This is a genomic window from Paraburkholderia phenoliruptrix, assembly GCF_902859825.1.
Classification (GTDB): domain Bacteria; phylum Pseudomonadota; class Gammaproteobacteria; order Burkholderiales; family Burkholderiaceae; genus Paraburkholderia; species Paraburkholderia phenoliruptrix.
This window is the reverse complement of record NZ_CADIKB010000033.1, coordinates 1-57,671: the sequence shown is the minus strand read 5'-3', so window position 1 is coordinate 57,671 and position 57,671 is coordinate 1. Positions and strand designations below refer to the sequence as shown.

At 64.3% G+C, this 57,671-nt stretch carries 47 protein-coding genes and 2 pseudogenes (1 of these 49 running past the window's edge); 27 read left to right on the top strand and 22 right to left on the bottom strand.

The window, feature by feature from the left end:
- Window positions 1-2,760, bottom strand: partial view of an acetoacetate--CoA ligase gene (locus HV711_RS25400; RefSeq protein ID WP_035477559.1) — the 5' portion only. Its footprint begins 336 nt before the window's first position; 2,760 of the gene's 3,096 nt are visible here — the first part of the coding sequence; it begins with the start codon at window positions 2,758-2,760; the stop codon falls past the left edge of the window.
- Window positions 2,761-3,165: 405 nt separating this feature from the next.
- On the opposite strand from HV711_RS25400, the gene HV711_RS25395 reads away from it, so the two are divergent.
- Window positions 3,166-3,900, top strand: a complete 735-nt coding sequence (locus tag HV711_RS25395; protein WP_014972406.1) for a cupin domain-containing protein — start codon at window positions 3,166-3,168, stop codon at window positions 3,898-3,900.
- A gap of 2 nt (window positions 3,901-3,902) precedes the next feature.
- Window positions 3,903-5,228 (top strand): NAD(P)/FAD-dependent oxidoreductase, encoded by a 1,326-nt coding sequence (locus tag HV711_RS25390; RefSeq protein ID WP_028359641.1) that lies wholly within the window; start codon window positions 3,903-3,905, stop codon window positions 5,226-5,228.
- 58 nt (window positions 5,229-5,286) lie between these two features.
- Here HV711_RS25390 and HV711_RS25385 read toward each other — a convergent pair whose 3' ends face one another.
- On the bottom strand, window positions 5,287-6,171 hold the full coding sequence (locus HV711_RS25385; protein ID WP_013590966.1) for a LysR family transcriptional regulator: 885 nt from the start codon (window positions 6,169-6,171) through the stop codon (window positions 5,287-5,289).
- 128 nt (window positions 6,172-6,299) lie between these two features.
- On the opposite strand from HV711_RS25385, the gene argC reads away from it, so the two are divergent.
- Window positions 6,300-7,229 (top strand): N-acetyl-gamma-glutamyl-phosphate reductase, encoded by a 930-nt coding sequence (argC, locus tag HV711_RS25380; RefSeq protein WP_035477558.1) that lies wholly within the window; start codon window positions 6,300-6,302, stop codon window positions 7,227-7,229.
- Window positions 7,230-7,303: 74 nt separating this feature from the next.
- Here the strand turns inward: argC and HV711_RS25375 are convergent, their stop codons facing one another.
- Together HV711_RS25375 and HV711_RS25370 are read right to left on the bottom strand one after the other, a co-directional pair.
- Entirely contained in the window at window positions 7,304-8,839 is a 1,536-nt protein-coding gene (locus tag HV711_RS25375) for a methyl-accepting chemotaxis protein (RefSeq protein WP_035477555.1), read from the bottom strand.
- Between the two features lie 145 nt (window positions 8,840-8,984).
- Window positions 8,985-9,887, bottom strand: a complete 903-nt coding sequence (locus HV711_RS25370; protein ID WP_035477553.1) for an AraC family transcriptional regulator — start codon at window positions 9,885-9,887, stop codon at window positions 8,985-8,987.
- 99 nt (window positions 9,888-9,986) lie between these two features.
- Here HV711_RS25370 and HV711_RS25365 point away from each other — a divergent pair, with 99 nt between their 5' ends.
- Entirely contained in the window at window positions 9,987-10,757 is a 771-nt protein-coding gene (locus tag HV711_RS25365; RefSeq protein WP_035477551.1) for an SDR family oxidoreductase, read from the top strand.
- Here the strand turns inward: HV711_RS25365 and HV711_RS25360 are convergent.
- The gene (locus HV711_RS25360; RefSeq protein ID WP_035477549.1) at window positions 10,741-11,637 is read right to left on the bottom strand and encodes a LysR family transcriptional regulator; all 897 of its coding nucleotides are present in this window, start codon (window positions 11,635-11,637) and stop codon (window positions 10,741-10,743) included. The genes HV711_RS25365 and HV711_RS25360 overlap by 17 nt on opposite strands.
- Window positions 11,638-11,739: 102 nt before the next feature.
- Here HV711_RS25360 and HV711_RS25355 point away from each other — a divergent pair, with 102 nt between their 5' ends.
- A complete protein-coding gene (locus HV711_RS25355) occupies window positions 11,740-12,603 on the top strand; it encodes an SDR family oxidoreductase (protein WP_035477547.1) in 864 nt (287 codons plus the stop codon).
- A 137-nt stretch (window positions 12,604-12,740) separates the two neighbouring features.
- On the opposite strand, the gene HV711_RS25350 is transcribed toward HV711_RS25355, so the two are convergent.
- Entirely contained in the window at window positions 12,741-13,982 is a 1,242-nt protein-coding gene (locus HV711_RS25350; RefSeq protein WP_035477544.1) for a cystathionine gamma-synthase family protein, read from the bottom strand.
- A 263-nt stretch (window positions 13,983-14,245) separates the two neighbouring features.
- Between HV711_RS25350 and HV711_RS25345 the strand changes: the two genes are divergently transcribed.
- From HV711_RS25345 to dctA, 5 genes are all read left to right on the top strand, one after another.
- Complete coding sequence (locus HV711_RS25345) at window positions 14,246-15,046, top strand: DUF4118 domain-containing protein (RefSeq protein WP_014972414.1); 801 nt, start codon at window positions 14,246-14,248, stop codon at window positions 15,044-15,046.
- A gap of 1 nt (window position 15,047) precedes the next feature.
- Window positions 15,048-15,929 (top strand): alpha/beta hydrolase, encoded by an 882-nt coding sequence (locus tag HV711_RS25340; RefSeq protein ID WP_028359634.1) that lies wholly within the window; start codon window positions 15,048-15,050, stop codon window positions 15,927-15,929.
- On the top strand, window positions 15,926-16,702 hold the full coding sequence (locus tag HV711_RS25335) for a MipA/OmpV family protein (RefSeq protein ID WP_035477542.1): 777 nt from the start codon (window positions 15,926-15,928) through the stop codon (window positions 16,700-16,702). Before HV711_RS25340 ends, HV711_RS25335 begins: the two co-directional genes overlap by 4 nt.
- 88 nt (window positions 16,703-16,790) lie before the next feature.
- Window positions 16,791-17,759 (top strand): LysR family transcriptional regulator, encoded by a 969-nt coding sequence (locus HV711_RS25330; RefSeq protein WP_013590977.1) that lies wholly within the window; start codon window positions 16,791-16,793, stop codon window positions 17,757-17,759.
- Window positions 17,756-19,075, top strand: a complete 1,320-nt coding sequence (gene dctA, locus HV711_RS25325) for a C4-dicarboxylate transporter DctA (RefSeq protein WP_028359633.1) — start codon at window positions 17,756-17,758, stop codon at window positions 19,073-19,075. Before HV711_RS25330 ends, dctA begins: the two co-directional genes overlap by 4 nt.
- 67 nt (window positions 19,076-19,142) lie before the next feature.
- Here dctA and HV711_RS25320 read toward each other — a convergent pair whose 3' ends face one another.
- The 8 genes from HV711_RS25320 to HV711_RS25285 form a co-directional block, all read right to left on the bottom strand.
- The gene (locus HV711_RS25320) at window positions 19,143-19,925 is read right to left on the bottom strand and encodes a substrate-binding domain-containing protein (RefSeq protein WP_028359632.1); all 783 of its coding nucleotides are present in this window, start codon (window positions 19,923-19,925) and stop codon (window positions 19,143-19,145) included.
- A gap of 53 nt (window positions 19,926-19,978) precedes the next feature.
- Complete coding sequence (locus HV711_RS25315) at window positions 19,979-21,277, bottom strand: MFS transporter (RefSeq protein WP_035477540.1); 1,299 nt, start codon at window positions 21,275-21,277, stop codon at window positions 19,979-19,981.
- Between the two features lie 121 nt (window positions 21,278-21,398).
- Complete coding sequence (locus HV711_RS25310) at window positions 21,399-24,224, bottom strand: ATP-binding protein (RefSeq protein ID WP_035477539.1); 2,826 nt, start codon at window positions 24,222-24,224, stop codon at window positions 21,399-21,401.
- On the bottom strand, window positions 24,221-25,354 hold the full coding sequence (locus HV711_RS25305; protein ID WP_035477536.1) for a substrate-binding domain-containing protein: 1,134 nt from the start codon (window positions 25,352-25,354) through the stop codon (window positions 24,221-24,223). Before HV711_RS25305 ends, HV711_RS25310 begins: the two co-directional genes overlap by 4 nt.
- Window positions 25,355-25,549: 195 nt before the next feature.
- Window positions 25,550-26,734: a TIGR03118 family protein gene (locus HV711_RS25300; protein WP_035477534.1), complete on the bottom strand. Its 1,185-nt coding sequence runs from the start codon at window positions 26,732-26,734 to the stop codon at window positions 25,550-25,552.
- 226 nt (window positions 26,735-26,960) lie between these two features.
- Window positions 26,961-27,299 carry a hypothetical protein gene (locus tag HV711_RS25295; protein ID WP_013590984.1) on the bottom strand — a complete coding sequence of 113 codons (339 nt, stop codon included), beginning with the start codon at window positions 27,297-27,299 and terminating at the stop codon, window positions 26,961-26,963.
- A gap of 67 nt (window positions 27,300-27,366) precedes the next feature.
- Window positions 27,367-27,834 carry a PRC-barrel domain-containing protein gene (locus tag HV711_RS25290; RefSeq protein WP_028359627.1) on the bottom strand — a complete coding sequence of 156 codons (468 nt, stop codon included), beginning with the start codon at window positions 27,832-27,834 and terminating at the stop codon, window positions 27,367-27,369.
- 193 nt (window positions 27,835-28,027) lie between these two features.
- Window positions 28,028-28,930, bottom strand: coding sequence for a LysR family transcriptional regulator (locus tag HV711_RS25285; protein ID WP_035477532.1), 903 nt, complete (start codon window positions 28,928-28,930; stop codon window positions 28,028-28,030).
- Between the two features lie 92 nt (window positions 28,931-29,022).
- Between HV711_RS25285 and HV711_RS25280 the strand changes: the two genes are divergently transcribed.
- The 9 genes from HV711_RS25280 (at window position 29,023) to HV711_RS25240 (ending at window position 38,168) form a co-directional block, all read left to right on the top strand.
- Window positions 29,023-30,294 carry an MFS transporter gene (locus HV711_RS25280; protein ID WP_035477531.1) on the top strand — a complete coding sequence of 424 codons (1,272 nt, stop codon included), beginning with the start codon at window positions 29,023-29,025 and terminating at the stop codon, window positions 30,292-30,294.
- A gap of 32 nt (window positions 30,295-30,326) precedes the next feature.
- Window positions 30,327-31,205: an alpha/beta fold hydrolase gene (locus HV711_RS25275; protein ID WP_035477529.1), complete on the top strand. Its 879-nt coding sequence runs from the start codon at window positions 30,327-30,329 to the stop codon at window positions 31,203-31,205.
- A gap of 134 nt (window positions 31,206-31,339) precedes the next feature.
- Window positions 31,340-32,218: a sap1 transcriptional regulator SapR gene (gene sapR, locus HV711_RS25270; protein WP_028359623.1), complete on the top strand. Its 879-nt coding sequence runs from the start codon at window positions 31,340-31,342 to the stop codon at window positions 32,216-32,218.
- Between the two features lie 5 nt (window positions 32,219-32,223).
- Entirely contained in the window at window positions 32,224-32,790 is a 567-nt protein-coding gene (ddpX, locus tag HV711_RS25265) for a D-alanyl-D-alanine dipeptidase (protein ID WP_035477528.1), read from the top strand.
- Window positions 32,791-32,854: 64 nt separating this feature from the next.
- Window positions 32,855-34,462: an ABC transporter substrate-binding protein gene (locus tag HV711_RS25260; RefSeq protein WP_035477527.1), complete on the top strand. Its 1,608-nt coding sequence runs from the start codon at window positions 32,855-32,857 to the stop codon at window positions 34,460-34,462.
- Between the two features lie 21 nt (window positions 34,463-34,483).
- Window positions 34,484-35,554 carry an ABC transporter permease gene (locus HV711_RS25255; protein WP_035477526.1) on the top strand — a complete coding sequence of 357 codons (1,071 nt, stop codon included), beginning with the start codon at window positions 34,484-34,486 and terminating at the stop codon, window positions 35,552-35,554.
- A 58-nt stretch (window positions 35,555-35,612) separates the two neighbouring features.
- Window positions 35,613-36,527: a nickel transporter permease gene (nikC, locus tag HV711_RS25250; RefSeq protein WP_014972431.1), complete on the top strand. Its 915-nt coding sequence runs from the start codon at window positions 35,613-35,615 to the stop codon at window positions 36,525-36,527.
- A 1-nt stretch (window position 36,528) separates the two neighbouring features.
- Window positions 36,529-37,404 carry an ABC transporter ATP-binding protein gene (locus HV711_RS25245; protein ID WP_175145304.1) on the top strand — a complete coding sequence of 292 codons (876 nt, stop codon included), beginning with the start codon at window positions 36,529-36,531 and terminating at the stop codon, window positions 37,402-37,404.
- Window positions 37,401-38,168, top strand: coding sequence for an ABC transporter ATP-binding protein (locus HV711_RS25240; protein WP_013590995.1), 768 nt, complete (start codon window positions 37,401-37,403; stop codon window positions 38,166-38,168). The genes HV711_RS25245 and HV711_RS25240 overlap by 4 nt, the downstream gene beginning before the upstream one ends.
- A gap of 42 nt (window positions 38,169-38,210) precedes the next feature.
- Here HV711_RS25240 and HV711_RS25235 read toward each other — a convergent pair whose 3' ends face one another.
- Window positions 38,211-38,486, bottom strand: coding sequence for a hypothetical protein (locus tag HV711_RS25235; protein ID WP_028359618.1), 276 nt, complete (start codon window positions 38,484-38,486; stop codon window positions 38,211-38,213).
- A gap of 417 nt (window positions 38,487-38,903) precedes the next feature.
- Between HV711_RS25235 and HV711_RS25230 the strand changes: the two genes are divergently transcribed.
- Entirely contained in the window at window positions 38,904-40,052 is a 1,149-nt protein-coding gene (locus HV711_RS25230; RefSeq protein ID WP_013590997.1) for a branched-chain amino acid ABC transporter substrate-binding protein, read from the top strand.
- Window positions 40,053-40,173: 121 nt separating this feature from the next.
- Here the strand turns inward: HV711_RS25230 and HV711_RS25225 are convergent, their stop codons facing one another.
- Both HV711_RS25225 and HV711_RS25220 read right to left on the bottom strand, forming a co-directional pair.
- Complete coding sequence (locus HV711_RS25225; RefSeq protein ID WP_035477523.1) at window positions 40,174-40,482, bottom strand: DUF4148 domain-containing protein; 309 nt, start codon at window positions 40,480-40,482, stop codon at window positions 40,174-40,176.
- Between the two features lie 36 nt (window positions 40,483-40,518).
- Window positions 40,519-41,508 carry a chemotaxis protein CheB gene (locus HV711_RS25220; RefSeq protein WP_035477521.1) on the bottom strand — a complete coding sequence of 330 codons (990 nt, stop codon included), beginning with the start codon at window positions 41,506-41,508 and terminating at the stop codon, window positions 40,519-40,521.
- 91 nt (window positions 41,509-41,599) lie between these two features.
- Between HV711_RS25220 and HV711_RS33990 the strand changes: the two genes are divergently transcribed.
- On the top strand, window positions 41,600-41,893 hold the full coding sequence (locus HV711_RS33990; RefSeq protein ID WP_175145302.1) for a hypothetical protein: 294 nt from the start codon (window positions 41,600-41,602) through the stop codon (window positions 41,891-41,893).
- Here HV711_RS33990 and HV711_RS25210 read toward each other — a convergent pair.
- Window positions 41,787-44,543: pseudogene (locus HV711_RS25210) on the bottom strand (PAS domain S-box protein); the annotation flags it as partial. The gene HV711_RS33990 and the pseudogene HV711_RS25210 sit on opposite strands and share 107 nt — an antisense overlap.
- A 324-nt stretch (window positions 44,544-44,867) precedes the next feature.
- Window positions 44,868-45,734 (bottom strand): hypothetical protein, encoded by an 867-nt coding sequence (locus HV711_RS25205; RefSeq protein WP_035477519.1) that lies wholly within the window; start codon window positions 45,732-45,734, stop codon window positions 44,868-44,870.
- Window positions 45,735-46,181: 447 nt separating this feature from the next.
- Between HV711_RS25205 and HV711_RS25200 the strand changes: the two genes are divergently transcribed.
- From HV711_RS25200 to HV711_RS25185, 4 genes are all read left to right on the top strand, one after another.
- On the top strand, window positions 46,182-47,237 hold the full coding sequence (locus HV711_RS25200) for a porin (RefSeq protein ID WP_035477562.1): 1,056 nt from the start codon (window positions 46,182-46,184) through the stop codon (window positions 47,235-47,237).
- 176 nt (window positions 47,238-47,413) lie between these two features.
- Window positions 47,414-48,451 (top strand): 3-oxoacyl-[acyl-carrier-protein] synthase III C-terminal domain-containing protein, encoded by a 1,038-nt coding sequence (locus HV711_RS25195; protein ID WP_014972441.1) that lies wholly within the window; start codon window positions 47,414-47,416, stop codon window positions 48,449-48,451.
- Between the two features lie 28 nt (window positions 48,452-48,479).
- The gene (locus HV711_RS25190) at window positions 48,480-51,053 is read left to right on the top strand and encodes an ATP-binding response regulator (protein ID WP_035477517.1); all 2,574 of its coding nucleotides are present in this window, start codon (window positions 48,480-48,482) and stop codon (window positions 51,051-51,053) included.
- A gap of 84 nt (window positions 51,054-51,137) precedes the next feature.
- Window positions 51,138-51,671, top strand: coding sequence for a GNAT family N-acetyltransferase (locus HV711_RS25185; RefSeq protein ID WP_035477515.1), 534 nt, complete (start codon window positions 51,138-51,140; stop codon window positions 51,669-51,671).
- A gap of 36 nt (window positions 51,672-51,707) precedes the next feature.
- Here HV711_RS25185 and HV711_RS25180 read toward each other — a convergent pair.
- Window positions 51,708-52,032, bottom strand: a pseudogene (locus HV711_RS25180) (nitric oxide dioxygenase); the annotation flags it as partial.
- On the opposite strand from HV711_RS25180, the gene HV711_RS25175 reads away from it, so the two are divergent.
- Window positions 51,994-52,377, top strand: a complete 384-nt coding sequence (locus HV711_RS25175; RefSeq protein WP_175145298.1) for a hypothetical protein — start codon at window positions 51,994-51,996, stop codon at window positions 52,375-52,377. The pseudogene HV711_RS25180 and the gene HV711_RS25175 overlap by 39 nt on opposite strands.
- Before the next feature lie 101 nt (window positions 52,378-52,478).
- On the top strand, window positions 52,479-53,171 hold the full coding sequence (locus HV711_RS25170; protein ID WP_035477513.1) for a phosphatase PAP2 family protein: 693 nt from the start codon (window positions 52,479-52,481) through the stop codon (window positions 53,169-53,171).
- 19 nt (window positions 53,172-53,190) lie between these two features.
- On the opposite strand, the gene HV711_RS25165 is transcribed toward HV711_RS25170, so the two are convergent.
- Window positions 53,191-54,909: a ShlB/FhaC/HecB family hemolysin secretion/activation protein gene (locus tag HV711_RS25165; protein WP_035477511.1), complete on the bottom strand. Its 1,719-nt coding sequence runs from the start codon at window positions 54,907-54,909 to the stop codon at window positions 53,191-53,193.
- 55 nt (window positions 54,910-54,964) lie between these two features.
- Window positions 54,965-57,226 carry a two-partner secretion domain-containing protein gene (locus tag HV711_RS25160; protein ID WP_035477509.1) on the bottom strand — a complete coding sequence of 754 codons (2,262 nt, stop codon included), beginning with the start codon at window positions 57,224-57,226 and terminating at the stop codon, window positions 54,965-54,967.
- Window positions 57,227-57,671: the final 445 nt, after the last annotated feature.

The window sequence follows — 57,671 nt, the reverse complement described above, 5'->3', positions numbered from 1 at the left end:
TGTAAACCGGTCTTTCACGTACCCCGGCAGGCGTGCGGCCGGCAGCGCTCTCACCGTGCGCCAATGCATGCGTAAAGAAGCGGCGCGACGTTGTAGCTGTGCGCTCCAAGGGCGGCAGTGCTCGTCGACGTAGGTATCGAGCAGGAACAGCAAATCGATCCGCTCGCCGGCACGACGCAGTTGCTGCGCAATCTCGAATGCCACGAGACCGCCGAACGAATAGCCGGCCAACGCATACGGCCCTTTGGGCTGCACGGTGCGCATCTGCTCGATATAGCTCGCGGCCATGTCTTCCACGCGCAGCAGCGCCGGCTGCTCGCCTTCCAGACCGCGCGCCACCAGTCCGTAAACCGGGCGACGGCTTTTCAGAGAATCGACCAATGCGAGGCACTCCATCACCGAGCCGCTCGCGCTGTGGATCAGGAATAGCGGCACGCCGGTTCCCGCGCGCACCGGCACGAGAGTCGGCGAAGACGACGGCAATGCGTCCTCCCAGATCAGCGAGGCGAGCCGCGAGATGGTCGGCGCGATCATCAGCATGGCGAGTGGGATGACGCGTCCGGTCGACTGGCGTATTTCGGCAAACAGGCGCATCGCAAGCAGCGAATGGCCGCCCAGGTCGAAGAAGTTGTCGTCGCGGCCGATCGGTGCCATGCCGAACAGCTTCTCCCACTGCGCCTGCAGGTGGGCTTCGAGCTGTTCGCGGGTCTCGCCCACCGGCGGCAGTTCGCGCGCGGCCAGATTCAACGCCGGATGAAGCCGGATGGCGTCGAGACACTCGGGGTTGCGTAGTGCCGCCGTGTTGCCGACCGGCAGTCCGTTGACCGCGCAGCGCGCCGCCGCTTCGGAGAGCTTGCCGTTGTGCGTGAGCGGCAAAGCATCGACAGCAATGATCCGGTCGGGCACATGAGCCGGCGACGCGCGGCGCGCGAGGTCGCGGCGCACGCGGGCGGCGAGCGCGCCGTTCAACCCTGCACCCTTGTTCAACACCAGCAACAGCACGAGCCGCGACTCGACCTGCTGCGTATCCCGCGAATTCGCGGACGCATGACGCACCTGCTGCTCGACTACCAGCGCCTCGCGAACTTCGGGAATATCGTTCAACACCCGATAAATCTCGCCGGGACCGACGTTGATGCCGCGTACATTCAGCACGCCGTCGGAGCGGCCATGCATGCGCACGGTGCCTTGCGGCGACAGCGAAATCAGATCGCCATGCGTCCATACACCTGGATTGCTTGCGAAATAGGCGGCATGAAACGCCTTGCCGTCGGTATCGCCGAAGAATCCGAGCGGACGCGAAGGGAACGGATTCACGCAAACAAGCTGACCGACGCCCGCGGTTTTCGATCCCTCGTCCCATGCCTGTACATCGAGCCCGAGACTGCGGCATTGCGCCTCGCCCGCATACACCGGAACGTTAGGATTACCTAGCACAAAGCAGCCGATGATGTCGGTGCCGCCCGAGATGGACTGCAGCGGCAGCGGCTTCACATGATTGCGCACCCAGTCGAACTGCGAGTCGTACAGCACGGCGCCGGTGGACAGCATCGCGCGCAGGGCGCCGAGATCGAACTGCGTCTTCGGCTGCAGGCCCGCATCTTCCGACATCTTCAGATACGCGGGGCTGGTGCCGAACACGGTGACGCGCTCGTCTGCGACGAGACGCCACAGCGTGTCGACGGTGGACACCGGCCCATCGTAGGTCACGATCTCCACGCCGGACGCAAGCGCCGACAACTGCCAGTTCCACATCATCCACGCGCAGCTCGTGTGAAAGTACATCCGGTCGCGAGGCGCGAGATCGGTATGCAGCCGGTGCTCCTTCAGATGCTCGATCAGCGTGCCGCCGGCGCCATGCACGATGCACTTCGGCTTGCCGGTCGTCCCCGACGAAAACATGATGAAAAGCGGATGGTTGAAGGCGAAGCGCTGCCACACGAAACCGCTCGCGTCGCCGTTATCGAGCAGTTCGGCAAGCGCGTGGATCGGCTGGGTGACCGTGCTCGGCAAGCTGCCGTCGTCGAGGCGCACAACCGCTTGCAGGGACGGCAGCGCGGCCGCGAGTTCCGCGATGTTGCTCGCCACCGGTTTGCCGGTGTCGAATGGGCGCGCCGCGGTATGTGCAAACAACAGTCGCGGAGCCAGCGGCTGGAAGCGATCGCGGATCGATTCGACGCCCATCTCGGGCGCCGCGGTCGACATGGTCGCGCCAAGGGCCGTCACGGCCAACGTGCTGACAATAGCCTCGACGTCGTTGCGCATCACGCCGACCACGCGGTCGCCTTCGCGCAGGCCGAGCGCCGACAGCGCCTGCGCGAGACGCGCGACCTGCTCGCGCAGTTCGGCGCGCGTGAGGCGCACGCGGCTGCCGTCGGCGTGACAGGCGGTGAGCGCGGGTGCGTCGGCCGATGCCGTTGACGGCGCCAGCAGGACGTCCGCGTAGTTGAGTTTCATCTGCGGAAAAAAGACCGCGTGTTCGCAGTCGTCGCCGATGCAAACCGGTTCGGCGTCGCCTGAGTATGCATCGCCTAGCGCCCATTGCACGAAGCATCGCCAGAAGGTCCGAAATTCGCGGACGGAAAACTCGTACAGGGCTTCGTGGTCGGGCAGCGGCTCGCCCGTGCAGCGTCGCAGGAACGCCGTAAACGCCGTCAACTGCGACGCGTCGATCCGTTCAGGCGAGCTCGTGTAGAAGGGTGTGCGTCCGGACGTGTCGCCATACGCACGCGAGGCGCCCGGGAAGTCGAAGCGATCCATCCAAACCCCATGTTCAGCGTGCGGACACCATTGAAATGCGGCGGGCGCGTCGCGCGCGACGTTGGCCGGCCGCCGATGACAATACGGGCATAGCGTAGCCAACCGAATGAACGCGCTCCGTGCGACATCGAACACTCGTCGGGGGCGCCTGGAAGGAGGGCGCGCGCCGGGCAGCCGGTTTGCAGATTCGCCCGCTGGAACCTCCCCGGGTTGCCTCGCCGGCATAAGCGGAATGCCTGCGTGGCAACCCGTTAAGGGGTGTGACCGCAGACCGTGCTGTGAGCCCGGCTCACAATGGATGGATTTGCGTTGTTTGCCGGCTCAAATCAGTGCGCCCTGATTTTTTCGAGCTGGTTAAATGGCTGACAGCAAGCAATCATCGTCGGGCAATTCATAGGAGCCAAAGTGAGCGCAGCATTTGTATTGCACCGTGCCGAAGGAGCGCCGTTTTCGACCGCTTTCCGCCGCGGCGCATTTGGCCGCAACGATCCCTTCGCGCGACACCGGGAAATCGCCTGGGAAGGACCGGACGCGATGGCAGCGGGTCGTGTCAGCTTCATCGGCGAGCTCGCTGTGGAGCACTTTCCCCACATCGAAACCATCGTCGTCGTGGAAGGAACGCTCACGCTGGAAGCGGCCGGAATGGCGCCGTTGGAGCTGGGTCCGCACGAAGGGGCCGTGATCGGCTGCGGTACCGCGCTGCGCATGAGAGCCGAATTCCGCACGCGTTTCCTGTTCTGCGCCGCCGCCTGCGCGCGGCCGACGAAGACCGGCCTCACGCCTTTACGCGCCGACGCCGATTTCAAGCCGTCGGCCACCCTGCCGGCGGAGGTGCTGCTGGGACCGGCTCCTGCATGCCGCAGCGACAATGTCTTCAGCGAGGACGACGCAGCGTACAAAGCGGGTACGTGGGACTCGACGCCGTACCACCGGATTATTCGTCCGCATGGTGTGAACGAATTCATGCACCTTCTCGCCGGCAGCGTGCAGTTCGCCGCGCCGGATGGCAGCGTGCTGTCGCTCAGCGCCGGGGACGCGCTTTTCGTCCCGCGAGGTGCACCGATAGGGTGGGAAAGTCGCGAGCGCGTGGCCAAATTCTATGTGGTTCAAAACGTCCAGTCTTCCGTCGAACGAGATTAATCATGTCCCCTCCGCTGCGCCACCTGCGCACTTCGCCCACGCTGCCCGCCGCCGCTGACGTGGTGGTGATCGGAGGCGGCATCATCGGTGTATTTGCCGCCTACTATCTGGCGCGGCGGGGTGTGTCCGTCGCGCTCGTCGAAAAAGGAAGGGTCGGCGCCGAACAGTCCAGCCGAAACTGGGGCTGGTGCCGGCAGCAGAACCGTGACGCACGCGAGTTGCCGATGGCGAGCAAAAGCCTTGACCTTTGGGAGCGATTTGCCATCGAGTCAGGGGAAGATACGGGCTTTCATCGCTGCGGGCTGCTGTATCTGAGCAATGACGACGCCGAGTTGGCTCGTTGGGCCAATTGGGGCGACTTCGCAAAGACGGCGGGCGTGACGACCTACATGCTCGATAGCCGGCAAGCCGCCGAACGGGGCAAGGTGACCGGCCGGGCCTGGAAGGGCGGCGTCTTCTCGCCCACCGACGGCACGGCGGATCCCGCGAAAGCCGCGCCCGCCGTGGCCGCCGCGTTGATGAAACTCGGGGGCAGCGTCACTCAGAATTGCGCCGCGCGTGGCATCGAGCTGGAGGGCGGCCGGGTCTGCGGCGTCGTGACCGAAGCCGGCGTCATCAGGACCCGCACCGTCGTTCTCGCAGGGGGTGCATGGGCCTCCGCGTTCTGCCGCCAGTTGGGCATCCGCTTTCCTCAAGCTTCGATCCGACAATCCATTCTGAGTGTTGCCCCTGTGGAGCACCGCTTGCCGGATGCCCTCTTCACGTCCGGCGTCTCCGTTACGCGTCGAACCGACGGGCGCTACGCGCTGGCCATTAGCGGGCGTGCGCGCGTCGATGTGACGCCCCAGTTTCTGCGGTTCGCTCCACATTTCGTACCCATGTTCGCCAAGCGTTGGCGCAACCTTCTTCCGGGCGGCCTGGAGGGTATTCGGGGTGGGCATGAAACGCTGAAGCGATGGCGGCTCGACGCGCCGACTCCCATGGAGCGCGTACGCATTCTCGATCCGAAGCCTGACCGCGCAGCGGTCGCCGAAACCCATCGCCGCGCCGTCGAACTGCTGCCGGAACTTCGCGAAGCGAGGATCACCCATGCGTGGGCCGGTTTCGTCGACAGCACGCCGGACGGCGTACCGGGTATTGGCGAAGTGCCGGGCGTGCCCGGGCTGATCCTCGCCGCGGGCTTTTCGGGGCACGGTTTCGGCATTGGGCCCGGCGCCGGACACCTGATCGCGGACCTTGCCAGCGGTGCAGACCCGATCGTGGATCCCACGCCGTATCAGCCCGGCCGATTTGCCCAGTCGGCGTGGGGCAAGGTCGCTGATTTCTAAGCACACCTCATCTATGTGATTGCAGATCAACGAGGTTCGTGCGGCCGTGCATGCAACGCTAGGCCAGTCGCAAATCCCACAGTACGTCGAGTACGTGTTGCGTGGAACGCTCGACGTACCCCGCGCGATGCGCGATACCAAGCCGGCGCCACAATGCCGGGCGTAGCGGACGCATGACAATGCCCCTCTCCGGCACTGGCGTCGTCGCCTCATGGGGCAACAGCGCGGCGCCGTAACCTGCCGCAACCAGGCTCTTGATCGCGTCGTTGTAGTTGAGCTGAATGCGCGGCGCGGGATGGCACCCGCCGCTCGCGAACCACTCGGCAGTCAGACGCGAGAGATGCGTGGTCGCGTCATTGAGAATGAGAGGCTGATCGGCGAGCCATTCGGGTGTCACGCGAGCCGGACACCGCCAATGTGCGGGCACAAAAGCCCTCACCGGGTCGCGGCGCCAGGGCTTTATCACGAGCCCGGCCACCGGCGGCTGAGGCAGCGCGACCAGCCCGACATCCAGCGTTCCATCCACCAGCCGGGACAAGGTTTCCTGCGAAGTAAGCACGACGATCTGAATGTCGATGGCGGGATGATGCTCGCGCAGAACCTCGAGCGCTTGCGGCAGTACGTGTGCGATCACGCCCGTGGACGCGCCGAGACGCGCACGCCCTTCGAGCCCCTCTACCTGGCGTTGAATATCGTCTAACGCCTGCTCCGCGTCGGCGAGAAGCCGGCGCGCTCGCTCCACCAGTACCTCGCCTATGGACGTCGGCCCCACATGCCCGCGCTTGCGTGACAGGAGCGGAGCGCCAATGCGCTGCTCCAGTTCGGCAATGTGGAGGCTCACAGTGGGCGGCGCCAGGTGCAATGCCCGCGCCGCATCGGCAAATGAGCCATGCTCGGCTACGGCGACCAGCGTGCGCAAGCGGTCCAGACTGATTTCTCGCATGGCGGCGTCCCGATTCAGGAAAACTGAATCTCTGCGTTGTGAAATTCAACTTTCCCTATTCTATCCACCCGCGCACTATAGCGGCTCGTTTTGCCTGTCATAACCACAGTCAGCGGAGTCATTCACGTATGAGCTCTCCCCTCGTTTTCATCGACGGCGACCAAGGCACCACCGGGCTGCAAATCCACGAACGGCTGCGCGACCGTACCGATATCAGCCTGCTCACACTAGCTGGTGCCGAGCGCAAGGATTCGCGGCGGCGCGCAGAAGCCATCAACGCCTGCGACATCGCCATCCTCTGTTTACCGGACGCCGCCGCGCGCGAGGCAGCGGGCGCGATTGTCAATCCTGCCGTCCGGGTGATCGACGCAAGCTCCGCCCACCGCACGCACCGGGACTGGACTTACGGTTTCCCGGAGATGACGCCGGGGCAGGCAGAGCGAATTGCAAACGCACGTCGCGTCACGAACCCTGGTTGCTATCCGACCGGTGCGGTTGGCCTGCTGCGTCCATTGGTACAGGCGGGGCTCGTACCGGGCGACCACCCAGTCAGCATTCATGCGGTATCCGGATACTCCGGACGTGGGCGTGCGGGTGTGGAGGAACATGAAGGATCGGGCGCTGCCCACGCGCCTTCATTCCAGGTCTATGGCCTCGACCTCGCACACAAGCACACACCGGAAATTCAGCAGCACGCAACGCTCGCGCACCGTCCTATTTTCGTTCCTGCGTATGGAGCGTTCCGCCAGGGCATCGTGCTCACGGTGCCGCTGGCGTTGCGGCTGCTCGCTCCCAGCGTGGATGGCGCGGCGTTACACGCATGCCTCGCACGCCACTATGCCGATGCGGCTCACGTACGAGTCTTGCCGCTGCACGAATCGAGCGCCTTGAAGCATCTGGATCCGCAAGTGCTGAACAATACCAACGACATGCACTTGAGCGTATTTCCTGACGTCGAACACGAGCACGTATTGCTGTCGGCGGTTTTCGACAATCTTGGCAAGGGTGCATCCGGCGCTGCAGTTCAGAACCTAGACCTCATGCTCGCACGGCAATAGCGTCCCCTCAACCAACAGTTCCGAGCCGCTCCGAAAGCGCTCGCCGCGCAGCCAAGCGACGCTTACCCTGACGCCTACGACAGCTTGAACGTTGCCGCTGCCGAGTTCAACCGCTGCGCCTGCTCGTCCAGCGACGAGGACGCCGCAGCCGCCTGCTCCACGAGTGCCGCATTCTGTTGCGTGACCTCATCCATCTGCGTGACGGCGCGGCTTACCTGCTCGATGCCGGTGCTCTGCTCCGTCGATGCCGCCGAAATCTCGCCCATGATGCCCGCCACCTGACGGATCGAGCGCTCAATATCGCTCATCCGTTCACCGGCCACTTCGACAAGGCGGTTACCGTCGTCGACTCGCGAAGCCGAACGCTGGATCAGTTCCTTGATGTCCTTCGCCGCCGCGCCGCTGCGTTGCGCGAGCGTGCGCACTTCGGAGGCCACGACCGCAAAGCCGCGGCCTTCCTCGCCGGCGCGCGCCGCCTCGACAGCTGCATTCAGCGCGAGGATATTAGTCTGGAATGCGATGCTTTCGATCACGCTCGTGATGTCCGCAATCTTGCCGGAGTCGGCGGTGATCTGCTGCATCGTGTCCACCACCTGGCGGACCGCAGTTGCGCCGCGCTCCGTCGCTTCGCTCGCGCTGCCCACGAGCGCGTTGGCGTGCTGCGCGTGGTCGGCGTTCTGCTTCACCGTCGCGGTGATCTGTTCCATGCTCGCCGCGGTTTCTTGCAGCGACGCGGCCTGCTCTTCGGTGCGCTGCGAGAGATCGAGATTCCCTTGGGCGATCTCGGCAGAGCCGAGCGCGATGGAGCGGCTCGCCGACTGGATCTCGGCAATCATCGCAGCGAGGCGCGCCTTCATCTCGCCGAGCGCCGCGAGCAGACTGCCTGTCTGGCTGCCGGCCACGTCGAAATGCACCGCGAGATTACCGCCCGCGATTTCGTGCGCGACGTAAGCAGCGTAGGCCGGTTCGCCGCCGAGCATGCGCCGTACGCTGCGCAGCACCGCCCACGCTATCGCGGCAACCGCCACGGCAATCACGAGGGCGATTGCGCCGAGCATCGTCGCCAGTTTTGTAAAGCTGGCGTTGATGTCGTCGTACCAGAAGCCCGTACCGACCCACCAGTCCCAATACGGCACGCCCACCACACCTTGCAGTTTGGGTTCGACGGGCGCGTCCGGACCGCGCTTGATCAGCACGTCGACCAACGCGAAATGCGCCTGCAGCATGCCCTGGCGATAGGCCTCGCTGTCGGTGAGCCCGCTCGTCGTGCGATTGCCGTTGGCTTTCGTGCCGATGAATTTCGCGTTCGGATGCACCAGATTGATGCCGTCCGAAGTCGTCGCCCAATAGTAGCTCTTCGAGTTCGAATTGAGCTGCGACAGGGCGGCCTTCGCCTGCCGCTGCGCCTCCTCGCGTGTCAGCGTGCCGCGCTGCTCCAACTGGTGATACGAATCGATCAGATGCTCGGCTTTTTCCAGCAGGATCACAATCTCGTCGCGCCGTGAATCGATGAGCGCGCTGCGCAGCGTATGCAACGCGGTCGCGGCGACTGCAGCGACGCCGAGCAGCGCGGCGAGAACGAGTGCAAGCAGTTTGGTGGACAGCTTCATGCGATGGCCCCGGCAGATTAACTAGTTGGTACATATATCGGCCGGCGGGGCCTGGTTCTTGAGTTTTCCCCTCTGCGCGTTTACCCGGATACGCCAGTTACCCAATGCTGCTGTGTCGCTGTCCCGCTCACGAGAAGCAGCGCCGTTACTTCCCCGCCCCCCTCCCATACCCCGTCGGCGACACCCCCACATACCGCGTGAACGCAACACTAAACGCGCTCGCCGAGCCATAACCCACCCGCGCCGCGATCGTCGCAACGCTGAGCGTGTTCCGGCGCAGCAGATTCTTCGCGATGGCCATGCGCCACGACAGCAGATACTCCATCGGCGCGACGCCGACCGCGCGGCTGAAGCGCTCGAAGAATGACGAACGCGACAGCGCAGCGATCTTCGCAAGCTGCGCCATGGTCCACGGCTCTTGCGGGCGCTCGTGCATCTGACGGATGGCGAGCGCGAGCCGGGCGTCGGCGAGGCCGCGGACGAGCCCGGGCGACGCTCCCGTCTGCGTGGAGCGCAGCGCTTCAATCAGGAGTACTTCCAGAAGGCGCGCGAGCACGACCTCGCGCGCGGGCCGCCGTGCTTGCGACTCCTCCCGCACCAGCTTCACGAGTGTCGCGAGCCTGCGGTCGCCGCGCACGAGCACCAGCTCGGGCAGAAGCGAAACAAGCAAGGCCGCATCCGGCGACCCGAACGCGCACAGCCCCGCAAGCCATTGCGCATCTGGCGCGGCCGACGCATCGCCGAAACGGAAGCTGCCGTCGGGCAGCGGCGTGGGCGCGAGATTCGGCGCGGCGTCGGGGCCCGGTGGGTCGATGCTGGTGATCTCAAAGCCGAAAACCTCTGGCACGAGCACGAAGTCGTCGGCCCGCAGAATAAGCGGCTCGCCGCCATTGACCGACAGACGCAGCGATCCTTCGAGCACCACGCAATAGAACGGCTGCCCGACCTCCGTGCGGCTCGCGCGCCAGCGCCCCGCGCCGCTAAGCACTTTGGAAAACGTGGGCGCCGGTTGCAGCAACGCGACGACTTCCGCCAGCGGGTCGACCATGGCCGGACGATCTCTAATGAAAAGTGGACGTTCGATTATAGCGAGTCCGGCCTGCGACGCGCTATCGTGTGGCCACTGTCACCGACCACAGGAGTCGACATGAAGACCGTATTGATCACAGGTTGCTCGTCCGGGTTTGGCCTTGAAATCGCCCGTCATTTTCTGGATCGCGACTGGCGCGTCGTCGCGACGATGCGCACGCCGCGCGAAGACGTGTTGCCGCGTTCCGATCGCCTATCCGTTCTCGCGCTCGACGTGAAGGATCCGCAAAGCATCCGCGCTGCGATCGAGGCCGCCGGCCCCGTCGACGTGCTCGTCAACAATGCGGGCATCGGCTTTCTCAACGCGCTCGAAGGCACGCCGATGGACACCGCACGCGACATCTTCGAGACCAACACGCTCGGCACCATCGCGATGGCCCAGGCCGTCGTGCCGCAATTGCGCGAGCGCCGCGCGGGCGTGATCATCAATGTGACGTCGACCGTCACGTGCAGGCCGCTGCATCTGCTGTCGGTCTATACGGCCAGCAAGGCGGCCGTCAATGCGTTCAGCGCATCGCTCGCGCTCGAACTGGAGCCGTTCGACGTGCGCGTGCGTGTCGTGCTGCCGGGACGCGCGCCGTCTACCCGCTTCGGCGAGAACGCGCAGGCACGCATGAAAGAGGGCTTTCCCGAGCCGTACAGCGCGCTGGTGCAGCAGGTTTTTGCGAACTGGCAGAAGGAGACGGCCGTCACGCATGCATCGGACGTCGCCGAAGCCGTATGGCTCGCTGCCACCGATCCGTCGAGCCCCTTCAGTATTCCCGCGGGCGAAGACGCTGTGGAGTGGTACAACGCGCGCGCTCAGCACCTCCTTACGCCGGCTCTATAAATCCCGCGAGTTCCTCGGGTTGTCCCAACGGAAACGCCTCCTTGATGTGATCGAGAAAGGCGGAAACGCGAGGGCTCAGCAAGCGCCGCGAAGGATAAAGCGCCCACAGTGCAATCTCAGGGCCGTCCACATCGCCCCAATGCGCGAGCCGGCCGGCTGCGATGTCATGACCCACGAGCGACAGCGGCAAGCTCGCGGCCCCCACTCCGAGACGCACGGTATCGCGAACCATGATCAGCGATGAGAGGTAAGCCACCGGCTCGATCGCGATGCGCGAATTTCCCTTCGGACCCCTGACGTCCCACGCGCCAATCGGATCGTTTCCGCCGCGCAGCACAGCCGGAACGCTGGACTTGCCCTTCGGCCGCGCCAGACCCGGCCTGGCCACGACAACCAGCCGGTCGCGCAGGAACACCCTGCCGATCAGCCTCTCGTCGGGATCGGGGTTGACGCGGATCACAAGGTCGTAGCCCTCCTCGATCATGTCGACGGGGCGATCTTCCGTCGTGACTTCGAGCCGGATCTCGGGATATTTCAGCGCGAAGGTGGCAACGAGCTTGCCCATGGCGAGCTGCGAAAAGAGCGCCGGCGCGCTGATGCGCAGCCGGCCGCGCGGTTCTTCGCTACCGGACGCGATGGCCGCGGCGCTCTCTGCAAGCTCGGTCAGGAGCGCGCCCGTGCGCTCGTAAAGCGCGCGCCCTTCCTGCGTGAGTTTCAATCCGCGCGGCCCGCGTTCGAACAGCCTGAGGCCGAGACTGCTCTCCAGTTCGCTCACCCTGCGCGAGAGCGTGGCCTTCGGACGCTCCGTCGAACGGGCGGCCTCCCCAAAGCTCCCGTGACGGGCGACGAGATTGAATTCAGCGAGAGCAAGCAGATCCATGTGTTCCACCAGTGAGACACCGTGTCTATTTATAGCATCTTCCGGACCGTAGATGGATCACTTACCTTAGAGCTGTCCCAACCCACTCAAGGAGTGAACATCATGACAATCCTCGTAACCGGTGCCACCGGCCGTGTTGGCCGCCAGGTCGTCAATCAACTCGTCAACCGCGGCGCCGACGTGCGCGTGCTGGTGCGCGATCCGTCGAAAGCGGACTTCCCGCCGGCCGTGACCGTCGTTCAGGGAGATATGCTCGACCTGGACTCCCTCCGCAAAGCCTTCGCCGGCGTGCGCACGCTGTTTTTGCTCAATGCCGTGGCGGCCGACGAGTTCACCCAGGCGCTCATCGCGCTCAACGTGGCTCGCGAATCGGGTGTCGAGCGCGTGGTCTATCTGTCGGTCATCCACGCCGAGCGGTTTGTGAATGTGCCGCACTTTGCCGTGAAATCCGGCGCCGAGCGCATGATCGAAGAGATGGGATTCAGCGCGACGATTCTGCGTCCGGCTTACTTCATGGACAACGAGCTCATGATCCGCGACGTGATCGTCAACCGTGGCGTCTATCCGATGCCCATCGGCAGCAAGGGCGTCGCGATGATCGACACGCGCGACATCGCGGAAGTCGCGGCCATCGAACTGCTGCGTCGTAACGATGCGCCCGGCAAACTGCCGCTCGACATCATCAACCTGGTCGGGCCCGACACGCTGACGGGTGCGAAGCTGGCCGCTATCTGGTCCGAGGTGCTCGGCCGCCCGGTTGCCTATGGCGGCGACGATCCGAGCGGCTTCGAGCAGAACCTGGCGACGTTCATGCCGACATGGATGGCCTATGAGATGCGCCTGATGGCCGAGCGCTATGTCAGCGACGGCATGGTGCCGGAGGCGGGAGACGTCGAGCGTCTTACCGGCATGCTGGGCCGCCCGCTGCACGCGTATCGCGAGTTCGCCGCAGCGCTCGTTGGCTGACCCGCAAGCCCCGCCCGATGCCGCCCAATCGTCGGAGACGACTGGACGCGCATCGAGCGGGGCATCTCGCCGGCGACCCGCACGCACGCGCGAGACCTCAGCCTGCTTCTTTTAAGGCGGCCGTGCAGCGCGGCAGCTTACGCGGCCAGCTTGAGCGCCTGCTCGAAGTCCGCCAACAGATCCTCAATGTCTTCAATGCCCACCGACAAGCGCAGCATGCCGTCGGAAATGCCCATCGCCTTGCGCGTCTCGGCGCCCGCCTCGAAGAAGATAGTGGGCGCGACCGGAATGATGAGCGTGCGCGTGTCGCCGAGACCCGTCGCCTTGATCGGCAAGCGCAGTGCGTTGACGACCTCCGCCATGCGCGCTGCGTCGCGCAATTCGAACGACAGCAGCCACGACGCGCCCTTGAACAGCGCCTGCGCGACGCCGTGTTGCGGATGGCTCTCGAGCCCCGGATAGAACACCTTGCCGATCGCTTCATGGTCCTCCAGGAAACGCGCCAGCGTCAGCGCGTTGTCGCTGCTCTGCTTCACCCGCAACGCGAGCGTCTCGGCGCCCATCGCGATGGAGTGCGCCTGCTCCGACGACAACGACGCCCCCATGTCGCGCAAACCCTTCTTGCGGATCTGCAGCAGACCCTGCTCCTTCGCCGGTGTACGCCGGTAGTCGTCCGCGATATTCGGATACGCGCTCCAGTCGAACAGGCCCGTGTCCGTCACCGCCCCGCCGAGCGCGGCGCCATGGCCCGCGATCGTCTTGGTGAGCGAGTTGACGACGAGACTGGCGCCGACCGCTTTCGGCCTGAACAAGGCCGGCGACGTAATGGTGTTGTCGACCACATAGACGATGCCGCGCTCGCGGCACAGCTCGCCGATACCCTGCAAGTCGGGAATCTGCGTGCCCGGATTCGCGATGGTTTCGACGAACACCATCCGCGTATTCGGCTGCAGCGCGTTCTTCACGTTCTCTGCGTCGCCGGCATCGACGGTTGTCACTTCCACGCCCAGCGTGCGCAACGTGCCGAACAGGCTGTTCGTGTTACCGAAAACGTAGCGGCTCGACACGAGGTGATCGCCCGCACGCAGCAGCGTGAGGAAGATCGCGGTGATCGCAGCCATGCCGGTGCCGAAGCAGATGCTGCCGAGCCCGTCTTCGAGGCTCGTGATCTTGCGCTCGAGCGCGGCGGTGGTGGGCGTGCCCTGGCGCGCGTAGTTGAAGCCGCCCTTGCGCGTGCCCTGAAACACGCCGATCAGATCCTCGACGCGCTCAAAGCCATATTGCACGGACGTATGAATCGGTTGACGCACACCACCGTGCTCGGTGCCCGTGATCCTGTCGCCGTGCACGATGCTCGTGGTAAAGCCTTGCTTGTCCATCGTTTGTTCGCCCTTGAAGTCGATTACAGCGGCACATTATGGCCGCTAACCCATGGCCGCGCGATCTTCGCCGCCGCTGCGGGTGAACATATTATGCGCTTCGGGCGCCATGCCGCCGACGGGACACAGGGCACGATCCGCGACGCGCGATTACAATGCCCGGTCGATGAAGTCAGTCGCGTTGCAGACCTCGCGCGGTCTGCTCAAGCTTTTTTACCTATCGCCGTTATCAAGGTGAAAGGTCATATCTTCGCGTCGAATGCATGGAAGTCAGAAATTCAAGGCGGTGGGCGCCGCGCGGCCGTAACAGGTGGATCGTCGCGGCGGCGGCCCTCGTTTCAGCCGCCATCGTCAGAACGCTGCTGCACCCGTTGCTCGGGCCGGTCATGCCGGGCGCATCGTTTCTCATTGCTGCCGTGCTGGTCGAGTACTACTGCGGCCTCGCGCCCGCGATAGGCGTGATGCTGCTCGGGTTGTGCCTCGCCGACTATCTTTTCGTGCCGCCCTATGGACACATCGACGTGATCGACGCGTCCGACATCCGCCTGCTGATCTCGTATCCGCTCGTTACTATCCTCGTCATCACGCTCGTCGAGCGCCTGAGGCGCGCGCAGTACCGCGCGGAACTGCTCGGCGCCGTGGCGCAATCGCGCTATGAAATGCTGCTGCGCCATGACAACGAGCGGCTGCTGGCGCGCCGCGCGACGGATGAAATGCATCGCATGCTGCATCACATCGCCCAGTATCAGCGCACGCTCATCCTCATCAAGGCGCTCGATCCCGCCAACAGCCTGCCGCCGGGCAGCTTCGTCGCCGCTGGAGCCACCGCCATGCCCGACGGATCGACAGACGACGCGTCGTTGCATGCCGGCATCGCGTATTGCACGAAGCACGCGCAAGTGCACCAGGAGGACCTGGCCCGCGTCAGCGGCCATCTCACGCCGGGGCACCACCGCATGCGCTTCCTGTCCGGCGGCCGCGACGACTGGCGGCCGGTGGAATGCGTGTGCGAGCGCTTCATCACGTCCTCCGGTGAATTCCTGATTCTGCGAGCGGAGGACTGACATGAGCGCCTCCCCTCTTTCGAGCATGGAAACCGGCGATCACGCCGTCCTGCTGCTGCACGGTCTGTCGAGCTCGCCGCTGGAGCTGCGCTTTCTCGCCCGCCTTCTCGCCGACGAGGGCTTCGTCACTCATACGCCCGAGTTGCCCGGCTACAGCGCAGGCACCGGACATCAGCCGATGGAGCAGTGGATCAGCGCCGCCGTCGCCGAGTTCGACAAGCTCGCCGCGCGCCACCGCCATGTCTCCGTCTGCGGTCTCTCGATGGGCGCCACCCTCGCCGCCGCGCTCGCGCACGAACGGCCGGCCGCGCGCGCCTTGCTGCTGCTGTCGATCACATTGAGCTACGACGGCTGGGCGATCCCGTGGTACCGCTTTCTGCTGGACTACGTCTATTACACGCCGATGCGCTCCCGTTACCGCTACCGCGAGCACGAACCGTACGGCCTGCGCAACGAAGCGTTGCGCTCCAAGATCGCGCGCGCGATGCAGAAGAACGACATCAGCGAAGTCGGACCCGCGTCCATCAGCATGCCGGCGCTGCACGAGGCCGGCCGGCTGGCGGGCTGGGTGCGCAAGAAGCTGAAGGGCGTCCGGACGGACTGCCTGATTCTCCATGCCATCGACGACGAGACCTCGAGTCCGCACAATGCGCGATTCGTCGGCACGCACATCGGGGCTTCTTTTCTGCGAACCATCTGGCTTGACGACTCCTATCACATGATCACGTCCGACAACGAGCGCGAAGTCGTCGCGCGCGAATGTGCGCTTTTTCTGCGGGAAAGCGTGGCGGCCACCGTCTCCAGCACGACACCCACGCCGGTGATCTCGCGCGCGCTTGCGCGCCGCCTGCGGCAACTGGCGACCGTAGCGAGGAAAGAATGAAGCGGGCATTCATCACGAGCGCGTTGGGCGCCTTCGCGATAACCGGCATGGCAAGCGCGGCGCAGGCCGCCGAGACTCAGGCGGCAAGCGACTGGAAAATATCGGTCGGACCTGGCTTGTATGTGTTTCCGAAATATCCCGGTTCGTCGCAGCTTCAGGTGCTGCCCTTTCCGGTCCAGGACATTTCGTGGAAGGACCGCGTGTTCTCGCAAGGCCCGGATGTACTTGGCGTGAATGCGCTGCTCGGCGAGAACTACCACGTCGGTGCATCGCTAAGCTTCGATTTCCAGTCGCGCAGCGCATCGGACGACGCACGTTTGCGAGGCTTGCCCGACGTGCATTACGGACCGAAGCTGCGTCTTTTCGCCGACTACACCTGGTGGGCCTTCACGGGTTCGGCGGCGGTGTACCAGGACATCGCAGGAACAGGGCAAGGGCTGACCGCCATGGCGGACCTCTTCGTGTCCGCGCCGCTCGGCAACCTGCTGCTGTCCGTGGGACCGGGCGTGACGTGGGCCAACGCCACCTACACGCGGACTTTTTTCGGCGTCAACGCTCAGGAAAGCGCCGCCTCGGGCCTGCCTCAATACGCGACAGGCTCCGGCGTGCGGGACGTGCATTTCAACGTGAACGCCACCTACAAGTTCAACTCGCACTGGTCGGCCAACGCCGCCGCCGTGATCGGACGTCTGCAAAAGAGCGCCGCCGGCAGCCCGATCACGCAGCGCCGGCTGGATCTGAACGGCATGGCGTCGGTTTTGTACCGGTTCTAGTGAGCACAAGTCGAACCGGGTACTTCACAATGGCCGCTTCCGGATGCGTCATGCACAATGCCCGCATCCAGGATGGGGAGAGTGACCCGTGGGCATCAACTTCGATTTGAACGACCTGCAGGCGTTTCGCGCGGTAGTGGAGCTCGGGAGCTTCCGCAAAGCCGCCGAGGCGGTCAGTATCTCGCAGCCGGCTTTGAGCCGCCGCATCGAAAAGCTCGAGGAAGCACTCGGCGTGCGTCTTTTCGAACGCACCACGCGCAGCGTGACGCTCACCACCGTCGGCCGGGTATTCGCGCCGAGCGCGGAACAACTGCTCGACGACCTCGACGTCGCGCTGCTCGGCATCCGCGATGTTTCGTCGAGCCGTCTGGGTCATGTGACCATCGCCTGCGTGCCGTCGGTGGCCTACTACTTTTTGCCGGGCGCGATTGCGAGCTACCATCGCCGGTTTCCGCGTATCCGCGTCAAGCTGCTGGATTCGAGCGCCAATGAGGTGCTGGGCGCCGTCATCAGCGGCGAAGCGGATTTCGGCGTGAGTTTCATGGGCAGCCAGGAGCCCGAGGTCGAGTTCAAGCTGCTGCTGCAGGAGCGCTTCGTTGCGGCTTGCCGTCGCGACCACCCGCTCGCGCGCAAGAAGCGCGTGACGTGGAACGAGCTTTATGAGCACGACTACGTTTCGGTCGACAAGACTTCCGGCAACCGCCTGCTGCTCGACCAGGCGCTCTCGTCCGTCGCGCCGCGTGCGCCGAGCGTCTGCGAAACGCGCCATGTCACGACCCTGCTCGGCCTGATCGAGGCGGGGCTCGGCGTTGCTGCCGTGCCGTCGATGGCCATGCCCGGACGCGATCACCCCATTCTCACCAGTGTGCCGCTCGTCGAACCGGTGGTGAAACGGCGGGTGGGTATCGTGAGGCGCCGCGGGCGGCCACTCACGCCGGCCGCGCAGGAGTTTCACAAAACCATTCTCGACATGCGGCGCAGCGGCGTTGCAAGCAGCAATGCTTCCGGCGAAACATCTGCTCCGGCACGGCAGACGGGCAGGAAAACCGCCCTGTGAGCCTCGCACGATCCCTTCGCTCCCTGTATGTGCAAGTACTGCTGGGCATGGTAGCCGGCATCGCGCTCGGTCACTTCCTGCCGCACGCGGGCGCGCTGCTCAAACCGCTGAGCGACGCATTCGTCGGCCTTGTGAGGATGATGATTGCGCCGATCGTCTTCTGCACGATCGTCTCGGGCATCACGTCGCTGGCGAGCAGCAAGGCGATCGGACGCACCCTCTTTCAGGCGCTCGCGCTCTTCTATTTTCTGACCGCGGTGGCGCTCGTGCTCGGGCTCGTCACCGCCTTCGTGTTGCAACCCGGCGCGGGCCTGCATATCGACGCGCACCGTCTTGACGCGACCATCCTCGCGCAATACGGCAAGCACGCGGAGCCTCGCGGTCTTGTCGCGTTTGCGCTCGGGGTCATCCCCGAAACGATGCTCGGCGCCTTCGACAAGGGCGAGGTGCTGCCCGTGCTGCTGCTCTCGCTGCTGTTCGGCTTCGCGCTGAATCGGTATCCGAAGGCGGGAACGCCGGTACTCACGCTCATCGACGGTATCGCGCAAAGCCTTTTTCGCATCCTCGCGATGATCATGCGGCTCGCGCCGCTCGGCGCATTCGGCGCCATGGCGTTCACGGTCGGGCGCTTCGGCATTCGCTCGGTCGGCTCGCTGGGCATGCTGGTGGTGTCGCTCTACGTCGCCTGCCTGCTGTTTATCGCGCTGGTGCTCGCGCCGCTCGCGCGGCTGCACGGTTTCGCGCTGTGGCGGCTGTTGCGCTACCTGCGCGAGGAACTGTTGATTGTGCTCGCCACATCGTCGACGGAGCCCGTGCTGCCGCGCCTGATCGCGCGACTGGAGGCGCTCGGCTGCGACAAGGGCGTCGTGGGTCTGGTGCTGCCCGCCGGCTATTCGTTCAATCTCGACGGCACCGCGATCTATCTGACGCTCGCCTCCGTTTTCATTGCCCAGGCGTGCGACGTGCCGCTTTCAGCTACGCAGATCGCGACGATGCTCGCGGTCATGCTGCTCACCTCGAAGGGCGCGGCCGGCGTGTCGGGCAGCGGACTCGTCGCCCTCGTCGCGACGCTGACGGTGATCCCCGATTTGCCCGTCGCCGGGGTGGCGCTGCTGGTGGGCATCGACCGCTTCATGTCCGAGGCGCGCGCGCTGACGAGCGTGATCAGCAACGCCTGCGCGGTGATCTTCGTTTCGATGTGGGAAGGTGCCTGCGACCGTCGGCGTCTGGCACAGCAGCTCGGGGCGGCCGCGCCGGGCGGCGCGGATGGTGAGGACGGCGCAGGGAACCCAGCGGGACATACTTCGGAGACCTGACAGCAAGGCCGCAAGGAAGGCCACCCACGGAGGGCCACCATAAGGCGACCGCCCCTTGCGCTTCACGTCAATGCGCGGAAACCGAATCCAGCCCCGTGGATTGCACTGCGGCCTGTACGCCAGGCGAAGCGAGATAGTCGAGCAGCGCTTTCGCTTCCTGCGGATGCTGGGCGCCGACGGGAATGCCGGCGGCAAACCGCGTCACCGACTGCAGCGACTCCGGAATCTTGCCGACAAACGTCGCACCCTTCACCGGCAACAACTCGCTCACCTGCTGGAAGCCGATTTCGTAGTCGCCGTTCGCGACGACCGAAGCGACCGGAATGCGCGGAATCATCTTCGCCTTCGACTTGACCTGATCCTCGATGCCGAGCTTTTTGAACAGCTCGCGCTCGATATAGACACCGCTCGCGCTGTCCGAGTAGGCGATCGACTTCGCGTGCAGGAGCACCTGCCGGAGGCCTTCCGCCGAGCTGATGTCGGGCTTCGCCGCCCCTTCGCGCACGACCATGCCGATGCGCGAATCGGCCAGCTCGACGCGCGATCCGGGCATGACCTTGCCCTTCTGGATCAGCTCGTCCAATGCATAACCCACCATGATGACGGCGTCCGCGGGCTCGCCGCGCTCGAGCCGGTTGGGAATCGCTTCGGGCGATTTGCCCATCGACGGGCCGAGCGCGGTGTCGAGCGTGTTGCCCGTTTCGGAGGCGAACTTCGGGCCGAGCACTTTATACGCCGCGGTAAAGCCGCCGGAGCTCATGACGTGCAGGTCGGCGGCCTGCACATTCGCTGCAACAAACGAGGTGGCAAGCCAGGCTGCGGCGGCGACTTTCAGAAGCAGATGTCTCATGATTGGAGTCGTGTGTGATGGTGTGGTCAGATTCGTGCGAAGCGCCACGCGCATCAGTGCGCCGGCGTCAGCGTCACCGCGCGGCGGCGATACAGCGCGAAGGTCGCGAGAAGGGCGCACGCGGCGGCAAAGCTCATCCAGTAGCCGGGCGCGGCCTTGTCGCCGGTCATGTGAATGAGCGCCGTCGAGATCGCAGGCGTGAAGCCGCCGAATACGGCCGTCGCGAGGCTGTAGGCGAGCGAGAAGCCCGCGACGCGTACCTGCACCGGCATCACTTCCGTCAGCGCGACGACCATCGCGCCGTTATACATGCCGTACATGAACGAGAGCCACAGCAGCACGAGCAGCATATTGATGAAGCTCGGCGCATGCGCAAGCAGCGAGAGCGCCGGATACGCGGTCGCGATGGCGAGCACCGTCATGCCGACGAGCAGCGGCCGGCGGCCGATCTTGTCCGAGATGGCCCCGCCGATGGGCAGCCACACGAAGTTCGACACCGCGACACACAGCGTGACGAGCAGACTGTCGGCCGTGCTCAGATGCAAGACCGTCTTGCCGAAGGTCGGCGCGTAGACCGTGATGAGGTAGAAGCTCGCGGTCGTCATCGCCACCAGCATCATGCCGGCGATCACCACGGGCCAGTTTTGCGCCAGCGTGCGGAACACCTCCTTCATGGTGGGACGATGCTGGCGCGCCTTGAACTCCTGCGTTTCCTGCAGATTGCGGCGCAGCAGGAAGATGAACGGCACGATCATGCAGCCGACGAAGAACGGCACTCGCCATCCCCACGCCGCAATGGCCGTGGCATTCAGCGACTGATTCAGCGCGAAGCCGAGGGCTGCGGCCACGACAATGGCCACTTGCTGGCTCGCGGACTGCCAGCTCGTGAAGAAGCCCTTGCGGCCGGGCGTCGCCATCTCGGCGAGATACACCGAAACGCCGCCCAGTTCCGCGCCTGCCGAGAAGCCCTGCAGCAGCCGGCCGACCAGCACGAGCGCGGGCGCGAGAAGGCCGATTGTCGAATAGCCCGGCACGAACGCAATGAGAATGGTGCCGCTCGCCATGATGGACAGCGTGACGATCAGGCCCTTGCGGCGGCCCACATCGTCGATATACGCGCCAAGCACGATCGCGCCCAACGGCCGCATCAGGAAACCCGCGCCGAAGACCGCGAACGTCATCATCAACGAGGCGAATTCGCTGGCAGCCGGGAAAAAGACGTTGGCAATCTGCGTCGCGTAAAAGCCGAACAGGAAGAAGTCGAACTGCTCGAGAAAATTCCCGGCCGTGACGCGGAAGACCGCCGCGGCCTTGGACTGGCCCGGGGCGAGGGTAGAGGGGGAGGGGTGCATCGATGTGTCTCCTGAAATCCTGCAACATGCGGTGGTCCGCACTTTGCCGTTTGACGCATAGTGGCCCCTCGCCGGTCAAACGGGAATTGCAATTTTTTGAACGATTGATGTCGTATGGTTATCAATCGGCGCCGCGCGCGTCCCGATACTGCTCGACGAAACTGACGATTGCCTGAGACCGGTAATGCTTCGCCAGCTGGCACAGGTGGTCGGCGAAAGGACGATAGCGTTCGTCGAGCTCGGTCAGGTGCTCGGTATGCTGGACGATGGCGCGCATGTCGCCGAGCCGCGCGAGGTAGTGCAGCGCCTCCATCTCCTCATGGGGCGGCACGATGAAGTTGTCCATGGAGGAACCCGCGATACGTATAGCCGGTTCGCGTGCCTCGGGCCGCGTGTCGTCGCTCCATTCGAGGTTCAGCAGCACCGCGATCTGCGAGAGCAGCACGCTCAGATCAACCGGTTTGGACAGCATGGCGTTCGCACCGGCGGCGAGGCTTTTCGCGGCATCGCTGCCCGAGGCGCCCGCGGAGACCGCGACGATGGGCAAGCGCGCGAACTCCGGCATGGCGCGCAGGCGCCGCGTGGCTTCCAGCCCGTCCATGCCGGGCATGACCACATCCATGAGGATGAGCGACGGACGCAGCGCCTCTGCTTTCTGCAACGCCTCCAGTCCGTTGCCCGCTTCCGCCATCTCGAAGCCGAGCGGCGCGAGCATATCGACCATCACGGCACGATTCGCCGCGACGTCATCGACGACAAGGATCGTCTTGCGCGGCCCGTGGTAGCCGCTTGCCGTCCATTCGAGCGGCACGTCGGCGGCCTCACGCGCCACCGCCGGGACATCCAGTTCGAACCGGAAGATGCTCCCCCCACCGCGGCGGCTCTCGACGTGAATCTCGCCGCCCATCAGGCGCACGAGCTGCCGGCTGATGGCGAGCCCGAGCCCCGTGCCGCCCACGCGGTGCCGCGCGTCGCTCACCTGCTCGAAAGGCCGGAAAATCGTCTCCCGATGCGCTTCCTCGATGCCGATTCCAGTGTCCTGCACTTCGAAACGCAGCCGCGTCGGCGGCGTCCAGTCGACGCGCAGACACACGCTGCCCGTCTCGGTAAATTTGATTGCATTGGAGAGCAGGTTGAGCAGCACCTGGCGTAGCCGCTTTTCGTCGACGCGCACGGCCGCGGGCAACCCGGGCGCCATGTCGCACGAGAAGGCGAGGCCCTTTTCCGTCGCCTTCAGGCGGATGGTCCCGGCGATAAAGTAGATGAAGCGCTCGAGCAGCACATCGGAAAGGTAGAGGTCCACCTTGCCCGCCTCGATTTTCGCCATGTCGAGAATATCGTTGATAATCGCCAGCAGATGTTCGCCGCTGCGCTGGATCACCGCTATTCCGTCCGCCTGGCGCTGCTCCAGGTTCTTGTCGCGCCTGAGTATTTGCGCGTAGCCGAGAATCCCGTTCAACGGCGTGCGCAGCTCGTGGCTCATGTGCGCGAGAAAATCGCTCTTGGCCTGGTTCGCCGCATCGGCGTGTTCCTTCGCGACGGCGAGCTCGGCGGTGCGCTCGCGGATCATGTCTTCGAGGTGCTCGCGATAGCGCCGCAGTTCATCTTCGGCACGCCTTTGCTCGGTAATGTCGCGTGAAATGCCGAGCAGGAACTGCGGCTCGCCGCGCACGTCGACGATCGGAATCTTCATGGTGTGCAAAAGGCGCACACCATAACGGGTGTGCACCGGCTCGTCCGGCACGTCCACCAGTTGCTGCGACTTCAGCACGTCGCGATCCTTCAGCGCATAAAACTCGGCCTCGCTCGGCGGAAACAGATCGTGGACGGACTTGCCGATGAGTTCCTCGCGCCGGTAGCCGAGCAGCTGCTCGCCCGCCTTGTTAAAGCGGACGAAGCGCAGCGTCGCCGCGTCTTTCACGAAAATGGTGTCGGGAATGTTCTCGATGATGCTGTCGAGAAAGTGTTCGCTCGCGCGTGCGGCCTCTTCCGCGTGCTGCCGCTCGACGATCTCGGCCGTGAGGCCCGCGAGCGCCGTGCTCAGCTCCGCCGTGCGCTGCGTGACACGCGCCTCCAGTTCCGCGTTGAGTTCCTTCAGTGCCTGCTCGGCCTGCCTGCGCTGGCGCCGGTCTTCGAGAAACTGTTCGACCGCGCGCGCCATGTCGGCAATCTCGTCGCCGCCGCGCACGGGCACCCCGGCTTGCGCGCTGTCGACGTCACCGTGCCGCAGGAAGTGACTGACCCGCCGCAGCCGTCCAACCACATGGCGGCCGAGAAAGGCATGAGCGATCAGCCAGGCGAGCAGCAGGCTCACCGCCACTTCGCCGGTCACCCATTTTCGGGTGCGGTCGGCATTGTCGGCGAGGTCCTGCACCGCCTGACGATAGTCGCGCGTGAAGTAATCCGCCTGCTGGCGCGCCGCGGCGGCGAGCGCGTCGGCCTGGCGGCGCAGATCGTCCTCGAGGCTTCCCGACGCCGGCGACCCGCGAGCCTCGTGCGCGGCCCCCGGCGTGCTTCCCGCGCGCAGCGCGGTCTCGCGGAGCTGCGCCTCGATATTGACCGTGTTGCGAAAGCGCTGACTGGAGCGATGCAACGCGAGCGCGTCGACACTCACGCCTTCGCTCGTCGTCGCGGCGGCGAGCCGGTCCACCAGGCGGTCGAAAGTGGCGAGCTCCTCAATCACATGCCGATGCGTTTCGCGCACCACGTCCACGGTCTCGCCACTGGACAACTGCAACGCGAGGCGTTCGATCATCAGCGTGAGCTGCGCCAGGTTGTGCGCATCCTCCTGGCGCGCGAGCCGCTCTTCGGCCAATTGGCGGACGGCGTGGGCCGAGCTTCCCAGCGAATAAAGCGTGGTCGCGCCGACCGCGACCACCAGCGCGGCGAGGCAGGAAACCACCAGCGCAAACTGCGCGGTAAGCGACTGTGGAAGCGGAAGTTTCACGGGCGTTGCCAGATGTGGCGATAGATGTCGCGATAGCCGTTGGCCGGGTCATAGATCAGACGATCGCCGCCGTCCGCGGTAATGTTCTCCGCGGTCACGAGATGCACGGGCACTACGTAACCCGTCACGCCGCCGCCGGCAAGGAGCCGGTTCATCTCGTCGACCAGTTGCCAGCCGTGCAGATTGAGCGGCTCGGCGACCGTGCCGGTCTGGAAGGTGCTCGTGCGGATCCGCAGGAAGGCGGACTCGCTGCCGTCGCCGGCCGACAGCATCGCCAAGCCCGCGTTCGGCATGCCGGCCTGGGTCAGTACCGGCGCGGCGTAGTCGAAATAGATGTCGTTGACGGCGAGCGCGTAGGTCCAGCGCTTGCCGTACTGCGCGAGCAAGGCGCGGGTGGTGGCCGGCATCAGCTCCTGGCTGCGCGAAATCGGCACGTCGCGCATGTCGAGCAGTGTGCAGCCGCTGCACTCGCGCACGACGGCGGCCATTTCGTCCGCCTTGGCTTGCGCGATCCGGAAGTTGGAGTCGGTGAAGATGACGACGCCGGCACGTCCACCCGACTGGACGATCGCCGCGAGCGCGGTCACGCGCGCGACTTCGACGGGATCCGTCGCCACGTTCATCGCGAGAGGGGTGTCGGGCACGGGTCCGGCCTGGGCCGCCACATGCCAGCCGACGACCGGAATGTTGCGCTCGGCAAATGGGCGCAGGCCGGACAACAGGGCGCGCGCGTCGCTGCCCACGAGGATCATGCCGTCCGGGCGGCTGGCGAGTGCATTCGCCAGCATCTTGAGGCGCAGGTCGGGCGTGCCGGCGGAGTCGAAAATCTTGACGCCCCAGCCGATCACTTTGGCCGCCTCGAGCACTCCGTCGACCACACCGACAATGCCGCCGTTGCGCAGGTCCTCGGCGACGACGGCAATATGCTTGCCGGCCTGCGCGCGCGGCCCGTCGCGCGGTCCGTTCCAGGGCGCCCCCGGTTGCGCCGCCGCATTGACGACGCGCTTGGCCTCGGCCAGGAAGTCGGTTGCGGCGACGGTGCTGGCGGGCACGGCGGCAGTCGGCATACCCTGCGCCGCAGCAACCGACAGCAGACACGCGCACTCCCATGCCAGAAGCCAGCCCCTCATGCCGTTCCCCTAGGGCCTCGCCGGGGTTCCATGACCGCCATTGACGATGTACCCAAATGCCGCGCGCAGGTGGATCCTGCGCATTTGATAGTACACCGCTATGCCTGCGTCGTAATGTCAGGCTTCCCACGCTTTGGCGACGACGCCGCGCCGCATTCGCCGGCCGCGCGGCGGCTGCTTCCCGCGCGCCGGGCGCTACATGCCGATGCTCGCCCCACCGCTGGAACTGGTGCCGGTGCCGGAGCCCGTGCTCGTGCTCGTGCCTGTGCCGGCACTCGATGTCGCGTTCAGATCGATTCTTCCATATACGCCGTTGGCTTCGTCGTTCGGGCCCCCCGCGAAGAAAAGCGTGCTGGAGGGCTGGCTGTCAAGATCATTGCCGAACGCAATGCCCCATAAGCCGTGTTCCACAATCGGGCTGCCGTTCGATCCATTGAGCCGTCCCATCGACTGTCCGCTCGTCGCATTGAACGCGTTGATCGTGCCGTCGCCGAAATTGCCGATCAGGACCGCGCCGCTCAGCGAGCCGAAGTTGGCAGGCGCCACCGCCATGCCCCACGGCGCGTTAAGCGGGCCGCCGGCCGCGAAGTGCTGCTTGAGGTGGCCCGCGCTGTCGTAGACGTCGACCATGCCGAGGCCCGCGCCCGCGACATCGTCGTGTTTGGCGGCGTCCTGCTTCGCGTACGTGACGAACAGATTCTGGTCGATCGCCTGAATGCCGAATGGCGCGAAGCCGGCGGGAATCGCCGGATCCGTGAAGGCGCCCGGCATGGCGACCTTGGCAAACGATGTATTGAAGACGTCGATCTTGTTGTTATGGAAGTCCGTCGCGTAGAGGAAGTTGCCGTTGTTCATGGTAGCGATGGCGAGACCTTTGTAGACCGCGCCGCCCGCCCCATCGTCATACATGACGAACGCATTGGTCGGACCGACGGCGGGCGCCCACGCGGTCAAGGTGCCGCCTTCGCCCGCGAAGATGAACGCTGCGAGTCCCGACTTGCCGTTTTCCGTGACCACGAAGCTTTGTGTGCCGTTGAAGACAATGCCCGTCGGCGATGCCGGACCGTTCCTGCCGTCGGGTATTGTGACGACGAGCGATTGCGGCACGCCATTGCCGTCATAGAGCGTTGCGACGTTAGTGCCGTTGTCCGCCACCCAGGCAAAACCTTTTGGATTGAAAGCGACGCCCCAGGGGTTTTTCAGATTTGCGTCGGTGTGGGCAGCGGGCACGGCGCCGTCGGAGACGAGGGCCGTCGCGGTGAACGTCGACTGGATCGGCGAGTTGACGCTGTTCGAACCGGAACCGCCACCGCAGGAGACCAGCGCCGCGATGGCCGCGCCGCACGCTGCGACGCCGAATACATCAAGTAGAGACTTCATGACCGCACTCCTCGTTCTGCCACAGAAGCTGACGGTCAATGAACGAGGGGCGCAGGAAGTTTATTCCGGTGAAAAGGGCTTATTTCGCGGGCTATCGTAGGCGGTATCGCCCGCGCGATCGCGTGTCTGAGCCCGCGAGCAGTCAAGCGGCACACCTTGTGCAATCCTCACGAATTGCGAACAAGGCGTGTCGCCCGATGGTATGGCGCGGCGCTGCCGCGGCCGCTCACTGTGCAGTCGAAGCAGCGGTGTCCGATGCGCCCTTGGCATGCGCGCCGTTTTGCGGCATGCGTGTCGGCGCAGCATGTTTGGACTTGCCGCTTTTCATCGTGGATGTAGAGCCACTCGTGCCGCCCATGTTGGGCGCACTCATGCCTGCACCGCCCTGCCCCGCGCCGTTCGCTCCGTTCACGCCGGCTCCGCCCGCGCCGACGCTCGTGCCGCCGCTGCCGCTACCACCGCCGCCGCTGGAACCACCGCCGCCGCCCGCACCCTGCGCGAACGCCGTGCCGACCAACGCGAGTGCGCATGCAGAAGCCAGCACTGCTTTCTTTACCCTCTTCATCGTTGCCTCCCTCGATAAGACAAACGCCGGCCATGCTGTGCGCAGGCCGGCGTTCGTGATGAACAACTCAGATATCTCCCGGCGGCACATCTGCCACGCCGCCCGTCGTCGACCAGTACGGATCGCGGTTGTAGTACTGATGGAGCGTCGTGCCCCACGACGCATCGGCCATGGAAGGCCAGTGGTCCTTGTCGAAGCCGGGGTCGTCCTTGATGCGCTGGGCGTCGATGCTCACGCGGAAACACTTGGCGTCGGTGTCGAGCGTAAGCGCATTCCACGGTATGGCGTGCAGGTTCGCGCCCATGCCGAGAAAGCCGCCTTCGGACAGCACCGCATAGGCGATCCTGCCGCTGCGCACGTCGAGCATGATGTCCGAAATCTTGCCGACGTCTTCTCCGTCCGCTGAAATGACCTGGGTGTCGTCGAGCGTCGCCGCGGCCATGACTTCCGGTCCGGGGCCTTCTCCGGTGCCCGTGCCGACGATGTCCGCACCGCCGGTGCCGGACGCAGTGCCTTGCGGGTTCAATATACTCATGATGTCCTCCACATGTACTTGTGTGGAGGTTGATCCGCAACGACTATGCCCGCCGTTCAGACACGGCACTCCGTGACGCGGCGCGCGAAAGCGCCGGGCGACAGCGCGCAGACCGCGTAAGGATTGCTCATGATCCGAACGACTTTGCGCGACCTGTTAAGGCATCCGGCTCGTATCGGTCCGGTCCGCCGCGCTACAGCGCAACGCTTTCGAGCCGTGCCGCGAGAAACTCCACGAACAGACGCGTGCGCGCCGGCAGGCGCCGCGTGGGCAGCCAGAGCGCCTGCAACGGCAGCGGCGACAGTTCGTAGTCGGTCAGGATCAGTTCCACGCGGCGCTGCTGCACGAGCTCGCCGATCTGCCAATACGCGGCCCGGCCAATGCCGAGACCGCTCGCGACCGCATCGTTGATGGCAGCCGTGCTGTTGCTTTCGAAGCGCCCGCGCACCTGCACCGCTTCCTCCATGCCGCGTTTGCTGCGATAACGCCACAGCGACGCCTCCGGCAAAGCCGAGCGCACCACGCAATCGTGCTGCTTCAGATCCGCCGGCCGCAGCGGACGCCCGCGCGCCTCCAGATAAGCCGGCGAAGCGAACGTCACGCGGCGAATCGTGCCGAGCCGACGCGCAATCAGATTCGAGTCGGGCGTCTCGCCAATGCGAATGGTGACGTCTGCGCCGCTCACCGCCGGGTCGTCGTACTCCTCCGACAAATCAAGCGACGCCGTGAGTTGCGGATAACGCGCAAGAAACGCCGCAAGAAGCGGCGCGAGATAGCGCGGACCGAAGAGCGTGGGACCGCAAATGCGCAAGCGCCCCGTCACCGTCGTCGCATACTCGGCGAGTTCGGCGCGCGCCATGGCCAGATCGGCCAGCACCTGCTTGATGCGCGTGTAGAACTGCTCGCCCGCCGTGGTCAGCCGGCACTGGCGTGTGGTGCGCGCGACGAGCAGGGTTCCCGCCTCGCGCTCCAGCACCTGCAGCGAACGGCTCACCGCCTGCAGCGATCGGTCGAGCCGCCGCGCCGCTGCGGTCAAATTGCCTTCTTCGGCAATCGCGACAAAAACTTCCAGGTCACGCAGCGATCCATTATCCATTTTTCCGGGAGAAAGAGTCATTTTTCGCCCTGATTATCTATCAGACAGGCGCGAGTAGGATACGGAACATCGTCCTCACGGAGCACCCGCGCATGTCACAACACGATTCGGGCAGCGCCGCCGCTGCCAGGCCCGCAACGGTCGCCGCGCGCCCTTATGCGATTGCCGTCGGCATCGCGGTGCTCGGTTTGTACGCGTCGCAGGCGCTCGTGAACGATCTCGCCACGTCGGTCGGACTCGGCGCGTGGGCCAACCTCGTGACGATGCTCACGCTGACCGGCTATGCCGCCGGTCTGCTGCTCCTCGTGCCGCTCGTCGACCTGTGGCCGAACCGGCGGCTCATTATGGGCACGCTCGGCGCGCAGGTAATGTCGCTCGCGGTGCTCGCGGCGGCGCGCGAGCCGGTGGTCTTCCTCGCTGCGTCGTTTTGCGTCGGGCTGACGTCGAGCGCGATCCAGATGCTCGTGCCGGTCGTTGCGTCGCAGGCGCCGGAGGCCGAGCGCGGTCGCGTGGTCGGCGACGTGATGAGCGGGCTCATGCTCGGCGTGCTGCTGTCGCGGCCGGCGGCCAGCCTGATCGCCGGCGCATTCGGATGGCGCAGCTACTATGCAATCGACGCCGCCGCGCTCGCCGCGATGTCGGCGTGGCTGGGGACGCATCTGCCGGAGCGGCGTCCGCTTCACCAGAGTTCGTATGCCGCGCTGCTCGGCTCGCTGCTGCATCTGATCCGCGACGAACCGGTCCTGCGCCGCCGCGCGCTGTATCAAGGCCTGCTGATGGTGTCGTTCAACCTCTTCTGGACGAGCGTGGCGCTCAAGCTCGCGAGTGCGCCGCTGCGGCTCGGCCACGTCGGCATCGGCCTTTTCGCGCTGGCCGGCGCGGGCAGCACCGTCATCGCGCCGGTGGCGGGCCGACTCGGCGACCGCGGCCTCGACCGGCAAGCCACCCTCGCCTTTCACAGTATCGTCGTGCTGGCGGCGGGCATCGCGCTCGTCGGCGGCAGCAACGGCTTGTCGCCTGCGGCGTCGCTTACGCTGCTCGTGGTCGCGGCGCTGCTGCTCGACCTCGGCGTAATCGGCGATCAGGCGATGGGGCGACGCGCCGTCAATTTGCTCAACCCGCAAGCGCGTGGCCGCGTGAACGGACTCTTCACCGGTTTGTTTTTCGTCGGCAGCGCCCTCGGCGCACTGCTCGCGGGGCCGGCGTGGGCGCTCGGCCATTGGGCAGGCATCTGCATCGCCGCCGCCGCCTTCGCGCTGGCCGCCAACCTGCTGCATGTCGTGCACACCACGGCGCCGGCGCGCCCGCCGTGCACGTCGTGCCGATCACGAACGGCCTCGTCCGCCGCCGAGCCGCGGCCCTGAACACACCGCTTCCAACGTGAGGAAAACCGACCATGGACGCCACCCGCTCTACCTTCCGCTATCCGACTGTCAACGTCGGAGGCGTCGACATCTTCTATCGCGAGGCCGGCCCGAAAGACGCGCCGACCGTTCTGCTGCTGCACGGCTTTCCGTCGTCTTCGCGGATGTATGAACCGCTCATGCCGTTTCTCGCGCCGGAGTTTCATGTCGTCGCGCCCGACTATCCGGGCTTCGGCAACAGCGAGGCGCCCGCGCCCGAACGCTACGCCTATACATTCGACAATCTCGCGCGCTCCATCGAACAGTTCACCGACGCGCTCAAGCTCGACCGCTATGTCCTCTTCATGGCCGACTATGGCGGTCCGGTCGGCTTCCGGCTCGCCATGGCGCGGCCCGAACAGGTGATGGGTATCGTGATCCAGAACGCTGTCGCGCATGAAGAAGGACTCGGGCCGCTGTGGGAAACGCGCAAGGCGTTCTGGAAGGACCGCGCGGAGCATGAAGCGAGTCTCTGGGCCAACCTCGCCTCGCCGGCTGCATTGAAACTGCGCCACGTGGGCAGGAGTCCCAACCCGCACCACTACGATCCGGACAACTGGCGCGACGAGGAACAGTTTCTCGCGCGGCCCGGGCAGGCGGCCATTCAGACGGAGCTCTTCTACGATTACCGCACCAATCTGCAGTCGTATCCGCGCTGGCAGGCCTGGCTGCGCGAGCATCGGACGCCCACGCTCGTGACCTGGGGCAGATACGACCCTTCGTTTACCGTGGCCGGCGCACACGCCTATCAGCGCGACGTTCCGGACGCCGAAGTACATGTGCTGGACGCCGGCCACTTCGCCCTGGAAGAAGCCAGCGACGAGATCGCCGCCCTGACGCTCGATTTTGTGCGGCGCGTGGCGGCGCGGTGAATGCGACCGCACACATGAACCTATGCCTATTGAATTGCCCGCCCCGATAAAAAAATTAATGTAGCGCTCGCTTTATTGTCCTTGTCAGATAGCTACCAACGCACGACCCCATGACAGATAAATAACGAACGCCGATGCCCACTGCGTTTACCGATACGGTCCAGCAGAGTTTTACAACGCTCACGCCGACGGCCAAGCGCATCGCCACGTATATGCTCGCGAATCTGGACCGCCTCGGGCTTGAAACCGCGGACCAGATTGCGCGGCAAACAGGCACGAGTGGCATTTCGGTGGGGCGCTTTCTGCGTAGCATCGGCTATCGCAATCTGGACGATCTGAAGCGCGAGTTGCGCGGTAGCCAAACGCGACCGTGGTTCATTACCGACCGCCTCGACGCGTATCGCAGCGAGCGCGACGCGGGCGGCCCAGAGCGCACGAGTCGGCAACGGGCGGCACGCGCACGGTCTCTGGATCTGGAAATCGAGGCCGTGCGATACGTCTATCGCCTCGCAGAAAGCGAAGCGTTTGAACGCGTGGCAAAGCGCGTCGCCGCGGCGGACGCCGTGTATATCGTCGGCATTCAATCGACGCGCGGCATTTCGAACGCGTTCTTCAGCTACCTCGAATACTTGCGGCCGCGCGTGTTCTATTCCGACGGCATGTCGGGTTCGTATGTCGATTCATTGAACTCCGAGTTCGCCTCGCCGTATCTGATCGTCACCGACACGCGCGCCTATTCGCGTATCGCGCGCCGCTATTGCGAGGCCGCGGCGCAGCGCGAGCTCGCCTTTGCGCTCGTCACCGATCTTTACTGCCCGTGGGCACGCGACTTCCATTGCGATCTGCTGCAAGTGAAGACCGACGTCGGCCAGTTCTGGGACTCGCTCGCGCCGCTCACCTGTCTCTTCAATCTCCTGCTGACCTCGATCGTGGAGCGCCTCGGCCCGGCCATCGACGAGCGCGTTGCCCGCAATCGCGAACTGCAGCGAGAACTTGACCAATTCGAATTCTGATCGCCATGACCGCTACTTCTCGCCTGGTCCACATCACGCCCGACACGCATCGCGTGGACATCGACCTCGTTTATGCGACGCCGCGCAACTTCACCGGCAAGCCGATTTATCGCGAAGCGCACTGCCTGCTGCTGGAACCCGCCGAATCCGCCTTGCGCAAAGCCGTCGATCTCGCGGACAGCGTCGGCCTGCGCTTGCGCATTTTCGACGCCTACCGGCCGCCGCAAGCGCAACAGGTGCTGTGGGACTTTCTGCCCGACCCGACTTACATCGCCGAACTGGGCCGCGGCTCGAACCATAGCCGGGGCACGGCCGTCGACCTCACGCTGATAGACGGCGACAGCGAACCGCTCGACATGGGCACAGGTTTCGACGAGATGGTGAAGGCATCCGAGCACTTTCACCATGGCCTGCCGCAAGACGTGCAGCGCAATCGCCTGCTGCTGCTCGGCATCATGCATGCAGCAGGTTTTACGCACATTGCCAGCGAATGGTGGCACTACGAACTACCCGGCTCGCGCGCGCTGCCCGTGATCGACAACAGCGAAAGCGGCCCGTTGAAATTGATGTGATCGGATCCTGATGGGTTCCTGGCTGTCCGTTTGCAGGTTGTCTTCCTTTACATTCGGAGCAAGTATGAATCTGGTTTTGCGCAATGCGCTGGCAGCAGTCGCGGTCGTGTCCGCGCTGACCTTTTCCGTCACGATGACAGGCAGCGCGCTCGCCGCGACGCCGAAAGACATGCTTGTCATTGCCACGACGCTCGACGAATTCTCGACGCTCGATCCCGGCGAAGTCTACGAACTCGTGCCCGAAGAATATGTGGCGAACACCTATGACCGCCTCGTGCGCGTGGACCTGAAAGACCCGTCGAAATTCAACGGCGATGTCGCGCAATCGTGGAGCGTGAGCCCAGACGGACTCACGTTCACCTTCAAGATCCGCTCGGGCCTCAAGTTCCATTCCGGCAATCCGCTCTCGGCCGACGACGTCGCATGGTCGATACAGCGTTGTGTGCTGCTCGACAAAGGCGCCGCCGCCGTGCTGCAAGGCATTGGCCTCACCAAGGACAATGCGCTGCAGAAAGTCCGCAAGATCGACGACTCCACGGTCAGCATTACGACCGATCAGAAATATGCGCCCACATTCGTGCTGAATGTGCTCGGCGCGTGGCCCGCCTCGGTGCTCGACAAGAAGCTGCTGATGTCGCACCAGAAGGGCAATGACTTCGGCAATGAATGGCTGCGCACGAACGAGGCCGGCTCGGGTGCCTACAAGCTCGTCAAATGGACCGCCAACGACAGCCTGATTCTGCAGAAATATGACGATTACCGCATGCCGCTCGCGATGAAACGCATCGTGCTGCGCCACGTGCCCGAGGCGTCGAGCCAACGCTTGCTACTTGAAAACGGCGACGCCGACGTAGCGCGCAACCTGAGCCCCGACGACCTTGCGGCCTTGACGAAGGCGAACAAGGCGCACGTAAACGCCGTGCCGCAAGCCACCTTGCTGTACCTCGGCCTGAACGTCAAGAATCCTAATCTTGCGAAGCCGGAAGTACAGGAAGCGATGAAGTGGCTGATCGATTACAACGGCATTCAGACGAATGTCGTGAAGACGACCTACAAGGTTCATCAGACGTTCTTGCCCGAAGGCTTTCTCGGCGCACTTAACAGCAACCCGTATCATCAGGACGTTGCCAAGGCGAAAGCGCTGCTGGCCAAGGCGGGTTTGCCCAACGGCTTCAGCGTGACCATGGACGTGCGCAGCGCCTATCCGTACAACGAGATCGCCCAGGCGGTGCAGGCCAATCTGGCGCAAGGCGGCATCAAGGTCGAGATCGTTCCGGGCGACAACAAGCAGACGCTCGCGAAGTATCGCGCGCGCCAGCATGACATCTATATCGGCGAATGGTCCGCCGACTATATCGACCCGCACAGCAACGCGCAGGGCTTCGCGTGGAATCCGGACAACTCCGACAAGTCCTCCTACAAGATGCTCGCATGGCGCAATTCGTGGGACATTCCTGATCTCACGAAAGAGACCAACGCCGCGCTTGCCGAGTCGTCCACCACGAAGCGCGCGGAGCTTTATCAGACGATGCAAAAGGAAATGCTTGCGCGTTCGCCGTTCGTCATCATGTTCCAGCAGGTCTCGCAGGTCGCCATGCGGCCAGGCGTGTCCGGGCTCGAAGTCGGCCCGATCAACGACCTGGTTTCGTATCTGCACGTGAAAAAGCAGTAAGCGTCTCGCGGCGCGCTGACCATGTCGACCATTCCGACTCCTATCGACCGCATTCGTGCAGCGTCCGCGCGGCGCGCCAGCGTGCGCTGGACGCTGCGCGTGCTGCGCTGGGTGCTGACGCTCGCCGTGACCTTCATCGGACTGCTTGCGGTAACCTTCGTCATCGGTCGCAAGGTGCCGATCGATCCCGTGCTCGCGATACTCGGCGATCGCGCTTCGGCAAGCGCCTATGCGGCCGCGCGCGTGCAGCTCGGTCTCGACAAGCCGCTTGCCGAGCAATTCCTGATTTATGTGAATGCGGTATTGCACGGCGACCTGGGCGTCTCGCTGCTCACGGCTAATCCGGTGCTCGACGACATCCGGCGCGTCTTTCCAGCCACGCTCGAGCTGGCCACGCTGGCGACCATCGGCGGCGTGCTGGTCGGCGTGCCGCTCGGCGTCGTCGCCGCCACGCGCCACAACCGCTGGATCGATCACGTGGCGCGCTTCGTGGGACTGATCGGCAGTTCCGTGCCTGTGTTCTGGCTCGGTCTGATGGGGCTGTTGCTGTTCTATGCGAAGCTGCATTGGGTGTCGGGGCCCGGCAGGCTGGACCCCGTGTTCGACGGCATGGTGGACTCGCGCACGGGGAGCCTGCTCCTCGATTCGCTGATGGCCGGCGAATGGGATGTGTTCTTCAATGCGCTCTCGCATATCGCGCTGCCCGCCACGATACTCGGCTATTACTCGGTCGCGTATCTGAGCCGGATGACGCGCTCGTTCATGCTCGATCAGTTGAATCAGGAGTACATCACGACGGCGCGCGCGAAGGGCGTTCCCGAGCGACGCGTGGTGTGGGTGCACGCGTTCGGCAATATCGCCGTGCCGCTGCTGACGGTGATCGCGCTCTCATATAGCTACCTGCTGGAAGGCTCTGTGCTGACCGAGATCGTGTTCGCGTGGCCGGGCATCGGCTCGTATCTGACGGGCGCGCTGCTCAACGCCGACATGAACGCCGTGCTCGGCAGCACGCTCGTAATCGGCGCCACTTTTATCGCGTTGAATCTGCTGACCGACGCGCTCTATCGCGTGTTCGATCCGCGCGCCCGCTGATGCAACGGAGACTATTCACGTGCGCCCTCCTCTTGAACGTTCGACGCAGGACTGGCCGATGAACGCCCCGCGTCCCACGTGGAAAGCGTGGCTGCTCACGGGCACGCCCGCGTCGCGCAAGCAGGCCGCGCTGGGCCTCGCCTATCGACGCTGGCGGCGGTTCGCGGGCAATCCGCTTTCCGTGTTCGGCTTTGCGATTCTGCTGGTGCTTGTGATCGTCGCGGCGATCGGACCGTGGATCGCGCCGCACGACCCGCTGCGTCAGGTGCTGTCGGACCGGCTGCTGCCGCCCGGCTCCGCTTCGCACTGGCTCGGCACCGACCAGCTCGGGCGCGATATTCTCTCGCGCATCATCTACGGTTCGCGCCTTACGCTGTCGATAGCGATACTCGTGGTCGTCGTGGTGGTGCCGATCGGCCTCATGATAGGCACCACCGCGGGCTTCTTCGGCGGCTGGGTCGATAACGTGCTGATGCGCATCACCGACATCGCGCTCGCCTTTCCGAAGATCGTGCTCGCGCTCGCCTTCGCCGCGGCGCTGGGACCGGGCGTGATCAATGCCGTCATCGCCATCTCCATCACCGCGTGGCCCGCGTACGCCCGTCTTGCGCGTGCCGAGACCTTGCGGCTCGTGCAGGCCGACTTCATCCAGGTTGCGCGTCTGCAAGGCGCGTCGAATCTGCGCATTTTGCTGCGCTATGTAATGCCGCTCTGCATGTCGTCGGTGATCGTGCGGGCTACGCTCGACATGGCCGGCATCATTCTGACCGTCGCCGGTCTCGGCTTTCTTGGGCTCGGCGCACAACCGCCGAGTCCCGAATGGGGCTTCATGGTCGCTTCCGGCCGCAACGTGCTGCTCGATTCGTGGTGGGTCGCCACACTTCCGGGCTTTGCGATTCTGCTCGTGAGCCTCGCGTTCAACCTGCTCGGCGACGGATTGCGCGACGTGTTCGATCCGCGCCATGGAGACTGACATGGACGCTCCACTGTGTGAAATCGACGATCTGCGCATTGCCTTTCGCGCGCACGACGGCACGCTGAATGAAGCGGTACGCGGCCTGTCGCTGACGCTGAAAAAAGGCGAGCGGCTCGGCATCGTCGGCGAATCGGGTTCGGGCAAATCGCTCACGGGCCGCGCGCTGCTGGGTCTCTTGCCGCCCGCCGCGCATTGCAGCGCCCGAGCGCTGCGCTTTGACGGGCAGGACATGCTCGCCATGCCGGCCGCGCGGCGGCGCCGTTTCTGCGGCTCGCAAATGGGCATGGTTCTGCAGGATCCGAAGTATTCGCTCAACCCCGTCATGACCGTCGAGCAGCAGATGCGCGAAGCGTTCGCGCTGCACGAGCCGAAGCTCGGCCGCCGTGCGATGCGGGAAAAGATCGCGAGTGCGCTCGAGTCGGTGCACATTCGCCAGCCGGAACGCGTTGCGCGCTCGTATCCGCACGAGTTGTCGGGCGGCATGGGGCAACGCGTGATGATCGCGATGATGGTGTCCACCGGCCCGCGCCTGCTGATCGCCGACGAACCGACGAGCGCGCTCGATGTACTGGTCTCGATGCAAGTGCTGGCCCTGCTCGATGAAATGATCGAAAGGCATCAGACCGGCCTCATTTTCATCAGTCACGACCTGCCGCTCGTCATGTCGTTCTGCGACCGCGTGGTGGTGATGTACGCGGGCCGCGTCGTCGAAACCTGTGCCGCGCGCGATCTCGTGAACGCGCAGCATCCGTATACGCGCGGGCTGCTTGCCGCCAATCCGCCGCTCGTCGACCCGCCCGCCGAATTGCCTGTGCTGTCGCGCGACGCCGCGTGGTTCAACGAGCCTGCCGGGCAGCAAGGAGTGCCGCGATGATCCGCGTCGATGCACTGACTGTGCGCTTCAGGACAGCCGCCGGCTCCGTCGATGCAGTGCGCGCCGCCAGCTTTCAGGTCGCGGCGGGCGAGGTCTTCGGCCTCGTGGGCGAATCGGGCTCGGGCAAGTCGACCATTCTTCGCGCGCTGAGCGGACTCGCGCCTGTTTCGGAGGGCTCGGTGCATATCGCCGGCCCGGATCGCGACGCGCGCGCACGCCACGTGCAGATGGTCTTTCAGGACCCCTACGGCTCGCTGCATCCGCGCTTCACGGTCGACCAGACGCTGCGCGAACCGCTCAACATCAACCGGATGGGCGAACAGGAAACGCGCATTCTCAATGCCCTGCGTGAAGTGGGCCTCGATCCTTCATTCCGTTTTCGCTATCCGCATCAACTGTCGGGCGGACAACGGCAGCGGGTCGCCATCGCGCGGGCGTTGATTGTCGAGCCGCGCGTCGTGCTGCTCGACGAACCGACGTCCGCGCTCGACGTTTCCGTGCAAGCCGAGATTCTCAACCTGCTGAAGCGCCTGCATCGCGAACGCAATCTGACCATGATTTTGGTCAGTCACAATCTGGCGGTGGTCGGCTTTCTGTGCTCGCGCGTGGCGATCATGCGCAATGGAGAGATCGTCGAGGAACTGCCTATTGAAAGTGTTCGCGCACAGCAGGTGCAGAGCGACTACTCGCGCAGCCTGTTGCTCGCGACAGGCGGTTATCAGCGCAAGGCGGCGCAAGCGCTCGGCGTGGACGCGTCGCCATGATGGAGCGGCTCTCCAGACGCCGCCGGGAGCGCCCGCACATCGCTACGGCTTGCGCGCCGGCGCACTGTTGTCGGGTGCGCCGCGATTGTAGGGCTGGGTGGGCGGCGGCCGGTTGTCCGTTCCCTGATCCTGGCGCTTCGTATCGTCGCCGGCACTGTTCTTTTTCGCAGGGGCGGCATCGGGCGCCATGCGACGTAAGGTCTGCAACTGCAGCAGCTTCAGGAGGCGGTCGCTCGCCTGCGCTGCGTTCATGCCCGCGAGGCATCCCGCGCAAGCGAGACCCACCGCCACGATGGATAGTCGGATTCGCTTAGCCATGCACGTCTCCCTGCTAGCGCATCCTTGCGGCCCGCATGCACAGCGCCTGCCGGCCGACGATGTGTCGCGTGGACGCGCTCATTCATGATACTGCCGCGACTGGGATGTCGCACGCCACAGGGGGTGTTTGTCCTGATTGCCTCGGTCTACGCTGCTGTGCCGTAATGCGGATGGGGTCGCTCGCCGAAGGCGCGGAGCAGGAACGTTGCCGCTTTCCTGCTGCTGCGCATCGCGACGTTTCCCCTCCGGACACATTTGCTCGATACCCACGTCTATTCACAAGGAGCCCAACCCGCAGTCCATGCGAACAAGAGCCGTGCACCGGCCGCCTCCGCGCCGCAGAGCTTGAACTGCGGACGAGCCCACCGGCATGCACGCCATAGCAGTGACCTCATGCTTGCCGACAAAGGAAACAACATGCGTTTTGCGAAGACTTTCACCCCTATCGCGGTTGCAGTTGGAGCACTTCTCGCAGTTGCACCACTCGCCTCTCGCGCGGATACGGTTGTAAAAATCGGCTTTGCCGCGCCGCTCACCGGGCCCAACGCCAGTTATGGAAAAGACCTGGAAAACGGCGTCAAAATGGCGCTCGACGACGCCAAGGCGCAAGGCATCAAGATCAACGGCCAGCCCGTGTCGTTCCAGCTCGTTGCCGAAGACGATCAGGCCGACCCGCGCGTCGGCGTGCAGGTCGCGCAAAAGCTGGTGGACGAAGGCGTGTCCGTCGTCGTCGGCCACTTCAACTCCGGCACGACGATTCCCGCTTCGGATCTCTACGAAAAGGCGGGCCTGCCGGTCATCGATCCGGCGGCGACCAATCCGGTCATCAGCAACCGCGGCTACAAGAACGTCTTCATGGTGATCTCGAGCGACGCGCAAAACGCGGGCACCGCGGGCGCCTATGCCGTCACCACGACGAAGGCCAAGCGCATCGCCGTGATCGACGATCGCACGGCGTTCGGTCAAGGCGAAGCCGATGAGTTCGTGAAGGCGGTGAAGGCGCACGGCGGCGACATCATCGACCGCGAATACACGACCAATCAGGCGACGGACTTCAAGACGCAGCTCACGAACCTCAAGAGCAAGAACCCCGACCTGATTTTCGTCGGCGCCCTGAATCCGCAGGCGGCAGGCATCATGAAGCAGATGAACCAGCTCGGCCTCAAAGCGCAGTACGTGGGCGGCGGCGGCGTGAAGGACGTCGACTTCATCAAGCTCGCCGGGAACGTCTCGGAAGGCGCAATGGCATGGGAATACGGCCGGCCGCTCGACAGCACGCCCGTAGGCGCGAAGTTCGCCGAGCGCTTCAAGCAGAAGTTCGGCGAGGACGTGCTTTCGTATGCACCGTTCGGCTATGACGCGGCGTGGACCGCCATCAAGGCGATGCAGGCAGCCAACTCGACGAAACCGGACGACTATCGCGCGAAGCTGCAAGGCATCAGCTTTGATGGCATTACCGGGCATATCGAGTTCAACGCGAACGGCTCGCTGAAGAACGGCTCGTCCACGCTGTATCAGGTCAAGAACGGCCAGTGGGTGACGGTCAAGACGGTGAGCGGCCTGTAAGCCAGGCGTCGCGGCGTGACGGCACCGGCGCGGGCAGCGCCTCTCGAAAGCATGGGCCGGTGCCGGACTCGACCGCAGCGATGAATGCGGCGAGCAGCGCGGCGGGGGGCGCCGAGGGCGCTTACCGCGGCGCTTGCGGGCACTCCGTCCGATACCAGAAATCCACTTGCCGCTGCGCCGCCTCCAGATCCGCCGGATAGTAGGGATCGAAGCGCCACTCCGGGTGGTAGCCCGCCATCTCGAGCGCCGCCAGTTCGCTCATGCTGCGCTCGTGCGTGACGGGCGCCTTGTTTCTGATGTCGGTGAGGTCGCGGCATTGCGTGGGGCTCAGGTGCGTCTGCGCGCCTCGCTGCATGCCGCCGGCAACACAGCCCGCGAGCAAGACGATCGACGCCGCCAGAATCGGCGCTACCTTCGTCGCAATCTTCATTTCGTACCTCTTAGCAGGCGGACAGCCAATTGTGCCTCAGGGCTCCTGCGCGCGCGTGGCGCTGCGCAGGATCTCGGCCAGCTTCTCGTTTTCGTCGATGCGAGCCTGTTCGAGCGCCATCTCCACGTCGTTGCCGGCGCGCTCGGCCCAGCGCTGCCGTTCGCGCGCGAAGATGATCCGCTCATGCACCGCGCGAATAGCGCTCCAGATGGCGTCGTCCACGCTCTGCTCGCTCGCCTCTTCGAGCGTCAGTGACGAGAACGCGTGCCCCGTGTGGCAGCGGTAACGCAACGGCCGCTCGTCGTGCATTCGCCGCAGGACGCCGTTACAACTCGGGCATGTGAGCGCCGAGCGCTCACCGATCTCATCCAGTTGCTCCGGCAAGACAGTCAGGCTTTCGCCGAGCTGTGCCTCTCGATCAAGGTCCGGCCGATTGGTCATGGGACGCTCCTCGCGCGGCTCGGCTCCCCGCACCGCGGCATGAAGAACCTGTGGCAGATCGTCAGGACTCGCGACGGCGTCCGCGCCCGCCGCAGCGAGCGCGCTGCGCGGCATGGAAGGCGCCTCGGCGTCGTCGGGGCGCTGCACCAGCGCATATCCGCCGCGCGCGCGAATGGCGGCGAGACCCGCGGCGCCGTCGTCGAGATCGCCGCTCAGCACGACGCCCACCACACGTTTGCGGTATTCGGCGGCGGCGGAGCGGAACAACGGATCCGCCGCCGGACGCGCAAAGTTTTCAGCCGCCGTATCGAGCAGCCGGAATTGGCCGTCGCGCACCACCATGTGTCGATCGGGCGGCGCGACGTAGATTCTGCCTCGCTCCATCCGCTCGCCTTGCTGCGGATGGCTTGCCCTCAGCGGGCCCGCGCGTGAGAGCAGTTCCGGCAGTATGCTGTGATGTCGGCCGATGTGCAGCACGATACAAACAGTTGCGTCAAGATCAGGAGTAAGGCCTGCTACCAGCTTTCTAAGCACGGGAAGCGCGCCACGCGATGCTCCGATAACTACAATGTCGCGATGAGCCATAAGGCCTCCTTCGTCGCATCGGCGCAATTTCCAGACCTGAACGGCACAGGCGCGACAGGTTTTGCGAGGGCATGCAACGCGGGAGGCAATCGTGAAGCTATCCGAAGAACTGATCAATTTGCGCCAGGCCGACGTACATATCGCCGAGGCGACGCGCCGTATCGAGCATCAGCAGGCACTGGCCGCGTCGTTGCCTGCGGGCATTGAAAAGGAGCGGGCCGAGGCGCTGCTCGCGGCGATGCGGGCGACGCTCGTGCAGTTCGCCGTGCACCGCGAAGCTATTGTGGAGAACATCGCCCGGCTGCGCTTCGACCGCCCGGCGTCAGGGCGCCGAGCTCATCCAGCAGTTGCTGGAATTCGAGCGGCTTCGCCAGATGAGCGTTGAATCCCGCCTCATGCGCGGCCCGGACCTCGTCGTGCCGGTTCCGCCCGGTCAGCGCAATCGCGCGAACACCGCTGACGGCCGGATCGGACCTGATCTTGCGCATCAGCTCGTAGCCGTCCATGTGCGGCATGCCGATGTCGGACACGACCGCGTCGACCGGTTCCTCCGCCAGCATCCGCAGCGCCTCCAGACCGTCGCCGGCGGTCCTGACGCGCGCTCCTTCGAGCTCGAGCAGCGCGGTCAGCGAGGTAGCCGTTTCCGCATCGTCCTCCACCAGCAGGATGTGCAAGCCGGCGATAGTACGGTGCTTGCCGATGGCGTCGCGCAACTGCCCGCGCTCGTCTTCCATGGCGGGCAGCCATACCGTCATTCTGGTGCCGTGGCCCGGACCCTCCGACTCCGCCTTGACATGGCCGCCGTGCATCTCGACAAGCTGCCTCACGAGCGCAAGGCCGATGCCGAGACCGCCGCGACTGCGGCCGCGCGGCGTCTGGCGGAACGTATCGAAGATGTAAGGCAGCGTGGCCGGCTCGATGCCCTGGCCGCTGTCGGTGACTTCAAGACGCAGCATGCGGCCGTCGCGCGACAGACGCACCTCCACGCGTCCGCCGGAATCGGTGAACTTCATGGCGTTGGACAGCAGGTTCCAGAGAATCTGCTCGCAACGAACCGGGTCGGCCAGCGTGATGGCCGGCTCGTCTGCAACCTCGACCTGCAGCGCGACGCCGCGGGCGTGCGCGTCTTCCTCGCAGGTGTCGGCGATATCCGCGATCAAAGCCGCGAGATCGACCCGCGAGACTTCGAGCGCGAGCTTGCCGGTCTGGATTTGCGAGAGATCGAGCAGATCGTCGATGATCTGCGCCTGGCTGCGCACCGCGTGCCGGATGGACGCAGCCGCGTCCCACACGGCAGGCAGGTGGCGCACTTCCGGCAAGCGCGGAAGCATTTCCGCCTTCACGCCGATCAGATTGAGCGGATGTTTCAACTCGTGCGACAGCACGGCGATGACCTCGTCCTTCAACTGGTTCGCGCTCAGCGCCTGCTCGCGCGCCGCCTGCTCGCGGGCGAGCGCTTCGCGGCTCGCGTCCTCGCGCTGTTTGCGCGCCGTCAGATCGCGCAGAATCTTCGCGAAGCCGTTAAATGACGTATCGACAATCGGCGTCACCACACCGCTGCACAAGATGCGGCGGCCGTCTTTCGTGCGGTGCCAGCGCTCGTCGTCGGCGCGGCCTTCCTTCGCGGCGATGTCGCGCTCCTGCGCGGGCCGCAGCGCCTGGCGGTCGTTGTGCTCGTAGATCAGCTCGATGTTCTGGCCGACCACTTCGCCTTCCGAATAGCCGAAAATCCGTTCGGCGCCCGCGTTCCAGCTCACAATCGTTCCGGCGGAATCCTGAATCACGATCGCGTAGTCTTTCGTCGATTGCGCGACGAGGCGCAGGCGCCGCTCGCCCGCCCGCGCGGCTTCTTCGGCTTCGTGACGGTCGGTGATGTCGATCAGCGTGATCACCGCGCCGTCGATATGATCGTCCGCCGTGCGATAAGGCAGGAGCCGCATCAGATACCAGCGGCCGGCCTCGCTCTGAATCTCGCGCTCGGTCAGCCGCAGAGACTGGAACGACTGCCTGACGTCGTCGGCGAGCGTCGGATAGCGCAGCGTATGCGTGATGTGGAACAGCGAGCGCCCGAGGTCGGAGTCGATCAGATTGAAAATGGCCGTCGCGTTCGGCGTGAACCGCTTGACCCTCATTTCCTTGTCCACGAACACCGTGGCCATTTCGCTCGACGCGATGACGTTGTGCAAATCGTCGTTGGCTTTGGCCGTGTCTTCGATTCGCGCCTGCATCTCCGCGTTCGCGGTGGTCAACTCCTCGTTGACCGACTGCAACTCCTCCTTGCTGCTTTCGAGCTCTTCGCTCGTGGAGCGCAGTTCTTCGTTGATCGCCTGCAGTTCCTCGTTCGACGCCTTCAGTTCTTCCACTGACGTTTCGTACTGCTCGATGATCGTCGCCAGTTATTCGCGGCTGTGTTGCAACTCCTGCTCCAGCTGCGCGAGCACAGGGTCCTGGCCGGTCGCTTCGGCCTGTTCTTCGTCGGTCATGTGGCCGGCAACTTCGTCGAATACGATCAGGAGAAACTCTGCGTTGGCCACGGCGTCGTGAAACGGCCGCACCGTCATGTTGATCCATGAAACCTGGCCGTCGTGCACCCATTTCACGCGGCGAGCTTCGACGCTCGTGCGCGTCTGCAGTGCCCGGAAAATGGCCGTGCGCAGGTCGAGCCTCAGGTCGGGCAGCACGAGCGTCATGATGTTGCTGGACAACTCGCCGCCGACATGCCGCAAGAAGCGCCCCGCGTTGTCCGACAGATGCACCACGTTCGATTCGCGGTCGATAATCACGCTCGGCGGCGAATACGTTTCGAGCGCGCGCTGATGCAGTTCCGCGTAAGAGAAGTTGCGCTGCGCGGGACTCGCCGGTTGGCGCGAAAGCGGCAGCGGAACCGCCCGCTCGTCGCTCGCGCCGACGTCGGTCTGCAGCAGCGGCGGAAAACCCATTGCCGGCTTGGCCCGATGCGTAACGGCGCGCGCACGGTAGATGCGCCACTTCTTGTCCACGACGACGAAGAGATCGTCGGCCGCGTCAGCGGACTGTCGTGCCTCCCAGATAAGAATTATCGCCGATGCACGTTCAGTCAACTGTTAAGGCGCTTATTGTAGGGCCAGCAAAGAGCCATGCGCCGTCCTATCGGTGGGGGCGGGGGCCAAATCGCGCGATGAGGCCGGTTCGGCCTGGCTTCAGGTCGGCAGCGGTGCGTTGCCGCGGCGTGACGGCGTGATGACGGCGCGACGAGGGGCCGTGTGCGCGGTCGCTAGCCCTATTACGAATATAGGCGACGCTTGAATAATGGAGTAACGCGGAAAAACAGGGGACGAGGGGCCACAGCAAAGTCATGCCTGCGGTGGCCCGGGAACGGCTTAGTGCTTCGTCAATTGCCCGTAGGCGATCACCGAGTTATCGGTTGCCTTGATCAGATAGATGATCGAGCGCTGGTACAGCGTGGTGCTGCCGGTGACCGGCAGGAACGTGATCGCCGCGTTGCCCGTGTACGTCACGCCCGAGGCGAGCGTGCAGGTGCTCGTAGTGCCCGTCATCGTCAGCGTATAGAGGTTCTTGCTGGAGCCCGGCGTGGTCAACGTCAGCGTGCCCGAGACCGCGCAGCCGAGAATGTTGCCGGTGACACCGCCGGCGTCGTCGACAGTGAGTGTGGTCGAGTTCTGCGCCCACGTGCCGGTGACGCTCGACTGCGAGACGGCCAGTGCGTTCGCCGGATCATATTTCAACGACAGATTCACCGTACTGCCGTTCGCGACATAGCTGCCGGTCAGGGTTTGATTCGCGGCATACGTCCCGCTACCCGCCGTGGCGGTGTAGCGCAGGTTGCTCATGACTTCGAAGCCGCTGGTGAGCGTCCAGTTCGGCGCAGCCGTGGTCGCGGCGCCGAAGAAGGTGGACGTGACGAACGAGAACAGGCCGCTCAGGTAGGAGATGTTGTTCGCCGGATCGATCATCGCCGTGACGCGCGACGACGTCGTGTCCGTCCAGATGCCTTCGAATCCGTTGCCCGTCGCCGCGGTCGACCCCGCCTGCGGCGATGCGAGGCTCGGCAGTGCCTCGCCCGTCACGGTCGGCGTGGATGCCGGGGACGGTGCCGACGGCGCACTCGCGGCCGGCGCAGCGGCCTGAGTGGTCGAAGAACTGCCGCCCCCGCCTCCGCCGCATGCGGCAAGCGCGAATGAACCCAGCAACGACATAATCAAAGGGAGTTTTTGTTTCATTTTCATTTTGTAGTTTGAGCGTGCGGAGATTCAAGTCCGCAAAATGGTTGTTCAACTCTCGATAGGCCCGCGCAAAATCGCGCACCGGGTTAAACGGCAGCAGAGCGAAAATCTTGAGTGTTGACATAAACGAATATCTTTGTTTAGAGCGGGTCGCTTATTGGCGAATGGACAGATGTCAGCAGAGTTAATGCATGCCGCATAAAAGAAACTGCCGCCGAAAGCCTGTGGCTTTATCGTTCTCCAAGACTTCGGCCATAACGATTCGATGGGGAAAATAGGCCGACGAGGGCGTCGCAGAACTCTCCGCGCGTGCAAATCGCGCAACGTCGAGTATCCAGTGCATCACGCATTGGCCACCGCAGCTATCATGTCGAGCGGCGGCTGCCCAACGCGCGCAAGCCGTCGCTTTCATTTTTCTTTGTGTATCGGCTATTCCATCAAAAGGATTCGATGCGCCTGACTGAGGCCTTTCGTTCACGCAACCGCTATCCCGCGCGGCTCGTCCTAAGTGTCGTCATGGCGGGCTCCTGCTGGTTCGCCGCGCCGGCCGTTCGTGCACAGGGCACTGTCACGCTATACGGCTCGCTCGACACGAGTATCGAAGTCACGAATCCCGGCTCTTCCTGGACGCCGCGCCTCGACTCGGGTGCGTACCGCGGTTCGAGAATCGGCCTGCGCGGCGCCGAGCAACTGGATTCGGACACGCGTCTTCTGTTCGAGCTCGAAAACGGCTTCAGCTCGGCCGACGGCACCTTCTCGACCGCGGGCACGATCTTCAATCGCCAGGCGTGGATCGGCGTCGGCGCGCCGTGGGGCGAAGTTCGCGTGGGCCGCCAGTACTCGCCGATCTACATCCCGTTCAAGGGGCAGCTCGACGCCTTCGGCGCAGGCACCATCGCCTCGGGGCTCAACAACCTCTCGAAGATCACGCCGTACACGGATAACGGCATCGCCTATCTGTCGCCCGACTTTCACGGCTTCACCACGACCGTGATGGTCGCGCTGCGCGACAGCGGCAACGGCAACGGCCTTTCCGGCGACTATGAAACGTTTGCGTACCGCAATGGGCCGCTGCGCATTGCCTACGCGCATCAGCAGACGCATGGCGGCACGACCTTGCGCGCAAACCTGGGCGGTGTGTCGTACCGCTTCGACAAAGCCACCGCCTATGTGTCGTTTTTCAACGGCGACGGGGGTGCGCCGCGCTATCACGACGACGGTCTGTCGGTCTCCGTGCGCTACGCGTTCTCGCCGCGCCTGCGGGCTTCGCTGGGCTATGCGTATGCCCGCGATCGCTCGGGCGGCGACGACAACGCCGACCAGTTCAGCGTGGCGTGCGAATACGACCTCTCGCCGAAACTCACGCTCTACGCGAGCGGCGCGATGCTGCGCAACCATGGCGACGCCACCTTCACACTGCGCGGCGTCAACGTAACCGGCCTGCCGACGGCCTATCCCGGCGCGCCGGTTCGCGGCGTGCAATTGGGGATGATCGAGCGGTTCTAGCCGAATGCCGCTTTTCACGTCGATCAAATGATCCAACCTGGGGCGACGGTATTTCGCCAGTTGCGGTGGACGCGTTAATGTACGAGCGCCGTAAAAGCGGGCGCCGGATGACAGGCGCGCGCTACGTGCGCGAACGAGACTCCCTCCACCAATAAACCCTCTTTAATGGATTGTTTATGCTTATCAAGAACGTGGCCGTCAGCCTGCCTTCCAGAGTCGTCACCAATGACGAAGTCGCCGATATGATCCGGTTTCATTCCACCGGCTATGAAGGCGACATCGACCGGGGCATTCGCACCATCAAGACGCTGCTCGATCGAAGCGGGCTCGTCAACCGGCGCTGGTGCGACAGCCACGAGTCGCCCATCGACCATGTCGCCATGGCCACGCGCAAGGCGTTGTCGGAAACCTATTTGCGGCCCGAGCACATCGAGCTGTTTATTTATGTCGGCATCGGCAGAGGCTTTCTTGAGCCGGGCAATAGCCACATGATGGCGAGCACGCTCGGTTTCATCAATGCGGAATGCTTCGACGTGGTGGACGCGTGCATGAGCTGGACCCGCGCCATGTCGATTATCGACAGTTTGTTCAAGTGCGGTCAGTACAGAAACGCTATGATCGTGAATGCCGAATTCAATATGCTGGCAGGCGGTCCACTCTACCCGGGGAATTTTGCGTTGAAGAATCAGGCGCAAATCGAATACACATTGCCGTCGTTCACGATCGGAGAGGCGGCCACCGCCACGCTGCTCGTTGCGAAGGAGCCGGAGAACTTCAGCTTTGCCTTTCGCGGAAAGCCCGAGGTTTCCGACCTCTGCACGATTCCGATTCCCGGCTATGAAGGGTATTGCCACCCGTCGGAGCGGATCGGGAAAAACGGCGACATGCGTTTTACATCGTTCGGCCACGAGCTTCACAAGAATTCCGACGAACTCTCCGCCGTACTCGCTAAACTGCCGATTCCGAAGAAAGATATCGACATTGTCTTTACCCACGCGTCTTCCAAGGCGGCGTGGCACGGCTATGGAGAAAAGGTGGGCATTCAGGACAAGATGTATCACATCTATCCGGAGACGGGGAATCTCGTGTCGGCCTCCATTCCCGCCGCCATTGCCATGGCAAAAGACAACGGCGAATTGAAGCGGGGAGACAGAGTGCTGTGCTGGGTCGGCAGTGCCGGCATGTCATTCAACGTTAGCAGCTTCAGGTTCTGAGGCCACGTCAATAAATTCAAAACGCGACATGAAAGCCATTTCAGGGGGCATCCGCTATCTCAACCGGGTGGTGTCCGAAGCTGCCAAAGTATCTGACTACAGCGTGCTGGCTGTGGGGTTGATCGGCACGCTGGGACATCCGGTGTACTGGTTCTGGTGGACCTTTGTGGATCCGCAACCGAATGAGAACGCACTGATGCGCGTTGTCGGCACCGCAAGCTGCGCGTTGCTGCTGTTGCGCCGTTTCTGGCCCGCTCCGGTAGCGCGCCTCCTGCCCTGGTATTACTTCGCAACGGTAGCCTACACGCTACCGTTTTTCTTCACTTACTATCTGCTGGCGGGTGACTATTCGATGCTCTGGTCGATGGCCGAGCTCGGCATGGTCTTCTTTCTGATCGCCATCTTTCCATCGTTCGTTGCATTGTCACTCAATCTGGCGCTCGGCATCGGCGCTGCCGTGTTGTGCGCCCGCATCGTCATTCCGCAAGCTCTTCATGTGGATGCGCATCTCTTTCTCTACACTTATCTGCCGGTTTTCACCTTCGGCATTTGCGCGGGCATCACGTTCTCATACAGCAATCTGAAGGGAATCGTCGCCCAGGCGCGCACGGGCGCGCTGCGCGCGCTCGCGGGCTCCATCGCTCATGAAATGCGCAATCCCCTCAGCCAGCTCAAGCATGTTCTGGACAGAGTGGAAGAAGCACTGCCGGCCGCCATCGACCACCACGCGTCGCCGGCCGCGTCGCAGCGGCGAACCGCGCTGCTGTACCGGCATCTGGCGCACGGCCAGCTCTCCATTGAGCGCGGCTTGCGCATCATCGCCATGACGCTCGACGAAGTGAGCGCCAAAGCCATCCGCTCCGATCAATTCACGTATGTCAGCGCGGCGGCGGCCACGCGCAAGGCGCTCGAGGAATACGGGTTCGGCGACCAGAACGAGCGCGCCCGCGTAAGACTCGCGGTGCTGGAAGATTTCACCTTCAAGGTTGATGAAACCGTCTATCTGTTCACGCTTTTCAATCTGATCAAGAACGCGCTTCACCACATTGCCGCGCACCCTTCGGCCACGCTCACACTCACGGTGGATCGGCACACGGTGATCGTTCACGACACCGGCCCCGGTATTGCGCCCGAGATGTTGCCGCATCTTTTCGAGCCGTTCCGCACGGCAGGCAATTCAGCCGGCACCGGGCTCGGGCTCGCTTACTGTCAGCGCGCGATGCGCGCGTTCGGCGGCAGTATCCGGTGTCGCTCCGAAGTCGGCCAATTCACGCAGTTCACGCTGGAGTTTCCGCCCGTCTCCGAAGCCGAGGTCGCACGCCACGAGCAGGAAGTGTTCGAACACGCCGCGCCGTTCCTTCAAGGCAAGCGTATCCTCGTTGTCGACAACGATGCGGATCAGCGCAAGCGCGTTCAGCGCGCGTTGTCGAAGGCAGGCGCGCTTCCTCGCGAAGCGGCCGACGGCGAGGCGGCGCTCGCCGCGCTCGGCGAGCGGCAGGCGTGGGACGTGGTGCTGATGGACATCAACATGCCAGGACTGGACGGCTACACGGCCACCGAGCGCATTCGTGCCGATCGGCGCAATCCGAACTGCGATGTGATCGTTGTCGCGTACACGGCGGAGCCCGGCAACGTGGCGCGGGTTCTGGCACGCCGCGCCGGCATGGATGAGTTCGTCAGCAAATCGGCGAGCATCGTCGAGTTGATCGGCGTGCTGCGCAAGCTGTTTGAGAACGGTCATCAGCATGGACGCAGCCAGCGCTTCGACGGCTTTGCCGGCAAGACGATCCTGCTCGCCGACGACGACACGTACAGCAGGCTCGTCGCGAAAGGCTATCTCGAACGATTCGGTGCAACAGTGGTGGAGGCCGAACATGGGCCGGCTGTGCTCGCCCGGCTGCAGGAAGGCGCCGCAATCGACGCGATCGTGATCGACATGAACATGCCCGGTATGGGCGGCGTGGAGACCACGTCGCTCATCCGCGCGCGTTCCGATGCGTACGCGAGCGTGCCGATCATCGCGTTGACGAGCCAGACCGACATGGAGGCGGTGGAACGGTGCCTCGCCGCCGGCATGAACGAAGTGATGACGAAGCCCGCGCAGATCGGCGCGCTGTATGCGGCGCTCGCGCGGCAGTTCGCTCGGCATCGGGCACAACATCTGTCTGCAGACGCAGCTTCGTCACACGAGGGCGCGTTGCCGGCCGGCAAGTCCATGCCGCTCGGCGAAGGTCCGCTGCTCGACGAGAAGCATCTTCAGGAACTGGTCGCGCTTGACCTGCTCGACCAGACGTTCCTGAATGGCATCGAGCAGATTCGCTCGACCGTGGCGACGCTCGCGACGAGCGTTGCGGCGCGCGACCTCGATTCGACGCGGGAGGCGCTGCACGTGCTGCTCGGCGTCAGCGGCAATATCGGCGCCCGGGCGCTGCATCAGTTTCTGCGCCAGATTTATCCGCGCGTGGTGGAAGGCGAATGGCCCGCCGAAGCAGACTGGCTCGCACGAATCTGCTCGTTGAGCGACCGCTCGGCCCCGGCGTTGCAGACATATTTCGCATCCGCAAAAGCGCCCGAGCATCATCGAAAGACGACGAGCGATTGATTGGTTTTCGTCGGCGGTGAGGAACGCTGTGCGCGATGCCTTGCAGCACGATCCAGCATGCCCTTTCGACTCATGGAGCAAAAGATGACTGAAACGATAGCGGTGCGGCGCATCACTGCCGACGAGGCAAGACGTTACGTGGAACCGCTCGCCGAGCTGCTGATCGATTGCGTGGAGGGCGGCGCGTCGGTCAGCTTCATGTTGCCGATTTCGAAAGACACCGCGCGGCAATTCTGGCAACACGTCGCCGATGGCGTGATCCGCGACGAGCGAATACTGCTCGTCGCCGAATATCCCGACGGCAAGCTCGTCGGCACGGTGCAGCTCATCACGGCGCAGCCAGAGAATCAGCCCCATCGCGCGGATGTCGCGAAGATGCTCGTGCACCGTGAAGCGAGACGTCAGGGCGTTGCCGCGCGGCTCATGGCCGCCGTGGACGACGAAGCGCGACGCGCCGGCAAATCTGTGCTCGTGCTCGACACGGTCACGGGAGGCGACGCCGAGCGGCTCTACGAGCGCGCAGGATGGCAACGCGTGGGCGAAGTGCCGAATTATGCGTTGATGCCCGATGGCCGCTTTTGCGGCACCACCTTCTTCCACAAGCAACTGGCCGCCTAGACACTTGAAATAAGGGCTCAACGCACCACGGCATTTTCAGTCCTCAAACAGATCAGGGCCGAAGACCTCGTAGTGAATCCGCGTTTCGGGAATGTCCATTGCGCAATGCATCGTGCTGCAGGCGCATGAATTGAATCGGGCCGCACACATAGTAATCCGCGTCCGGCAGCAGAATCAGGTCGCGGGGTTCGTTTAGATCGATGAAGCCGGCGCGGTCGTAGTCCTGGCCCGCTACATCGCCCGGCAATGGGTTTTCGTAGTAGACCACTGCCTTGAAGTTCGCATACGTCGCCGCGGTTTGCCGAAGCTGGTCGCGCATTGCATGGACCGCGCCATTGCGTGCGCCGTGCACGCACACCACCTATCGCTGCGGATCCTCGGACTCGCGAATGATGCGGATCACCTCCGCACGCGCGAGCGCCTGCTGTTGTTGGCCCTGATTCTGATGCGCCACGTTAAATACGTTTTTAAGTTCGGAATGGGCGTCGAACAGTGCGTGACGCGCGTCGCACACGCGCCGTCGTTCGTGAACAGTAGATACAGCAAAACGCGTGACAGGTCCGGCGGCAGCGCGTACACGCATTGCACGCCACGCCTGACGCATGAAAACCGGGCCTCTGCGGCGATGGCACATCGTGCCGGGCGCAGCCAGGCGAGCGGGACATCTAGTGAAAAATCGTCGATCATTAGTGATCAGGTACACTAACCAGTAGCCGTTTTGTCGAGAATCTGCTGCACGACGCAGCAGCCGCAACACAGGGAGACGGCTTCAGCCCTTTACTACAAGTCTTAAATACCCACAAAAGAATGAATAGCTTTGATACAACAATCGAAACGTATCTTTCAAACATTCATTTCGGGTTCTTCACGACCCACGCCATTGAAACAGTCGCCGATCTGTACACCTTCAAGGGTCTGCTGCTTATTCCCGTATTGTGGTGGATGTGGTTTCAATCAGGTGAGCGAACGAAATGGCGCCGCGAAATGGTCATTGCGACGGTACTCAGCGGCCTCGTCGCGCTGTTCGTCGGACGCGCGTTGACGCACTGGTTGCCGTTCAGAGTACGGCCCGTCTACAGCCACGAACTGAATCTGCACTTTCCGACCAGCGTGTCGAAAGACGCGCTGCTGACGTCGTGGAGCTCATTCCCGAGCGACCACGCCATGCTGTGGATGGCAATCGCCACAGGCATCTTTCTGGTGTGGAAGCGAATCGGTCTGCTCGCGTTGGCGTACACCGTGCTTTTTATCTGCCTTCCGCGCGCCTATCTCGGCTTTCACTATCCAACGGACCTGCTCGTCGGCGCCGCAATCGGCATCGCCATCGCTTATGTCATGACACGTGAGGCCGTTCGCGCGCTGTACGCAGCGCCGCTACTGCGATGGGTCGAACGCTACCCTGGACCTTCCGCGATGCTGGCCTTCGTTCTATGCCTTGAACTTGTCACCCAGTTCGACGAACTGCGCAAGCTCGCGAGCAGCGTCTTCAAACATATCTAACGTGTTGTGGGCACTTGAGCTAGCTGCCTATCGAAACATAGAGCAGTACCATGGGCGCCTTCGATCCACCGGGCGTCGGCGCGCGCAGCGGCACGCCATAGGTGCAGCGAACATCCACGAAGCGCGACCATTGGAAACGCAAGCCCGCGCCGATGCTGACGAGCGACCCGTGGCTCGCCTCCGCAGGCTGATCGATACGGTTCCACACATGGCCGGCGTCGACGAACACGAAAGGCTGCGCGGCCGCGCTGCTCGCGCCGAACGGCAAAGCAGGCGCGCGCAATTCGGCCTGCACGTTCCAGCCGCGATCGCCTAACACGACATACGGTTCATAGCCTCGCACGCTCGACTCTCCGCCGAGGCCCATTTCCTCGCTCGGCAACAACGTATTCGGCGTCCACTGGAAGGTGCCTCGCCCGGTCAACGTAAAGCCGCCGCCCAGCGCAAACGCGCGCTGCGCGGCGAGTTGCAGATACGCGTAGCGGGCCGTCGCGCCTTGCCGCGCGGCGCGAAAAGCGCTATCGGTATTGGAGCCGTCCAGCCCGCCAGGACTGGCCACGAGCATCGCGGATGCATGCGTCGCGCCTCTATCGTCCGGCTGGCTCAGATCGTATGCGAGCACGAATTGATGCACGTGCGTGTTCGAGTTGAACACCTGAAAGCCGCCGAACTCCAGATCGTTGTTGCTGCGTTTGAAGTCGTAGCCGAACTGCACGAGTTGCGCAGTCTCGCCTGTCGCCGGCAAACGCCAGTCGTAGCGCACGCTGAGCTGCGCGGAGGTGCCGGTTTGCCCGTAACTGTCCGGCAGACGCGGCGTGCTTTGCGCGTAGACGCCGAACAGTTCGATGCTGTCGTGCCACGGCAGCGGCGCGATGTAGCTGAGCGCGTGGGCCATGAAGCGCGCGCGGTTCGGGCGCCCCTCAATGTCCGGATTGCCGCTGAAGAAATCGTTACTCGCCGTGAATTGATACGCGACGTGCTGATCGAGCCCGAACAGATTGCCATAGTCGATGCCGGCGAAGAAGCGGTCGCGGCCGAGTTCGCGCACGCCGGCGTTGTCGTACCCTGCGTTCACACGCCATGGCAGACGGTCGTCGGTCTGCAGGATCACGTCGGTTGAATTGGCGGCCTGGCCCGGCGCGAAAACCGCATCCACGCGACGGTACGGATTCGCGTTGAGCACGGCGAGACCCAGCGACACCTCGGACTGCAGAATCGGACCGCCCGGCTGGAGCGGCATCTCGCGTTTGAGCAGGTCGTCGGAGAAATAGCGGTTGCCGCTCGTGCGCACCTCTCCCAACTGAAACTCCGCGACCGCGATATGCACGACGCCGGCACTCACGTCCTGCTCGGGCACATACACATCCACGAGCGGCTTGCCGGCGGCGCGATACCGCTCGACCACGGCGCGGCGAATCTCGCCAAGGCGTGCAAAGGTGAGAGGCTGGCCGAGATCGCCGTCGAACGAATGCAGAAAAGCGGCGTTCAGTAGAGGCAGGCCGTGCGCGGCGATGCCCGGCTGCGCGGCCGCCCGAGGCGTGCTTGCGCCCGCGGCTTCGAACACCAGCCCTTCTAGCCGGCTCACTGCGATGTGCGCGGAGTTCTCCTCCGCCGGCGCCGAAGGTTGCGACCGCGCAGTGCGCGGCGTCGGCGGCGGGGGTGGTGGGGCAACGTCGCGCCAGGCCTGCGCGAATACTGCCGAAGCGTGTAGCGCCGCCATCACGCACAAAGCGGGCATTGCGCCACGCGTGGCGAGCGCGCGCGCCGGTGTATCCGCGAATAAAGCGCGCCGCTTAATGCGCAAGCTGCGAGCGCAACACAGGATGCGTCGCGCCGGCCGGCATCGCCCATACGCCGTTCGGGCCGAAGTCGTAGCCCGCAAAATTGGCCGGGTCGCTCATCTGCGCCGTGGTCAGCCCGTTCGACGGCGGCAGGCTGCCGCCGCTCGCGGCCTGCCCTGTCGTCTGCGTGTTCCAGTAGACGTCCGGCGCGAGCGTGCCGGAGCCGAACGCAATCACGCCGTGCGTCGGCATGAAGCGGGTTTGCACGGCGCCGGTCGCAAATGACTGGCTGACGGTTCCATCATTGATACCGACGAGCCCGCCGCCATAACCGGTCGAGAACACCGGGCTCACGCTGCCCGTTGCATACGACTGCGTGATCGACCCGAGGTTGTAGCCAACGAGGCCACCGTTCGCGTCCGAGCCCGAGATCGCCGCGCTGCTCCACGAGCGCTCGACGCTGCCTTCGTTGCGCCCCACCAGTCCGCCGAATGTGGTGCCGTCCTGGTAGATCTCCATCGCGGCGCCGCTCGAGTGCGCGTTGGCGATCACGCCCTGATTCACGCCGGCCAGCAGGCCGCTGCCGAGAAAGCTCGTGCTGACATGGCCGTTTTCCACGCCTACGTCGCGCAGCACGCCGCCCGTCCCCACCACGCCGAAGAGTCCCGACGAGTAGTCCTTGCTGAAGTCGGCGATCTCGATGTGCGCGTTGTTCACGTTGTGCCACATGCCGTCGAACTGGCCGGTGAAAGGCGTCGCGTGATTGCCGATTGGCGCGAGCGTGTAGCCGGTCGCGTCGATGTCCGTGCCGAGCGCGTAGTTGCCGGCGAGGTCCTGCGCAATGTTCTGCAGGTCCGTCACATTGTTGACGAGCTTGTAGGCCGTGATCTGCGTGAGCTGCCCGCTGCCGGGCGCGGCCGCCCACGCGGGATTGCCGAGCAGGGTGCCGGCGCTGTAGCTTCCGTTCATGTCGTAAAGCGCATTGACGAGGCCCGTGCTGCCCGACCAGTCGATCACGCCGCGATTGGCGACGCTGCCGCCGTTGTCGAGGCTCGCGGCATCCGCGCGCAAGGTCAGGTTGCCGCTGCCCTGGTTCGCGAGGGTTGCGCCTTGTGCGATGCTCAGGTTGCGATAGGCCGCGAGCGTCAGCGACGCATTGCCTTGCCATGCAATGCCCGAATTCACGTCGATGTCGCCGGAACTGCCGTTCGCGCCGGTGGTTTGCAGGTTGACGGAAGTGCCCATGCCGAGGCTCGTGGAGAGCGCGCGCGCCGCGCTGTCGTCCACGGTGAAGGCGGGTGTCGCGATGTTCCATTGATTGGCGTGCACCGTCGTGCCGCCAGGCGGAAACGCGAGCGTGTCCGCGCTCATGTCGACCGTACCGCCGGTTGCGTCGATCACACCGCCTGGTTGCAACGTACCGTGCGCCGCGACGAGCCATACGTGGCCGTCGCGCGTGGCGGTGCCCGTCGCGCGAATGGCCTCGTGATTGCCGGCGAGCGCATAGATGTTGCCGTCCACGGCTTGCAGGCTGATCTGCGCCGCCTGAATCAGGCCGCCGTTCACGATGGCGGCGCTCGCGCCCGGCTGGCCCGGCTGCACGAACACCTGCCTGCCCGACGACGAATCCTGCAGCAGCACCTGCTGCCCCGCCGCCAGTTCGACGGTGCCGTTCGGCGCGCTGATCGTGCCAGTATTGGCCACCTGCCGCGCGATGAGGAAGACGTCGCCGTTGCCGGAAGCAATAGTGCCGAGGTTCACCACGCCCGCGCGCGAATTGCCCGACAGCGTGAGCGGCTGGCCGTTCATGAAGGCGTCGGTGTCGGCGACATCAAGCGTCGACGCGACAAAGCGTCCGGTTGTCGACACGACGCCTCGCGGTCCGACGACGATTCCTTGCGGATTGATCAGATAGACGCTGCCGCTCGCGCTCAGGGTGCCGAGAATTGCGGACGGCGAGCCGCCCGTGACGCGGTTGAGCGTCGCGCCGTTGCCGTTGGCAAACACCACGCGGTTGCCGCCGCCTATCGAAAAGCTGTTCCAGTCGACCACGCCGCGGCCCGAGCCCTGATTGATCGTCAGTGTGGTGCCGTCGCTGCTGAACGATCCGTTTCCGCCGACGAAGTGTCCGCCCGCGGGCAACACGCCCGCGGCGCGCGCATCGAATGAAGCCGCGCAGCACAGCACCGCCGCGGCAAGCGGCAGGAGCGCAAGACGCGCCCCGCGCCGACGTGAATTATTGTGGTCGTATGCTGCCGGCGGAATGTTGTTCATCACGTCTCCTGTCCCACGCGAGGCGCGCCGCATGCTGAGATGGCATGCGGCTCTCGCGCGTCGGTCCAACTGTGCGCACGCCCGTATTATTGCAGCCGGTTTCGGGCGCACAATGAGCACCGCGAAGCGCGATATCGACGTATTGCGCCTAAAGGTCTGCGGAATTGGCCAAGGCATAAGCGACGACGCGCCGCAATGGGGGTGCGAACCCATGGTTTCCCCAATAGCAGCGAGGCGGCGGGCACATGACGATGGGCTTTCGCTCTGCTGCGGCAGCGCGATGCTTCAATCTCACTTACGATCTGAGCACACGTCATCTCCAGGCAGTAAAACAGTGGGCAATGTCCCAGGCGTAGTTGAAGGTTGAAGGCGGCGGTTCGCCAGTGGAATCCGAGAGAATCGGGTTTCCAGGACCAACCTCCCGAACAGGGAACCAAGGAGAACC

Coding starts and splice junctions, on each gene's coding strand:
- HV711_RS25390 (WP_028359641.1), top strand. CDS start 3,903: ATGTCCCCTCCGCTGCGCCACCTGCGCACTTCGCCCACGCTGCCCGCC.
- HV711_RS25385 (WP_013590966.1), bottom strand. CDS start 6,171: ATGCGAGAAATCAGTCTGGACCGCTTGCGCACGCTGGTCGCCGTAGCC.
- argC (WP_035477558.1), top strand. CDS start 6,300: ATGAGCTCTCCCCTCGTTTTCATCGACGGCGACCAAGGCACCACCGGG.
- HV711_RS25375 (WP_035477555.1), bottom strand. CDS start 8,839: ATGAAGCTGTCCACCAAACTGCTTGCACTCGTTCTCGCCGCGCTGCTC.
- HV711_RS25370 (WP_035477553.1), bottom strand. CDS start 9,887: ATGGTCGACCCGCTGGCGGAAGTCGTCGCGTTGCTGCAACCGGCGCCC.
- HV711_RS25365 (WP_035477551.1), top strand. CDS start 9,987: ATGAAGACCGTATTGATCACAGGTTGCTCGTCCGGGTTTGGCCTTGAA.
- HV711_RS25360 (WP_035477549.1), bottom strand. CDS start 11,637: ATGGATCTGCTTGCTCTCGCTGAATTCAATCTCGTCGCCCGTCACGGG.
- HV711_RS25355 (WP_035477547.1), top strand. CDS start 11,740: ATGACAATCCTCGTAACCGGTGCCACCGGCCGTGTTGGCCGCCAGGTC.
- HV711_RS25350 (WP_035477544.1), bottom strand. CDS start 13,982: ATGGACAAGCAAGGCTTTACCACGAGCATCGTGCACGGCGACAGGATC.
- HV711_RS25345 (WP_014972414.1), top strand. CDS start 14,246: ATGGAAGTCAGAAATTCAAGGCGGTGGGCGCCGCGCGGCCGTAACAGG.
- HV711_RS25340 (WP_028359634.1), top strand. CDS start 15,048: ATGAGCGCCTCCCCTCTTTCGAGCATGGAAACCGGCGATCACGCCGTC.
- HV711_RS25335 (WP_035477542.1), top strand. CDS start 15,926: ATGAAGCGGGCATTCATCACGAGCGCGTTGGGCGCCTTCGCGATAACC.
- HV711_RS25320 (WP_028359632.1), bottom strand. CDS start 19,925: ATGAGACATCTGCTTCTGAAAGTCGCCGCCGCAGCCTGGCTTGCCACC.
- HV711_RS25315 (WP_035477540.1), bottom strand. CDS start 21,277: ATGCACCCCTCCCCCTCTACCCTCGCCCCGGGCCAGTCCAAGGCCGCG.
- HV711_RS25305 (WP_035477536.1), bottom strand. CDS start 25,354: ATGAGGGGCTGGCTTCTGGCATGGGAGTGCGCGTGTCTGCTGTCGGTT.
- HV711_RS25300 (WP_035477534.1), bottom strand. CDS start 26,734: ATGAAGTCTCTACTTGATGTATTCGGCGTCGCAGCGTGCGGCGCGGCC.
- HV711_RS25295 (WP_013590984.1), bottom strand. CDS start 27,299: ATGAAGAGGGTAAAGAAAGCAGTGCTGGCTTCTGCATGCGCACTCGCG.
- HV711_RS25290 (WP_028359627.1), bottom strand. CDS start 27,834: ATGAGTATATTGAACCCGCAAGGCACTGCGTCCGGCACCGGCGGTGCG.
- HV711_RS25285 (WP_035477532.1), bottom strand. CDS start 28,930: ATGGATAATGGATCGCTGCGTGACCTGGAAGTTTTTGTCGCGATTGCC.
- HV711_RS25280 (WP_035477531.1), top strand. CDS start 29,023: ATGTCACAACACGATTCGGGCAGCGCCGCCGCTGCCAGGCCCGCAACG.
- HV711_RS25275 (WP_035477529.1), top strand. CDS start 30,327: ATGGACGCCACCCGCTCTACCTTCCGCTATCCGACTGTCAACGTCGGA.
- sapR (WP_028359623.1), top strand. CDS start 31,340: ATGCCCACTGCGTTTACCGATACGGTCCAGCAGAGTTTTACAACGCTC.
- ddpX (WP_035477528.1), top strand. CDS start 32,224: ATGACCGCTACTTCTCGCCTGGTCCACATCACGCCCGACACGCATCGC.
- HV711_RS25260 (WP_035477527.1), top strand. CDS start 32,855: ATGAATCTGGTTTTGCGCAATGCGCTGGCAGCAGTCGCGGTCGTGTCC.
- HV711_RS25255 (WP_035477526.1), top strand. CDS start 34,484: ATGTCGACCATTCCGACTCCTATCGACCGCATTCGTGCAGCGTCCGCG.
- nikC (WP_014972431.1), top strand. CDS start 35,613: ATGAACGCCCCGCGTCCCACGTGGAAAGCGTGGCTGCTCACGGGCACG.
- HV711_RS25245 (WP_175145304.1), top strand. CDS start 36,529: ATGGACGCTCCACTGTGTGAAATCGACGATCTGCGCATTGCCTTTCGC.
- HV711_RS25240 (WP_013590995.1), top strand. CDS start 37,401: ATGATCCGCGTCGATGCACTGACTGTGCGCTTCAGGACAGCCGCCGGC.
- HV711_RS25235 (WP_028359618.1), bottom strand. CDS start 38,486: ATGGCTAAGCGAATCCGACTATCCATCGTGGCGGTGGGTCTCGCTTGC.
- HV711_RS25230 (WP_013590997.1), top strand. CDS start 38,904: ATGCGTTTTGCGAAGACTTTCACCCCTATCGCGGTTGCAGTTGGAGCA.
- HV711_RS25225 (WP_035477523.1), bottom strand. CDS start 40,482: ATGAAGATTGCGACGAAGGTAGCGCCGATTCTGGCGGCGTCGATCGTC.
- HV711_RS25220 (WP_035477521.1), bottom strand. CDS start 41,508: ATGGCTCATCGCGACATTGTAGTTATCGGAGCATCGCGTGGCGCGCTT.
- HV711_RS25205 (WP_035477519.1), bottom strand. CDS start 45,734: ATGAAAATGAAACAAAAACTCCCTTTGATTATGTCGTTGCTGGGTTCA.
- HV711_RS25200 (WP_035477562.1), top strand. CDS start 46,182: ATGCGCCTGACTGAGGCCTTTCGTTCACGCAACCGCTATCCCGCGCGG.
- HV711_RS25195 (WP_014972441.1), top strand. CDS start 47,414: ATGCTTATCAAGAACGTGGCCGTCAGCCTGCCTTCCAGAGTCGTCACC.
- HV711_RS25190 (WP_035477517.1), top strand. CDS start 48,480: ATGAAAGCCATTTCAGGGGGCATCCGCTATCTCAACCGGGTGGTGTCC.
- HV711_RS25185 (WP_035477515.1), top strand. CDS start 51,138: ATGACTGAAACGATAGCGGTGCGGCGCATCACTGCCGACGAGGCAAGA.
- HV711_RS25175 (WP_175145298.1), top strand. CDS start 51,994: ATGGACCGCGCCATTGCGTGCGCCGTGCACGCACACCACCTATCGCTG.
- HV711_RS25170 (WP_035477513.1), top strand. CDS start 52,479: ATGAATAGCTTTGATACAACAATCGAAACGTATCTTTCAAACATTCAT.
- HV711_RS25165 (WP_035477511.1), bottom strand. CDS start 54,909: ATGCCCGCTTTGTGCGTGATGGCGGCGCTACACGCTTCGGCAGTATTC.
- HV711_RS25160 (WP_035477509.1), bottom strand. CDS start 57,226: ATGAACAACATTCCGCCGGCAGCATACGACCACAATAATTCACGTCGG.